Origin of the sequence: Bradyrhizobium sp. 172, assembly GCF_023101065.1 — a bacterium.
Taxonomy (GTDB): domain Bacteria; phylum Pseudomonadota; class Alphaproteobacteria; order Rhizobiales; family Xanthobacteraceae; genus Bradyrhizobium; species Bradyrhizobium canariense_D.
On the sequence record NZ_CP064701.1, the window covers coordinates 3,282,867 to 3,337,522 of the forward strand.

The 54,656-nt window shown below is 63.2% G+C and carries 60 protein-coding genes, 1 tRNA gene and 2 pseudogenes (2 of these 63 cut by a window edge); 58 read left to right on the top strand and 5 right to left on the bottom strand.

Translation table 11 applies throughout. The features are described 5' to 3' along the window. Window positions 1-863 carry the 5' portion of a serine hydrolase domain-containing protein gene (locus IVB07_RS15705; RefSeq protein WP_018456441.1) on the bottom strand. 373 nt of this gene lie to the left of the window's left edge, so only the first 863 of its 1,236 coding nucleotides appear in the window; its start codon is at window positions 861-863; its stop codon lies beyond the left edge, outside the window. Between the two features lie 162 nt (window positions 864-1,025). Here IVB07_RS15705 and IVB07_RS15710 point away from each other — a divergent pair. The 13 genes from IVB07_RS15710 (at window position 1,026) to IVB07_RS15770 (ending at window position 20,077) form a co-directional block, all read left to right on the top strand. Further along, window positions 1,026-1,101 (top strand) — tRNA-Trp (locus IVB07_RS15710). A 238-nt stretch (window positions 1,102-1,339) separates the two neighbouring features. Next, on the top strand, window positions 1,340-1,561 hold the full coding sequence (locus IVB07_RS15715; protein WP_018456442.1) for a hypothetical protein: 222 nt from the start codon (window positions 1,340-1,342) through the stop codon (window positions 1,559-1,561). A 617-nt stretch (window positions 1,562-2,178) separates the two neighbouring features. Continuing rightward, a complete protein-coding gene (gene secE, locus IVB07_RS15720) occupies window positions 2,179-2,370 on the top strand; it encodes a preprotein translocase subunit SecE (protein WP_007602984.1) in 192 nt (63 codons plus the stop codon). Beyond that, window positions 2,370-2,924, top strand: coding sequence for a transcription termination/antitermination protein NusG (gene nusG / locus IVB07_RS15725; RefSeq protein ID WP_007602985.1), 555 nt, complete (start codon window positions 2,370-2,372; stop codon window positions 2,922-2,924). The genes secE and nusG overlap by 1 nt, the downstream gene beginning before the upstream one ends. A gap of 130 nt (window positions 2,925-3,054) precedes the next feature. Continuing rightward, complete coding sequence (gene rplK / locus IVB07_RS15730; protein WP_018456444.1) at window positions 3,055-3,483, top strand: 50S ribosomal protein L11; 429 nt, start codon at window positions 3,055-3,057, stop codon at window positions 3,481-3,483. Between the two features lie 6 nt (window positions 3,484-3,489). Next, entirely contained in the window at window positions 3,490-4,182 is a 693-nt protein-coding gene (gene rplA / locus IVB07_RS15735) for a 50S ribosomal protein L1 (protein ID WP_007602988.1), read from the top strand. Window positions 4,183-4,272: 90 nt separating this feature from the next. Continuing rightward, complete coding sequence (locus tag IVB07_RS15740) at window positions 4,273-5,220, top strand: 2-hydroxyacid dehydrogenase (protein ID WP_018456445.1); 948 nt, start codon at window positions 4,273-4,275, stop codon at window positions 5,218-5,220. Window positions 5,221-5,797: 577 nt separating this feature from the next. Then, the gene (gene rplJ, locus IVB07_RS15745) at window positions 5,798-6,316 is read left to right on the top strand and encodes a 50S ribosomal protein L10 (protein WP_026233178.1); all 519 of its coding nucleotides are present in this window, start codon (window positions 5,798-5,800) and stop codon (window positions 6,314-6,316) included. Between the two features lie 54 nt (window positions 6,317-6,370). Continuing rightward, the gene (rplL, locus tag IVB07_RS15750; protein WP_007602994.1) at window positions 6,371-6,748 is read left to right on the top strand and encodes a 50S ribosomal protein L7/L12; all 378 of its coding nucleotides are present in this window, start codon (window positions 6,371-6,373) and stop codon (window positions 6,746-6,748) included. 482 nt (window positions 6,749-7,230) lie between these two features. Further along, window positions 7,231-11,346: a DNA-directed RNA polymerase subunit beta gene (rpoB, locus tag IVB07_RS15755; RefSeq protein ID WP_018456447.1), complete on the top strand. Its 4,116-nt coding sequence runs from the start codon at window positions 7,231-7,233 to the stop codon at window positions 11,344-11,346. A 128-nt stretch (window positions 11,347-11,474) separates the two neighbouring features. Next, complete coding sequence (gene rpoC / locus IVB07_RS15760) at window positions 11,475-15,671, top strand: DNA-directed RNA polymerase subunit beta' (RefSeq protein WP_026233179.1); 4,197 nt, start codon at window positions 11,475-11,477, stop codon at window positions 15,669-15,671. A gap of 191 nt (window positions 15,672-15,862) precedes the next feature. Next, the gene (locus IVB07_RS15765) at window positions 15,863-17,923 is read left to right on the top strand and encodes an FAD-dependent oxidoreductase (RefSeq protein ID WP_018456449.1); all 2,061 of its coding nucleotides are present in this window, start codon (window positions 15,863-15,865) and stop codon (window positions 17,921-17,923) included. A gap of 132 nt (window positions 17,924-18,055) precedes the next feature. Then, window positions 18,056-20,077: an ABC transporter ATP-binding protein gene (locus IVB07_RS15770; protein ID WP_018456450.1), complete on the top strand. Its 2,022-nt coding sequence runs from the start codon at window positions 18,056-18,058 to the stop codon at window positions 20,075-20,077. On the opposite strand, the gene IVB07_RS15775 is transcribed toward IVB07_RS15770, so the two are convergent. After that, window positions 20,005-21,243, bottom strand: a complete 1,239-nt coding sequence (locus IVB07_RS15775) for an NAD(P)/FAD-dependent oxidoreductase (protein ID WP_085351283.1) — start codon at window positions 21,241-21,243, stop codon at window positions 20,005-20,007. The two genes, IVB07_RS15770 and IVB07_RS15775, sit on opposite strands and share 73 nt — an antisense overlap. Before the next feature lie 640 nt (window positions 21,244-21,883). On the opposite strand from IVB07_RS15775, the gene rpsL reads away from it, so the two are divergent. From rpsL to IVB07_RS15940, 33 genes and pseudogenes are all read left to right on the top strand, one after another. Beyond that, window positions 21,884-22,255, top strand: coding sequence for a 30S ribosomal protein S12 (gene rpsL, locus IVB07_RS15780; RefSeq protein ID WP_007603006.1), 372 nt, complete (start codon window positions 21,884-21,886; stop codon window positions 22,253-22,255). Between the two features lie 15 nt (window positions 22,256-22,270). Next, the gene (gene rpsG, locus IVB07_RS15785) at window positions 22,271-22,741 is read left to right on the top strand and encodes a 30S ribosomal protein S7 (RefSeq protein ID WP_007603009.1); all 471 of its coding nucleotides are present in this window, start codon (window positions 22,271-22,273) and stop codon (window positions 22,739-22,741) included. 30 nt (window positions 22,742-22,771) lie between these two features. Next, window positions 22,772-24,844 carry an elongation factor G gene (gene fusA, locus IVB07_RS15790; protein ID WP_026233180.1) on the top strand — a complete coding sequence of 691 codons (2,073 nt, stop codon included), beginning with the start codon at window positions 22,772-22,774 and terminating at the stop codon, window positions 24,842-24,844. Between the two features lie 40 nt (window positions 24,845-24,884). Further along, window positions 24,885-26,075: an elongation factor Tu gene (tuf, locus tag IVB07_RS15795; protein WP_018456453.1), complete on the top strand. Its 1,191-nt coding sequence runs from the start codon at window positions 24,885-24,887 to the stop codon at window positions 26,073-26,075. Window positions 26,076-26,157: 82 nt separating this feature from the next. Beyond that, entirely contained in the window at window positions 26,158-26,466 is a 309-nt protein-coding gene (gene rpsJ / locus IVB07_RS15800; protein ID WP_002712302.1) for a 30S ribosomal protein S10, read from the top strand. A 53-nt stretch (window positions 26,467-26,519) separates the two neighbouring features. After that, window positions 26,520-27,233: a 50S ribosomal protein L3 gene (gene rplC / locus IVB07_RS15805; RefSeq protein ID WP_007603016.1), complete on the top strand. Its 714-nt coding sequence runs from the start codon at window positions 26,520-26,522 to the stop codon at window positions 27,231-27,233. A 1-nt stretch (window position 27,234) separates the two neighbouring features. After that, window positions 27,235-27,855, top strand: a complete 621-nt coding sequence (gene rplD, locus IVB07_RS15810) for a 50S ribosomal protein L4 (protein WP_247336076.1) — start codon at window positions 27,235-27,237, stop codon at window positions 27,853-27,855. Continuing rightward, window positions 27,852-28,154, top strand: coding sequence for a 50S ribosomal protein L23 (locus tag IVB07_RS15815; protein ID WP_007603019.1), 303 nt, complete (start codon window positions 27,852-27,854; stop codon window positions 28,152-28,154). The genes rplD and IVB07_RS15815 overlap by 4 nt, the downstream gene beginning before the upstream one ends. A gap of 12 nt (window positions 28,155-28,166) precedes the next feature. Further along, window positions 28,167-29,000 carry a 50S ribosomal protein L2 gene (gene rplB / locus IVB07_RS15820; RefSeq protein ID WP_007611609.1) on the top strand — a complete coding sequence of 278 codons (834 nt, stop codon included), beginning with the start codon at window positions 28,167-28,169 and terminating at the stop codon, window positions 28,998-29,000. 12 nt (window positions 29,001-29,012) lie between these two features. Then, window positions 29,013-29,291, top strand: a complete 279-nt coding sequence (rpsS, locus tag IVB07_RS15825) for a 30S ribosomal protein S19 (RefSeq protein ID WP_007603021.1) — start codon at window positions 29,013-29,015, stop codon at window positions 29,289-29,291. A 10-nt stretch (window positions 29,292-29,301) separates the two neighbouring features. Continuing rightward, entirely contained in the window at window positions 29,302-29,688 is a 387-nt protein-coding gene (gene rplV, locus IVB07_RS15830; protein ID WP_007603022.1) for a 50S ribosomal protein L22, read from the top strand. An 18-nt stretch (window positions 29,689-29,706) separates the two neighbouring features. Beyond that, window positions 29,707-30,432 carry a 30S ribosomal protein S3 gene (gene rpsC, locus IVB07_RS15835; protein WP_007603023.1) on the top strand — a complete coding sequence of 242 codons (726 nt, stop codon included), beginning with the start codon at window positions 29,707-29,709 and terminating at the stop codon, window positions 30,430-30,432. A gap of 32 nt (window positions 30,433-30,464) precedes the next feature. Continuing rightward, on the top strand, window positions 30,465-30,878 hold the full coding sequence (rplP, locus tag IVB07_RS15840) for a 50S ribosomal protein L16 (RefSeq protein ID WP_007603024.1): 414 nt from the start codon (window positions 30,465-30,467) through the stop codon (window positions 30,876-30,878). 5 nt (window positions 30,879-30,883) lie between these two features. Further along, the gene (rpmC, locus tag IVB07_RS15845) at window positions 30,884-31,090 is read left to right on the top strand and encodes a 50S ribosomal protein L29 (RefSeq protein ID WP_007603026.1); all 207 of its coding nucleotides are present in this window, start codon (window positions 30,884-30,886) and stop codon (window positions 31,088-31,090) included. Between the two features lie 13 nt (window positions 31,091-31,103). Continuing rightward, window positions 31,104-31,352: a 30S ribosomal protein S17 gene (rpsQ, locus tag IVB07_RS15850; RefSeq protein ID WP_007603028.1), complete on the top strand. Its 249-nt coding sequence runs from the start codon at window positions 31,104-31,106 to the stop codon at window positions 31,350-31,352. Window positions 31,353-31,435: 83 nt separating this feature from the next. Then, window positions 31,436-31,804, top strand: a complete 369-nt coding sequence (rplN, locus tag IVB07_RS15855) for a 50S ribosomal protein L14 (RefSeq protein WP_007603030.1) — start codon at window positions 31,436-31,438, stop codon at window positions 31,802-31,804. Beyond that, window positions 31,804-32,118, top strand: coding sequence for a 50S ribosomal protein L24 (gene rplX / locus IVB07_RS15860; RefSeq protein ID WP_007603031.1), 315 nt, complete (start codon window positions 31,804-31,806; stop codon window positions 32,116-32,118). Before rplN ends, rplX begins: the two co-directional genes overlap by 1 nt. After that, window positions 32,111-32,668: a 50S ribosomal protein L5 gene (gene rplE / locus IVB07_RS15865; RefSeq protein ID WP_007603032.1), complete on the top strand. Its 558-nt coding sequence runs from the start codon at window positions 32,111-32,113 to the stop codon at window positions 32,666-32,668. The genes rplX and rplE overlap by 8 nt, the downstream gene beginning before the upstream one ends. A gap of 46 nt (window positions 32,669-32,714) precedes the next feature. Then, entirely contained in the window at window positions 32,715-33,020 is a 306-nt protein-coding gene (gene rpsN, locus IVB07_RS15870; RefSeq protein WP_007611604.1) for a 30S ribosomal protein S14, read from the top strand. 14 nt (window positions 33,021-33,034) lie between these two features. Then, complete coding sequence (gene rpsH, locus IVB07_RS15875; RefSeq protein ID WP_007603034.1) at window positions 33,035-33,433, top strand: 30S ribosomal protein S8; 399 nt, start codon at window positions 33,035-33,037, stop codon at window positions 33,431-33,433. A gap of 16 nt (window positions 33,434-33,449) precedes the next feature. After that, complete coding sequence (rplF, locus tag IVB07_RS15880) at window positions 33,450-33,983, top strand: 50S ribosomal protein L6 (RefSeq protein ID WP_007603035.1); 534 nt, start codon at window positions 33,450-33,452, stop codon at window positions 33,981-33,983. Window positions 33,984-33,994: 11 nt separating this feature from the next. Further along, window positions 33,995-34,357: a 50S ribosomal protein L18 gene (rplR, locus tag IVB07_RS15885; protein ID WP_007603036.1), complete on the top strand. Its 363-nt coding sequence runs from the start codon at window positions 33,995-33,997 to the stop codon at window positions 34,355-34,357. Between the two features lie 47 nt (window positions 34,358-34,404). Continuing rightward, window positions 34,405-34,992, top strand: coding sequence for a 30S ribosomal protein S5 (gene rpsE / locus IVB07_RS15890; protein WP_007603037.1), 588 nt, complete (start codon window positions 34,405-34,407; stop codon window positions 34,990-34,992). A 25-nt stretch (window positions 34,993-35,017) separates the two neighbouring features. Next, entirely contained in the window at window positions 35,018-35,224 is a 207-nt protein-coding gene (gene rpmD, locus IVB07_RS15895) for a 50S ribosomal protein L30 (RefSeq protein ID WP_018456457.1), read from the top strand. Between the two features lie 72 nt (window positions 35,225-35,296). Further along, a complete protein-coding gene (rplO, locus tag IVB07_RS15900) occupies window positions 35,297-35,782 on the top strand; it encodes a 50S ribosomal protein L15 (RefSeq protein ID WP_027518586.1) in 486 nt (161 codons plus the stop codon). Between the two features lie 152 nt (window positions 35,783-35,934). Further along, window positions 35,935-37,266, top strand: coding sequence for a preprotein translocase subunit SecY (secY, locus tag IVB07_RS15905; RefSeq protein WP_007611601.1), 1,332 nt, complete (start codon window positions 35,935-35,937; stop codon window positions 37,264-37,266). 264 nt (window positions 37,267-37,530) lie between these two features. Next, a complete protein-coding gene (locus tag IVB07_RS15910) occupies window positions 37,531-38,424 on the top strand; it encodes an adenylate kinase (protein ID WP_204511513.1) in 894 nt (297 codons plus the stop codon). Window positions 38,425-38,610: 186 nt separating this feature from the next. Continuing rightward, a complete protein-coding gene (rpsM, locus tag IVB07_RS15915) occupies window positions 38,611-38,979 on the top strand; it encodes a 30S ribosomal protein S13 (protein WP_018456460.1) in 369 nt (122 codons plus the stop codon). Between the two features lie 122 nt (window positions 38,980-39,101). Next, window positions 39,102-39,491 carry a 30S ribosomal protein S11 gene (rpsK, locus tag IVB07_RS15920; protein ID WP_007603045.1) on the top strand — a complete coding sequence of 130 codons (390 nt, stop codon included), beginning with the start codon at window positions 39,102-39,104 and terminating at the stop codon, window positions 39,489-39,491. A 111-nt stretch (window positions 39,492-39,602) separates the two neighbouring features. Further along, window positions 39,603-40,634: a DNA-directed RNA polymerase subunit alpha gene (locus IVB07_RS15925; protein ID WP_007603046.1), complete on the top strand. Its 1,032-nt coding sequence runs from the start codon at window positions 39,603-39,605 to the stop codon at window positions 40,632-40,634. A 135-nt stretch (window positions 40,635-40,769) separates the two neighbouring features. Then, window positions 40,770-41,186, top strand: a complete 417-nt coding sequence (gene rplQ / locus IVB07_RS15930) for a 50S ribosomal protein L17 (RefSeq protein WP_247362361.1) — start codon at window positions 40,770-40,772, stop codon at window positions 41,184-41,186. Window positions 41,187-41,345: 159 nt separating this feature from the next. Beyond that, window positions 41,346-42,130 (top strand): annotated as a pseudogene (locus tag IVB07_RS15935) (SDR family oxidoreductase). A gap of 9 nt (window positions 42,131-42,139) precedes the next feature. Beyond that, on the top strand, window positions 42,140-42,433 hold the full coding sequence (locus IVB07_RS15940) for a DUF1330 domain-containing protein (protein WP_204511511.1): 294 nt from the start codon (window positions 42,140-42,142) through the stop codon (window positions 42,431-42,433). Window positions 42,434-42,464: 31 nt separating this feature from the next. On the opposite strand, the gene IVB07_RS15945 is transcribed toward IVB07_RS15940, so the two are convergent. Further along, the gene (locus IVB07_RS15945; RefSeq protein WP_247377504.1) at window positions 42,465-43,478 is read right to left on the bottom strand and encodes a zinc-binding alcohol dehydrogenase family protein; all 1,014 of its coding nucleotides are present in this window, start codon (window positions 43,476-43,478) and stop codon (window positions 42,465-42,467) included. Between the two features lie 81 nt (window positions 43,479-43,559). Beyond that, window positions 43,560-45,173, bottom strand: coding sequence for an OprO/OprP family phosphate-selective porin (locus IVB07_RS15950; protein ID WP_247767739.1), 1,614 nt, complete (start codon window positions 45,171-45,173; stop codon window positions 43,560-43,562). A gap of 310 nt (window positions 45,174-45,483) precedes the next feature. Here IVB07_RS15950 and IVB07_RS15955 point away from each other — a divergent pair, with 310 nt between their 5' ends. The 7 genes and pseudogenes from IVB07_RS15955 (at window position 45,484) to IVB07_RS15980 (ending at window position 50,280) form a co-directional block, all read left to right on the top strand. Beyond that, entirely contained in the window at window positions 45,484-46,890 is a 1,407-nt protein-coding gene (locus IVB07_RS15955; protein WP_247362368.1) for a DegQ family serine endoprotease, read from the top strand. Beyond that, window positions 46,887-48,221, top strand: a complete 1,335-nt coding sequence (locus IVB07_RS15960) for a replication-associated recombination protein A (RefSeq protein WP_247362371.1) — start codon at window positions 46,887-46,889, stop codon at window positions 48,219-48,221. The genes IVB07_RS15955 and IVB07_RS15960 overlap by 4 nt, the downstream gene beginning before the upstream one ends. 63 nt (window positions 48,222-48,284) lie before the next feature. After that, a pseudogene (locus IVB07_RS40660) lies at window positions 48,285-48,425 on the top strand (type II toxin-antitoxin system RelE/ParE family toxin); the annotation flags it as partial. A 58-nt stretch (window positions 48,426-48,483) separates the two neighbouring features. After that, window positions 48,484-48,633 (top strand): type II toxin-antitoxin system RelE/ParE family toxin, encoded by a 150-nt coding sequence (locus IVB07_RS40665; RefSeq protein ID WP_345946252.1) that lies wholly within the window; start codon window positions 48,484-48,486, stop codon window positions 48,631-48,633. Next, window positions 48,633-48,923, top strand: a complete 291-nt coding sequence (locus tag IVB07_RS15970) for a helix-turn-helix domain-containing protein (protein ID WP_018456469.1) — start codon at window positions 48,633-48,635, stop codon at window positions 48,921-48,923. The genes IVB07_RS40665 and IVB07_RS15970 overlap by 1 nt, the downstream gene beginning before the upstream one ends. Next, the gene (locus IVB07_RS15975) at window positions 48,920-49,069 is read left to right on the top strand and encodes a hypothetical protein (protein WP_247392942.1); all 150 of its coding nucleotides are present in this window, start codon (window positions 48,920-48,922) and stop codon (window positions 49,067-49,069) included. The genes IVB07_RS15970 and IVB07_RS15975 overlap by 4 nt, the downstream gene beginning before the upstream one ends. Continuing rightward, the gene (locus IVB07_RS15980) at window positions 49,066-50,280 is read left to right on the top strand and encodes an RluA family pseudouridine synthase (RefSeq protein WP_247362374.1); all 1,215 of its coding nucleotides are present in this window, start codon (window positions 49,066-49,068) and stop codon (window positions 50,278-50,280) included. Before IVB07_RS15975 ends, IVB07_RS15980 begins: the two co-directional genes overlap by 4 nt. A 50-nt stretch (window positions 50,281-50,330) precedes the next feature. Here IVB07_RS15980 and IVB07_RS15985 read toward each other — a convergent pair whose 3' ends face one another. Next, window positions 50,331-50,777 (bottom strand): hypothetical protein, encoded by a 447-nt coding sequence (locus IVB07_RS15985; RefSeq protein WP_247362377.1) that lies wholly within the window; start codon window positions 50,775-50,777, stop codon window positions 50,331-50,333. Between the two features lie 74 nt (window positions 50,778-50,851). Here IVB07_RS15985 and IVB07_RS15990 point away from each other — a divergent pair, with 74 nt between their 5' ends. From IVB07_RS15990 to IVB07_RS16010, 5 genes are all read left to right on the top strand, one after another. Continuing rightward, window positions 50,852-51,646, top strand: a complete 795-nt coding sequence (locus IVB07_RS15990; protein ID WP_247362379.1) for an ATP12 family protein — start codon at window positions 50,852-50,854, stop codon at window positions 51,644-51,646. 57 nt (window positions 51,647-51,703) lie between these two features. Continuing rightward, window positions 51,704-53,302 carry a flagellar hook-length control protein FliK gene (locus tag IVB07_RS15995; protein WP_247394772.1) on the top strand — a complete coding sequence of 533 codons (1,599 nt, stop codon included), beginning with the start codon at window positions 51,704-51,706 and terminating at the stop codon, window positions 53,300-53,302. After that, window positions 53,299-53,559: an EscU/YscU/HrcU family type III secretion system export apparatus switch protein gene (locus tag IVB07_RS16000; RefSeq protein ID WP_085351295.1), complete on the top strand. Its 261-nt coding sequence runs from the start codon at window positions 53,299-53,301 to the stop codon at window positions 53,557-53,559. Before IVB07_RS15995 ends, IVB07_RS16000 begins: the two co-directional genes overlap by 4 nt. 69 nt (window positions 53,560-53,628) lie before the next feature. Beyond that, entirely contained in the window at window positions 53,629-54,447 is an 819-nt protein-coding gene (locus tag IVB07_RS16005; RefSeq protein WP_085364670.1) for a penicillin-binding transpeptidase domain-containing protein, read from the top strand. 62 nt (window positions 54,448-54,509) lie between these two features. Further along, a protein-coding gene (locus IVB07_RS16010) for a hypothetical protein (RefSeq protein ID WP_247767740.1) crosses the window boundary here: on the top strand, window positions 54,510-54,656 show its 5' portion. Its footprint extends 21 nt past the window's final position; 147 of the gene's 168 nt are visible here — the first part of the coding sequence; its start codon is at window positions 54,510-54,512; its stop codon lies off the right edge, out of view.

Genomic DNA, 54,656 nt, shown 5'->3' on the forward strand with positions numbered 1-54,656 from the left:
ACGAGGCCGCCGCCGCCGGACTCCATGATGGGCTGCTCGAGCATGTTGAACAGCGCGACCTTGTCGCCGGTCCAGGGATCGGCCGCGAATGGCTCGGCGAGCCTGTTGGCATTGACCTCCGCTGTCGCAAAGCCGGTCTCGGCCATCTGCAAGGGCGTGAGAATGCGCTCGGTGAGGTACGTGCCGAGCGACTTGCCGCTGACGACCTCGATGATGCGCCCGAGGATGTCGGTGGAGCGGCTGTAGTTGAACTCGTCGCCGGGGTGACAGACCAGCGGGAAGCTCGCGACCAGGGCGGCGTGCTCGGCATTGGTGATCTTGCGGCTGCGCACCCGCGAGTCCTGATAGATCTTGTGCACGGGGCCGTCGCCCTGGTGCTCGTAGGTCAGGCCGGAGGTGTGGCGGAGCAGGTCCTGCACCGTCATCGGGCGCTTCGGCGGAACCAGTTCCAGCTTGCCGCCGCTGACCACGCCGACCTTCTGGTTGGCGAACTCCGGGATGAATTTCGCGACGGGGTCGGCAAGGAGCAGGTGGCCGTCCTCGACCAGCGTCATGACGCCGACCGACACGATCGGCTTGGTCATCGAGAAAATGCGGAAGATCGAATCATGCGCCATCGGCGCCGCGCCCGTCGGGCTCTGTTTCCCGAGCGCCTCAAACCATCCGACCTGACCGTGCCGTGCCACCAGCACGGTGACGCCCGGCACGGTTCCCTTGTCGATCTCGCGCTTGAAGGCGTCCGACATGGTCTCGAGGCGAGGGCGCGACAGCCCGAGCGTCTCGGGGCGGGATTCCGGCAGAGGCGGGGTCTTCGCGGCGATCGAGGGGCGAGGGGCGGCTGTCGCGGACGCTTGGGCAGTCATGGGTACTCCCGGTGCTTATTATTGTTCGGAGCGGACTGTGGCCCAGAAGGCGCGGCACAAACAAGCGAAGCCAGCGCGCTTCACCCTTGCAATCCGGCCTTGCAATCCGGCCGCCCCTTGTGCTTCAAAGCGGCCTGATCCGCGCGGCAACGCAGGGTCCGTAGGAGTGTAGCTCAATTGGTAGAGCACCGGTCTCCAAAACCGGGGGTCGCAGGTTCGAGCCCTGCCACTCCTGCCAACCAATCAAACACTTAACTGGGATGTGGGCGATTAGCCGTCGGCTGGATATTGCTGGATGGCGCAGCCCTAGGCGATGATCTGCCGTTTCCAGATCGCCTCCGAAGGGCGATGTCGGCCACGGAATCTGCGCCGGAAGCCACGGCGTCCTCTGCTCCACGATATCGGCGACGAATGCCTCGGCCTGACGCCGAAACGCCCAACCTTGCCGCGAGACAATTCCGTGGGTTGTCCTGCTGATGGAGAACGACCTCCGCCTCCTGCTCGGCAAAAGGCGGTGGCAATTCGATGGTCAGCGCGCCCAGCTCGAACGCGTTGCTCAGCCCCTCGCGCCAGACGCCTTTGGATCCATTCGCGAGCTGCAGCGCGCAGGCGACGCCGTCGAGTCGAGTGTCACGGTCGCCGCGCCCGAGCTCTCGATGTTGCTTTCGGCGACTGCCGGCGGCGATCCGAGCACGTAGCGCGCGAGGTTGATGATATGGCTGAACACGTGTCGTAGCCGGCTCGCATCGTGCCCGGCAGTTCGGCGGCGGAATTGAAATTCCCGAACGTCGGCAAGACGTCCTGACGTTCGTATTAGTTGAAGAGCTTGTCCTCAGCCATGCCGCGACCCTGCGGCCGACTGGAGGCGGCTATTTCGCCGAGGGCGGAAAGTTCGTTGTGCCGTTGCCGAGCATTTCGACGATCGATCGGGCCGACTGACCTTGAGGGGGTCGCCAAAAGGGGCTGCAGGTGAGGGGGCCCCGGTGGTCTCGTTCTGCGAGGAACCGGCTGAGGCGCTGGGACTGCGCTTTGCAGGCGGCAGATAAGCCCTTGATCGGCCTGATCTCTGGTCGTTCGCCCGCGGAGGTCGTTTTGGGCGCGCGGGCCCTCTCTATCTTGACCTTTGGTCCCATCCGAAGTAGATACCGCGCACTCGCAGCCGGCCCGTTAGACGCGGATTTCCGGCGCGGCTTTGAATCCCCGAACAATCGAGCCCGATTTCCGGCTCATCCTTCGACAGAGGGCTGGGCCAACGGCGGCTGTTCGGATCCCTGAAATTCATTCGCGTCTGTCGACGGACGTTGGACATCAAACGATGGCAGTCAGCCCGTTCAAGTTCTTGCAGGAAGTCCGCTCGGAGACCGCCAAGGTCACCTGGCCGACCCGCCGCGAGACCACGATCACCACCATCATGGTGTTCGTCATGGTCGCCGTGGCCTCGATCTTCTTCTTCGCCGCCGACCAGATCATCCGCGTCCTCATCACCTTCCTTCTGGGCATTCACTGATGGCAACAGCAACGGCTCAATTGTCTGACAAGCGCTGGTACATCGTCCACGCCTATTCGAACTTCGAGAAGAAGGTCGCCGAATCGATCCGCGAGCAGGCCAAGCAGCGCGGGCTCGAGGAGCTGTTCGAGCTGGTGCTGGTTCCGACCGAGAAGGTCACGGAAGTGCGCCGCGGCCGCAAGATCGACGCCGAGCGCAAGTTCTTCCCGGGCTACGTGCTGGTGAAGATGAAGCTGACCGACGAGGCGTTTCATCTGATCAAGAACACGCCGAAGGTGACCGGCTTCCTCGGCGCGGAAAACAAGCCGATGCCGATCTCGGAAGCCGAGGCCATGCGCATTCTGCACCAGGTGCAGGAGGGCGTGGAACGGCCGAAGGCGTCGGTGTCGTTCGAGATCGGCGAGAACGTGCGCGTGGCCGATGGCCCGTTTGCCTCGTTCTCGGGTGTGGTCGAGGAAATCGACGAGGCGCGCTCGCGCGTGAAGGTCGCGGTGTCGATCTTCGGCCGCGCCACGCCGGTCGAACTGGAATTCGGTCAGGTCGAGAAGGTCTGATCGGGTAGGCGTGAGGCTTCGGTCTCGCGTAACAAGAGGCCGTGGGAGGGAGAGGGCGGTCGCCAGCCGCCTCCGACCCAGACCACGAACCTGAAACCGCCGGCCCAGGCCGGCCCACCAGGAGTGATACATGGCAAAGAAAGTGACCGGATACCTGAAGCTTCAGGTCCCGGCCGGTGCGGCGAATCCTTCGCCCCCGATCGGTCCCGCGCTCGGTCAGCGCGGTCTCAACATCATGGAGTTCTGCAAGGCGTTCAACGCCCAGACCCAGAAGGAAGAGAAAAACACCCCGATTCCCGTCGTGATTACGATCTACGCCGATCGTTCCTTCACGTTCGAGATGAAGACGCCGCCGATGTCCTTCTTCCTCAAGCAGGCTGCCAAGATCCAGTCCGGCTCCAAGGCGCCGGGCCGTGACAAGGCGGGTGCGGTGACCAAAGCGCAGGTGCGCGAGATCGCCGAGAAGAAGATGAAGGATCTCAATTGCGATTCCATCGAAGCGGCCATGAAGATGGTCGAGGGCTCTGCCCGCTCGATGGGTCTGGAAGTGGCAGGGTAAGCGGTCATGGCAATCGGAAAACGTTTGAACAAAGCCCGCGAAGGTATTGATCGCGAAAAGCTTTACCCGCTCGCAGACGCCATCAAGATGGTCAAGGAACGCGCGAAAGCGAAGTTCGACGAGACCATCGAGGTCGCGATCAATCTCGGCGTCGATCCGCGTCACGCCGACCAGATGGTCCGCGGCGTTGTGACCCTGCCGAACGGCACCGGCCGTACGCTCCGCGTCGGCGTGTTCGCCCGCGGCGCCAAGGCCGACGAGGCCAAGGCTGCCGGAGCCGACGTCGTCGGCGCCGAGGACCTGGTCGAGAAGGTGCAGAACGGCACGATCGATTTCGATCGTTGTATTGCGACCCCCGACATGATGCCGCTGGTCGGTCGTCTCGGTAAGGTGCTGGGCCCGCGCGGCCTGATGCCGAACCCGAAGATCGGCACCGTGACCATGGACGTCACCGGCGCCGTGAAGGGCGCCAAGGGCGGCTCGGTCGAGTTCCGCGTCGAGAAGGCCGGCATCCTGCAGGCTGGCGTCGGCAAGGCCTCGTTCACCGAGGAAAAACTGGTCGAAAACATCAAGGCCTTGGCTGACGCTGTCTCCAAGGCCAAGCCGGCCGGTTCCAAGGGCACCTACATCCAGCGCGTTGCGGTGTCCTCGTCGATGGGCCCCGGCGTGAAGGTCGAGCCGGGCACCATTCTCGGCTAAGGTTTGCAAATGACATGAGGCGAGGGGCGGAATTGGGCAACCGATTCCGCCCCTCGTCGTTTGTGACGGCGTTCACCGGAAACAAGAACAATGACTGACAAGGTCCTGATCTACTCGCGCTTTCCCAAGACGATGATGGCGCGCTTCGCCGAGCGGTTCGAGCTGCTCGACACCGGCGGCAAGCCGGCGCGGGAGATGTTTTCGGCCGACGCGCTCGGCGATATCCGTGCAGTGCTCACCGCCGGCGGAACGCCGCTGGGCGCGGAGGCGATGGACCTGTTTCCCAAGCTCGGTGCCATCGTCTGCTACGGCACCGGCTATGACGGTGTTGACCTGAAGGCCGCTGCTGCCCGCAATATTGCGGTCGGACATAGCCCGGGTGCCAATGCGGCCTCCGTCGCCGACATCGCGATGACCCTGATGCTCGCGGCGACGCGGCGAATCCTGGTGGCCGACCAGTACGTCCGAAGCGGCGATTGGGCCGCGTCAAAGCCCTCGCCGATGATGCGCCCGCAGGCCGGGATGCCGGGCCGCCGCATCGGGGTCTACGGCATGGGCGAGATCGGCCGCAAGATCGCAGCGCGCTGCGCGTCCTTCGAGAGCGAGATCGGCTATTTCAGCCGCAGCAGGTACGATCTGCCCTATCAATATTTCCCGACCTTGGAGGCGCTGGCCGACTGGTGCAGCGTGCTGATGATCGCGGTCCGGGCAGGAGCCGAGACCCAGCATGCCGTCAGCGCCGATATCCTCAAGCGCCTCGGGGCGGACGGCTATGTCGTCAACATCTCCCGCGGCTCGGTGATCGATGAGAAAGCCCTGGTGCTGGCGCTCACCCAGAAGACCATCGCTGGAGCCGGTCTCGATGTCTATGACAAGGAACCGCACGCTCCTGACGCGCTGACGGCACTGCCCAACGTCGTGTTCTCCCCCCATATTGGCGGCCACACCCTGGAATCGCACGTCGCCATGCAGAACTGCGTGCTGGCGAACCTGACCGCGTTTTTCGAGGGCAAGAAGTTGCCTTACGCGGTCAAATGAGCGGAAACCGGCCCTTTTCGGCCATGGTTAAGCGCGAGCGGCAACGGATTGGAACTGGTGTGAATTTTGCTCTTGGCAAGCAGGCCCCGAGCGGTTAAAGAACCGCTTCCGGACGTGCCGGCCTCGGCTGGCGCGTTCGTGCACGCATTCCGAAAACAAGCGATGGAGATCATTCCTTTTCAGGGCGTCCGTGAGGATTTGCTGGAAAGGGAGGGAAAACCGTCGGGTGTGGGGTGCGGGCAGAGGTCGGGCGGTTCGCCGGCTGACCTTGTCCTGTCCAAGACTGCAGGCGCCCGCGGGGAATTCCGATTTCTCAACGGCTTAATCGCATGGCCTGCATAGACGGGTGAAGACCGGATTTCACTTCGTGGCCACCTTAGGGTCGGTTGCGGAATGGGTTTGGTTCGGACCTCGACACGCCGTGGGCTCTAACGGGCTCTCGGAGGGCAGGCTTTGAATTGTCGTCTTGCCCGGCGTGTCCGATGGGTTTGGCCCTGAGGTTCAGGTTTGGGCGGGACGATGGGTGCAACCCGGCGGTCCCGCTTTCGCGATGACCGCCAACCGGAAAGAGCTTGCTGTGGAACGAGCGGCAAAAAAGGAAGCGGTCGAACAGCTCAATGGGGTCTTCAAGACCACGAGCGTCGCGGTCGTTGCCCAATATTCCGGCCTGACCGTTGCCCAGATGCAGAAGCTGCGCTCGCAGATGAAGCAGGCTGGCGCCTCGGTGAAGGTCTCGAAGAACCGTCTCGCCAAAATTGCTCTTGAAGGCACTGACGTCGTTGCCATCGGCCCCATGCTGAAGGGACCGACCGTGATCGCCACTTCGGACGATCCGGTAGCGGCGCCAAAGGTCGCCGTCGAATTCGCCAAGGCGAACGAAAAGTTCGTCATCATTGGCGGCTCGATGGGAACGACCGTCCTGAATGTCGACGGCGTGAAGGCACTTGCCTCGCTGCCGTCGCTTGACGAACTGCGCGCCAAGATCGTCGGCCTGCTTGTGGCCCCGGCGACCAAGATCGCTCAGCTCGCCAACGCGCCCGCGGGCAAGCTCGCGCGTGTCATTCAGGCTTATGCCTCAAAGAGCGAAGCGGCCTGACGCCCTTCGCAAAACTCAAACCCGAACCAGACTTACATTCAAGGAAACTGAACAATGGCTGACCTGCAGAAGATCGTTGACGACCTCTCGAGCCTCACCGTGCTCGAAGCTGCCGAACTCGCGAAGCTCCTCGAAGAGAAGTGGGGCGTTTCGGCTGCCGCGGCTGTCGCCGTGGCCGGCCCGGCTGGTGGTGGCGCTGCCGCCGCTCCGGCCGAAGAGAAAACCGAGTTCACGGTCGTTCTTGCCGCTGCCGGCGACAAGAAGATCGAGGTCATCAAGGAAGTCCGCGCCATCACCGGCCTGGGCCTGAAGGAAGCAAAGGACCTCGTCGAGGGCGCGCCGAAGCCTGTCAAGGAAGGCGTGAACAAGGACGAAGCCGAGAAGCTCAAGGCCCAGCTCGAGAAGGCTGGCGCGAAGGTCGAGCTCAAGTAAGCAGCGCTTACTGACACGAGATCCCGGTGAGCATCATCGCAACCGGGGTCTCGGTCCGCTCCCTGAAAGGGCGGGCCAGATGCAAAAGGCGTGCGACGGAACGACCCGACGCAGGCCGAACACGAAAAAGTGTGGGGATTTGAGGGTTTGTCCCTCGAATCTGCACTAATGTCGCCCCATATCGGGTCGGCAGCACGAAAGCGCGGTGGGCAGGGATGCCGCATTCCCTGTAAGCCGTGGGGAGAGCAAGCTATTTCGGGCTTTTGCAGTCCGTGAAGAGGTTGGTTGTGACGGGCGGGCGCGCTCCTGCGCCCCGCGCGTCGTTTTGCGTTTTGAAGGTCTGAAGAACAGATTCAGGACATTCCTACCTGAAACTGAGTCTCCGGCCCCCAAGACGGGTTCGAAAAATTCAACCCAGGGAGCGGCGGTCGCCGCGTTCCGGAGGGCGCGCCCAAATCGGGCGACGAAAATGAGAGGCCACGATGGCGCAGCAGACATTCACCGGTCGCAAACGCGTTCGCAAGTTCTTCGGACACATCAAGGAAGTCGCCGAGATGCCGAACCTCATCGAGGTTCAGAAGGCGTCCTATGACCAGTTCCTGATGGTCGACGAGCCCCAGGGCGGTCGATCGGACGAGGGCTTGCAGGCGGTGTTCCGCTCGGTGTTCCCGATCTCCGACTTCTCGGGCACCTCGATGCTGGAATTCGTCCGCTACGAGTTCGAGCCGCCGAAATACGACGTCGACGAGTGCCGCCAGCGCGGCATGACCTTCGCGGCCCCCCTCAAGGTGACGCTACGCCTCATCGTGTTCGATATCGACGAGGAAACCGGCGCGAAGTCGGTCAAGGACATCAAGGAGCAGGACGTCTACATGGGCGACATCCCGCTCATGACGATGAACGGCACCTTCATCGTCAACGGCACCGAGCGCGTCATCGTCTCGCAGATGCACCGTTCGCCGGGCGTGTTCTTCGACCACGACAAGGGCAAGACCCATTCGTCGGGCAAGCTGCTGTTCGCCGCTCGCGTGATCCCATATCGCGGCTCCTGGCTCGACATCGAGTTCGACGCCAAGGACATCGTCTATGCGCGTATCGACCGTCGCCGCAAGCTTCCGGTGACGTCGCTGATGTTCGCGCTTGGTCTCGACGGCGAGGCGATCCTCAGCACCTTCTACAAGAAGATCCAGTACAAGCGGATCAAGGAAGGCTGGCGCGTTCCGTTCGACGCCAATCGTTTCCGCGGCTACTCGACCATCAACGACCTGATCGACGCCGATACCGGCAAGGTCGTGCTCGAAGCCGGCAAGAAGCTCACCGTGCGCGGTGCGCGTCAGATGCAGGAGAAGGGGCTGAAGGCGCTGCGCCTCTCGGATGCTGAGCTCGTCGGCAACTACATCGCCGAGGACCTCGTCAATCCCAAGACCGGCGAGATCCACGCGGAAGCCGGTGAAGAGATCACCGACAAGTCGATCAAGGTTCTCAACGAGCACGGCTACAAGGAGCTGCCGCTGCTCGACATCGACCACGTCAATGTCGGCGCCTACATCCGCAACACCCTCGCGGCCGACAAGAACATGACGCGCGAGGACGCGCTGTTCGACATCTACCGCGTGATGCGTCCCGGCGAGCCGCCGACGCTGGATTCGGCGCAGGCAATGTTCCAGTCACTGTTCTTCGACGCCGAGCGCTACGACCTCTCGGCGGTCGGTCGCGTCAAGATGAACATGCGCCTCGACCTCGATGCGCCCGACACCCAACGCACGCTCCGCAAGGAAGACATCCTCTCCGTCATCAAGACGCTGGTGGATTTGCGCGACGGCAAGGGCGAGATCGACGACATCGACCATCTCGGCAATCGCCGTGTGCGTTCGGTCGGCGAGCTCATGGAGAACCAGTACCGCATCGGCTTGCTCCGCATGGAGCGCGCGATCAAGGAGCGCATGTCTTCGGTCGACATCGACACGGTCATGCCGCAGGACCTGATCAACGCCAAGCCGGCGGCCGCCGCCGTGCGCGAGTTCTTCGGCTCCTCGCAGCTCTCGCAGTTCATGGACCAGACCAACCCGCTGTCGGAGATCACCCACAAGCGCCGCCTGTCGGCACTTGGACCGGGCGGTCTGACCCGCGAGCGCGCCGGCTTCGAGGTCCGCGACGTGCATCCGACGCATTACGGCCGCATCTGCCCGATCGAGACGCCGGAAGGTCCGAACATCGGCCTGATCAACTCGCTCGCGACCTTCGCGCGCGTGAACAAGTACGGCTTCGTCGAGACGCCTTACCGCAAGGTCAAGGACGGCCGCGTCACCGACGAGGTCGTGTACCTCTCGGCGATGGAAGAGGGCCGCTACACGGTCGCGCAGGCCAACGTGCCGCTCGATCCGAAGGGCCGCTTCACCGAAGATCTCGTGGTCTGCCGTCACGCCGGCGAAGTCTTGCCGGTCACCCCGGACAAGGTCGACTACATGGACGTGTCGCCGAAGCAGCTCGTTTCGGTCGCGGCCGCGCTGATCCCGTTCCTCGAGAACGACGACGCCAACCGCGCGCTGATGGGCTCGAACATGCAGCGCCAGGCGGTGCCGCTGGTTCGCGCCGAAGCGCCGTTCGTCGGCACCGGCATGGAAGGCGTGGTTGCGCGTGACTCGGGTGCTGCGATCGCGGCGCGCCGTTCGGGCGTGATCGACCAGATCGACGCCACCCGCGTCGTGATCCGCGCCACGGAAGATCTCGATCCGACCAAGTCGGGCGTCGATATCTACCGGCTGATGAAGTACCAGCGCTCCAACCAGTCGACCTGCATCAACCAGCGTCCGCTGGTGAAGGTCGGCGACATTGTCAAGAAGGGCGACATCATCGCCGACGGTCCGTCGACCGATCTCGGCGAGCTCGCGCTCGGCCGGAACGTGCTCGTCGCGTTCATGCCGTGGAACGGCTACAACTTCGAAGACTCGATCCTGCTCTCCGAGCGGATCGTGAAGGAAGACGTGTTTACCTCAATTCATATCGAAGAATTCGAGGTAATGGCCCGCGACACCAAGCTCGGACCCGAGGAAATCACCCGCGACATTCCGAACGTCTCGGAAGAAGCGCTGAAGAACCTCGACGAAGCCGGCATCGTGTACATCGGCGCGGAAGTACGCGCCGGTGACATCCTGGTCGGCAAGATCACGCCGAAGGGCGAAAGCCCGATGACGCCGGAAGAAAAGCTCCTGCGCGCCATCTTCGGCGAGAAGGCTTCCGACGTCCGCGACACCTCGCTGCGCGTTCCTCCGGGCGTGCAGGGCACCATCGTCGAAGTGCGCGTGTTCAACCGGCACGGCGTCGACAAGGACGAGCGTGCGCTGGCGATCGAGCGGGAAGAGATCGAGCGTCTGGCCAAGGACCGCGACGACGAGCAGGCGATCCTGGACCGCAACGTCTACAACCGTCTTGCCGAGCTGCTCGAAGGACGGCAGGGCATCGCCGGTCCGAAGGGCTTCAAGAAGGACACCAAGATCACCCGTGCGGTGCTCGAGGAGTACCCGAAGTCGCAGTGGTGGCTGTTCGCTTCGCCGAACGACAAGCTGATGGCCGAGATCGAGGCCATGCGGAAGCAGTACGACGAGTCGAAGAAGGGGCTGGAACAGCGCTTCCTCGACAAGGTCGAAAAGCTTCAGCGCGGTGACGAATTGCCGCCCGGCGTGATGAAGATGGTCAAGGTCTTCGTCGCGGTGAAGCGCAAGATCCAGCCCGGCGACAAGATGGCCGGCCGCCACGGCAACAAGGGCGTGGTGTCGAAGATCGTGCCGATCGAGGACATGCCGTTCCTCGAAGACGGTACGCATGCCGACATCGTGCTCAATCCGCTCGGCGTGCCATCGCGCATGAACGTCGGACAGATCCTCGAGACCCATCTCGGCTGGGCCTGTGCCGGCCTCGGCAAGCGTATCGGCCAGACGGTCGATGCCTATTTGTCGAAGCAGGACATCCGGCCGCTGAAGGAAACCTTGAAGAAGGTCTACGGCGAGGACGAGACGATCAAGTCGCTCAACGACAACGAGTTGATCGAGCTCGGCCACAATCTGAGCCGCGGCGTTCCGATCGCGACGCCGGTGTTCGACGGCGCCAAGGAAGCCGACATCGAGGAGATGCTGAAGCTTGCCGGTCTGGACGCTTCGGGCCAGTCGACCGTCTATGACGGCCGCACCGGCGACGCCTTCGACCGCAAGGTGACGGTGGGCTACATCTACATGCTCAAGCTGCACCATCTCGTCGACGACAAGATCCACGCGCGTTCGATCGGTCCGTACTCGCTCGTTACCCAGCAGCCGCTGGGCGGCAAGGCGCAGTTCGGCGGTCAGCGCTTCGGCGAAATGGAAGTGTGGGCGCTCGAGGCTTACGGCGCGGCGTACACGCTCCAGGAGATGCTGACCGTGAAGTCGGACGACGTCGCCGGCCGTACCAAGGTGTACGAGGCGATCGTGCGTGGCGACGACACCTTCGAGGCCGGTATTCCGGAATCGTTCAACGTGCTGGTCAAGGAAATGCGCTCGCTCGGCCTCAACGTCGATCTGCACAATTCCAAGGTCGGACCGGGGACGGCGGAAGCGGCCGAGTAATACGACCCTCATGCCCGGCCTGAATGGCCGGGCATCGGCGCCCAGTCCTGGAATCGCGAGGGCAGGGCGCCCCGCATAGTGATTTTCGAATTTGCTGCCGGAGGCGACCGGCACGCGAGGAGAAGACGATGAACCAAGAAATTATGAATCTCTTTAATCCGACGACGCCGGCTCAGGTCTTCGACCAGATCCGGATCTCGATCGCGAGCCCCGAGAAGATTCTGTCCTGGTCGTACGGCGAGATCAAGAAGCCGGAAACCATCAACTACCGTACCTTCAAGCCCGAGCGCGACGGCCTATTCTGCGCCCGCATCTTCGGGCCGATCAAGGACTACGAGTGCTTGTGCGGCAAGTACAAGCGCATGAAGTACAAGGGCATCATCTGCGAGAAGTGCTCGGTCGAGGTCACGCTGTCGCGCGTCCGGCGCGAGCGCATGGGCCATATCGAGCTCGCGGCCCCCGTCGCCCACATCTGGTTCCTGAAGTCGCTGCCCTCGCGCATCGGCCTCCTGCTCGACATGACGTTGAAGGATCTCGAGCGGATCCTCTATTTCGAATATTACGTCGTGCTCGAGCCGGGCCTCACCGCGCTGAAGGACCGTCAGCTCTTGTCGGAAGACGAGTATCTGAAGGCGCAGGACGAATACGGCCAGGATTCCTTTACCGCCATGATCGGCGCGGAAGCGATTCGCGAGCTGCTCAAGGGCATGGACCTCGAGAAGCTCGAGCTGACCTTGCGTGCGGAGATGCAGGAGACCGACTCCGACATCAAGCACAAGAAGCTCGCCAAGCGCCTGAAGATCGTGGAAGCGTTCCGCCACTCCGGCAACAAGCCGGAATGGATGATCATGACGGTGGTTCCGGTGATTCCGCCGGACCTGCGTCCGCTGGTGCCGCTGGATGGCGGCCGCTTCGCGACCTCGGACCTCAACGATCTCTACCGCCGCGTCATCAACCGCAACAACCGCCTGAAGCGGCTGATGGAGCTGCGCGCGCCGGACATCATCATCCGCAACGAGAAGCGCATGCTTCAGGAGGCTGTCGACGCGCTGTTCGACAACGGCCGCCGTGGCCGCGTCATCACCGGTGCCAACAAGCGTCCGCTGAAGTCGCTCGCCGACATGCTCAAGGGCAAGCAGGGCCGGTTCCGTCAGAACCTGCTCGGCAAGCGCGTCGACTATTCGGGCCGTTCGGTGATCGTGGTCGGTCCCGAGCTGCGCCTGCATCAGTGCGGTCTGCCGAAGAAGATGGCGCTCGAACTGTTCAAGCCGTTCATCTACTCGCGGCTTGACGCCAAGGGCCTGTCCACCACCGTGAAGCAGGCCAAGAAGCTGGTCGAGAAGGAGCGGCCCGAGGTCTGGGACATCCTGGACGAGGTCATCCGCGAGCATCCCGTGCTGCTCAACCGCGCACCGACGCTGCATCGCCTCGGCATCCAGGCGTTCGAGCCCGTGCTGATCGAGGGCAAGGCGATCCAGCTCCACCCGCTGGTCTGCGCCGCGTTCAACGCCGACTTCGACGGCGACCAGATGGCCGTGCACGTTCCGCTGTCGCTGGAAGCGCAGCTGGAAGCGCGCGTCCTGATGATGTCGACCAACAACATCCTGCATCCGGCGAACGGCCAGCCGATCATCGTGCCGTCGCAGGACATCGTGCTCGGTCTCTACTACGTCTCCATCATGCGCGAAGGCCTGCCCGGCGAGGGCAAGATCTTCGGCGAGATGGCGGAGCTCGAGCACGCGCTGCACGCGAAGGTCATCCACCTCCACACCAAGATCAAGTACCGGTGGGAAGGCATCGACGAGACCGGCAAGATCTCCAGGCGCTGGATCGAGACCACCGCCGGCCGCGTCATGCTGGGCAATTTGCTGCCGAAGAACCCGCGCGTTCCGTACGAGATCATCAACAAGCTGATGACCAAGCGCGAGATCTCCGGCGTCATCGACCAGGTCTACCGCCACTGCGGCCAGAAGGAGACGGTGATCTTCTGCGACCGCATCATGGCGCTCGGCTTCTACAACGCGTTCAAGGCCGGCATCTCGTTCGGCAAGGACGACATGGTCGTGCCGCACTCCAAGTGGAAGATCGTCGACGCTACCCGTACGCTGGCGAAGGATTTCGAGCAGCAGTACAACGACGGTCTGATTACCCATGGCGAGAAGTACAACAAGGTCGTCGACGCCTGGTCGAAGGCCACGGAAGAAATCGCCAAGGCGATGATGAAGGAGATCTCCTCGACCAAGAAGACGGCGAGTGGGGCGGATGCCGACATCAACTCGATCTACATGATGGCTCACTCCGGTGCCCGCGGTTCGCCGGCCCAGATGCGCCAGCTCGCCGGCATGCGCGGCCTGATGGCCAAGCCGTCGGGCGAGATCATCGAGACGCCGATCATCTCGAACTTCAAGGAAGGCCTCTCGGTGCTCGAGTACTTCAACTCGACCCACGGCGCCCGCAAGGGCCTCGCGGACACCGCGTTGAAGACCGCGAACTCCGGCTATCTGACCCGTCGTCTCGTCGACGTCGCGCAGGATTGCATCATCACGCAGGACGATTGCGGCACCAAGCTCGGCATCAAGATGCGCGCCATCGTCGATGCCGGCACCGTGGTCGCTTCGCTCGGCTCGCGCATCCTCGGACGCACGGCCTGCGAAGACGTGCGTGACAGCACGGGCAAGGTGATCTTCAAGCGCGGTACGCTGATGGAAGAGAGCCATCTGGATGCCATCCATCAGGGCGGCGTCCAGGAGGTGAAGATCCGCTCGGCGCTGACCTGCGAGCTCGTCAACGGCATCTGCGGCAAGTGCTACGGCCGCGATCTCGCTCGCGGCACGCCGGTCAACCACGGCGAAGCGGTCGGGGTCATCGCGGCCCAGTCGATCGGCGAGCCGGGCACCCAGCTCACCATGCGCACCTTCCACATCGGCGGTGCGGCGCAGCTGAACGAGCAATCTTTCGTCGAATCCAACTTCGACGGCAAGATCGTGATCAGGAACAAGGCCATCGCCCGCAATAGCGAAGGCCACCTGGTCGCGATGGTTCGCAACATGGTGATCGCGATCGTCGATGCCGACGGCACCGAGCGTGCGACGCACCGTATTCAGTACGGTTCGCGCCTGCACGTCGACGAGGGCGACATGGTCAAGCGTGGCCAGCGTATCGTGGAATGGGATCCCTACACCCGTCCGCTCCTCACCGAGGTCGAAGGTACTATCGGCTTCGAGGATCTGGTCGAGGGACAGTCGATCTCGGAAACGCTCGACGAGGCCACCGGTATTGCCAAGCGCGTGGTCATCGACTGGCGCTCGATGCGCGGCGGCGGGGACCTGCGTCCCGCCATCGTGATCAAGGGCAAGGACGGCAAGGTGCTCAAGCTCGCCCGTGGCGGCGATGCCCGCTACATGCTGTCGGTCGATGCCATTCTGTCGGTCGATGTCGGCGCCAAGGTCCAGGCGGGCGACATTCTCGCCCGTGTCTCGACCGAAAGCGCCAAGACGCGCGACATCACCGGCGGTCTGCCGCGGGTGGCGGAACTGTTCGAGGCTCGGCGTCCGAAGGATGCGGCGATCATCGCCGAAATCGCGGGCACCATCCGGTTTGGGCGCGACTATAAGAACAAGCGTCGCATCTCGATCGAGCCGATGGACAAGACCGAAGAGGCGCGCGAGTACCTGATCCCGAAGGGCAAGCACATCCACCTTCAGGACGGCGACGTCGTCGAAAAGGGCGACTTCATCGTGGAAGGCAATCCGGCGCCGCACGACATTTTGGCGGTCAAGGGCATCGAGGAACTCGCGGCCTATCTGGTCAACGAGATCCAGGAGGTCTATCGGCTCCAGGGCGTGCTCATCAACGATAAGCACATCGAGGTGATCGTCCGTCAGATGCTCCAGAAGGTGGAAGTCACCGACCAGGGCGACACGGACATGATCTCGGGCGAGCAGATCGACAAGATCGAGTTCGACCAGATCAACGCGAAGGCCAAGGAAGAGGGCAAGAAGATCGCCACGGGGACGCCGGTTCTGCTCGGCATCACCAAGGCGAGCCTTCAGACCCGCTCCTTCTTCTCGGCGGCCTCGTTCCAGGAGACCACCCGAGTCCTCACGGAAGCGGCGGTCAACGGCAAGGTCGATCCGCTCGAAGGCCTCAAGGAGAACGTCATCGTCGGCCGGCTGATTCCGGCAGGCACCGGCGCCTCCATGGCGAAGATCCGCGAAGTCGCTGTGAAGCGCGACAAGATGATCCTCGACGAGCGCGAGAAGCAGGCGGCGGTCGTGCCGCCGGCGCCGGAAGTGGAGCCGATGGCGCTGCCACCTGCGGAATGATCGTTCATCCGTAGGAATACCGAGGACACTGAAAAGGCCGGCGAAAGCCGGCCTTTTTGCTGCTTTGTTTCCCTGTTGCGGTGCAGGATCAACCTTTGTTCATCTTTCCTTCAGGCGCAAAAGCGCTTCTGCTAGGAGAGCTTAGACCGGTGGTCCCGTGAAGGGGGCGGGCCGGAGACCACGGAATTCTCATGCTTGATCTCGCAATCGTAGGCGGCGGCCCCGGCGGGCTGATGAGCGCTTGGTATCTGAAGCGCAAGCTTGGCGACCTCTGCCGCGTCACCATCTACGAGGCATCCGACCGGCTCGGCGGCAAGATCGTCACGCGCAAATTCGATTCCGCGCCCGCGATGTACGAGGCCGGCGTTGCCGAGATCTACGACTACTCGATGACCGGGCCGGATCCGTTGCGCGAGTTGATCCAGCATTTCGGCCTGCAGACCATTCCGATGGATGCCGAGCAGGTGCAGTTCGGCGGTGAGCTCCTCAACGACGTCGCGGGCATGCGCCGCAAATACGGTGCCAAGACCGCAGCCGCAATCGAGGCGTTCCGTAAGCGCTGCGCCGAGGCGATGACGCCGATCGAGTACTACGAGGGTGTCGGCGCGCACGACAACGAGAATCCCTGGGCCTACAAGACCGCCGAACAGGTGCTCGACGAGGAGGTCGAGGACGAGACCGCAAAGCGATTCTTCAAGGTGATGGCGCGCTCGGACCTCGCGACCGAGAGCCACAACACCAACGGGCTCAACGCGCTCAAGAACTACCTGATGGATGTCGACGGCTATATCGGCCTCTATTCCATCCAGAACGGCAACGAGCAGCTCATCGAGTGCCTCCAGTCGGAGGTCAATGCCGACATCCAGCTCAATCACCGAATCCTCACGGTCGGCAAGGCGCCGACCGGCCGCTATCAACTCAAGATGATGAACGGCAAGGGGCCGGAGACGCGCGACTTCGACCTTGTGCTGGTCTGTCTGCCGCATTCCTGGCTTGGGACCGTCGGCTGGGAAGGCGAACAGCTCCGCAAGTCGATGGTCAAGCACGTCGCGTACTTCGACCGTCCTGCGCACTATTTGCGTGTCTCGATCCTGTTCGACACGCCGTTCTGGGGCGACAAGATCGCCGGCGCCTGGTTCATGTCGGAAGCCTTTGGCGGTTGCTGCGTCTATAACGAGGGCGCCCGCCATGATGTGGGCAAGCACGGCGTGCTGAACTGGCTGATTCCGGGCTCCGATGCGCTGGCCTTTGCGAATCTTTCCGACCGGGAGCTGATCGATGCCGCGCTGAAATCGCTTCCGGCATCGCTCGGCGATGCACGCGCGCATTTCATGGAAGGCAAGATCCACCGCTGGCTGTCCTCGGTGAACGCGATTCCGGGCGGCTTGCCCGTGCGCGACGTCATGACCAACCACCGGCCCGAGCCGAAGGAACATCCCGGAATCGTGGTGGTCGGCGACTATCTGTTCGACTCGACGCTGAACGGCCTGCTCGATTCCTCGGACGCGGCGACCGACATCATCTTGACCGAGATGATGCGCTTGCGCCGCGAGCGTTCCCAGGACGACAAGCCGCTCTCGGACAAGATCGATCGTGCCTATTTTGACAATTATCGCGGCCAGGGCCCCTACAGCGAGGTGTGGCAACACTTCACGGATCCCGACTATCTCACAAAACTGATCGGCATCGTCTGGGGCAAGGCCAAAGGCACGAAGCTCTTGATCGCGGGCTCGGCCAGCGGCGAGCTTGTCGGCGCGCTACGTGATCGCGGCATCGATGCCTTCGGTATCGAGAACAACCGCACCATTCACGCCAGAACGCCGAAGGCGCTGAGGAAGTACAACAAGCTCGGTTCGATCACCGACATGCCGTTCAAGGATGGTGCGTTCGACTTCGTGTTCGAGACCAGCCTCTGCCATGTTTCCCCGAAGCAGGTGGTCCGTGCGATCAGGGAGCTGAACCGTGTGGTCAAGACCGGGCTCGTGTTCGGCTCGATCACCTCGGACATGGCGCCGGCACTGATCGACCGCTACGACCTTCTGCGCGGCGTCAAGAAGCTCGGCACCTGGTGGGAATGGTCCGAACTGTTCTTCGGCAACGGCTTCGAGCTGTCGATGCACCGCAAGGACTGCACGGACGCGCTCTGGGAGACGACGCTCGCCGCCAACAAGGGACCGGGCCAGTGGTACGCCGACGCCGATTCCTTGCGCTATTCCTTTTTCGACAAGGTCGAGGATGAGGAAGACGACTAGCCGCCTGAAGCGGGCGCCTTCGCCAATTGTTTTGCCGAATTCATCTTGATCGCATAGAATCGATGCAGTAGCGGTTGGCGCTATTTCCTGCTTTCTCTGCGGTCATGCCGGCCGTCAGCATCGGTTGGTTTCATGGCGTCCAAGCCCCTCCCGCCCGACAAACAGAAGCTCGCCGCGGAAGAGGCGGCCGAGCTCGACGACAAGCTTGTCCCTACCGCCAAGCCGGACCTTGAAGACGACGAGGACGATGAAGACGAGGAGGATGGCGGGCTGGAGCTCGATGACGACGATGAGGACGAGGACCTCGTCGTCTTTACCGCGCGCGAGGCCGCCGGCGCGCTCGCGACCATCCTGGGTTTCGTCAAACCCTTCCTGTTCAACTACAAGCAGATGCTGTCCTTCGTGGCGTTCGGCGTCTTCGTCGAGACGCTCTTCAACGTCATCATGCCGCTCAGCCTGAAGTACCTGATCGACGACGCGCTCGGCGAGGAGGATTTTCAGGCGCTGTACAAGATCCTCGGCGTGCTCGCGGTCGCGGGCATATTCACCTCGATCGTCGCGGTCTGGTACGAGCGCTGGGATGCGCGGCTCGCGGCGTGCATCATTTCCGACGTCCGCAAACGGCTGTTCGAGCACGTCCAGGACCTGCCGGCGGCCTATTTCGGCCGCACCAAGCGCGGCGAGATCCTGTCGCGCTTCTCAGTCGACCTCGCGGCCTTCGAGGGTTCGGTCAAGACCTTCGCCAACAGCGCGGCATTGCCGTTCCTGGAGCTGATCGCGGGCATCATCCTGATGGTGTTCCTGAACTGGCAGCTCGCGGCGGTTGCGCTGCTGGTGTTCCCGATCACGCTGATCGGTCCCCGCATGCTGACGCCGAAGGCTGTCCAGGCGAATTACGAGCAGAAGCTCAATGAATCTGCGCTGCTCGGCATGGTGCAGGAGAACGTGGCGGCGCAGGCCGTGATCAAGGCGTTCAGCCTGCAACGCCGGATGTTCGGCTTCTTCAAATTCCGCAACGACGAGACGCGAAACAGGATGGCCTCGGCGGCGTTCCTGTCGACCATGGTGGAGCGGACGGTCACCATCTCGGTGCTGCTCTTGCATCTCGTCGTGCTCGCGATCGGCGCATATCTGGCGACGAAGGGGCAGATTACCATCGGCACCTTCGTCACCTTCGAGAGTGCGTTCTGGGAGGTGTCCTACAACATCGCCCATGTGATGCATTTCATCCCCGTGTCGATCTCCGCGGCAGCCGCGATCCGTCATATGCAGGAGTTGCTCGACGAGCCCACGCGCAGCGCCGATCGTGCCGGCGCGCCCGATCTGCCCCGCATCACCAACGACATCACCTTCGACCACGTGACGTTCCAGTACGAAGGCAGCCAGACGCCAGTGCTGGACAATCTCAGCCTCAAGCTCAATGTCGGCAAGCGCATTGCCATCGTCGGTCCGTCCGGCTCCGGCAAGAGCACGCTGCTGAATCTGATCCTGCGGCTCTATGTGCCGGACGAGGGGCGCGTCACCATCGACGGCGTCGACGTCCGCAAGGTGACGCTGGACTCCCTGCGCCGGAGCATGGCGGTGGTGTTCCAGGAGAATATGCTGTTCAACATGTCGATCCGGGAGAACATTCGGCTCGGCAAGGAGGGCGCGACCGATGAGGAGGTGGAGGAGGCGGCCAAGAAAGCCGAGATCCACCGTTACATCATGAGCCTGCCGCAACGATACGACACGCCGGTGGGCGAGCGCGGCGATACCTTGTCGGGCGGCCAGCGCCAGCGCATCGCGATCGCGCGCGCGGTCATCCGTAATCCTTCCGTGCTGCTGCTCGACGAAGCCACTTCGGCGCTCGACCAGACCACGGAAGCTGCGATCAACCGCACGCTGCTGAAGGTCGCCAAGGGCCGCACCATGATCTGGTCAACCCACCGCCTGACCTCGGTGGTCGAGATGGACGAGATCATCGTGATTTCAGGGGGCAGGGCGATCGAGCGCGGCTCACATGCCGAGCTGCTCGCCAAGAACGGCACCTATCGCAAGCTGTGGAACGACCAGATCCACCAACCGCATGGCGCGCCGGCTCACGTCGACGAGGACAGCGACGAAGACGACGAGGATGAAGACGACCTCGACGAGGACGATGAGGAGGAGTGACCGAGGAAGTTCGGCTCCAGATCGAAGGCTGCTCCAAGCGGCCGCAATAGTCCCTGAACCGACCAGGCAATGAAGCGTGCCCAGCGCTGCGCCGTCCAATAAGGGCTTGTCGCAATGGAGACTGAGCGGAAATCGAAGGCCTTCGCGGCCGACCAATCGTCGCACTCCCGCTTGACCGGGTCTGCGTAGAAGGCGGCGATCTTGCTTGTATCCATCCCGTCGGAGGCCAGCCACTGCGGGATATAGACGTTGCAGAGCCGCTCGACGTCGGTGAAGACCTTGTCGCACCCGGTGCCGGCGGCCGGGCAGGAGGTCGAGAAGGCATCGCCCACCAGCACGAGACCCGGCTGGCCGCTGGCATCGTTCACATAGAGATCGACCGGACGGATTTTCAGCTCACTGGGAATGTCGAATGGTCCGGTGATGTGCTTGAGCCGTGGCAGCGCAGCGTTCAACGTCTCGGCCGGCGCGCGGCGCAGCTCACGCAGCCAGGGATCGTCGAAGCTGCGATAGACGAACAGATTGGCGCGCATCCGCGTCCCGATCGGAAAAAGCGTGAGGTAGGGGATGCGGTCGCTCGGCCGTTCCGAGAAATAGGTCAGCGCAGGGAAGTCGAACGAGTCCCGTCCCGCGGGCACCACGTCGAACCCGATCGAAATCGAATGGCAGGCACTGACGACTTTTCGGGCGATTCCCAGCTGGTGGCGCAGGCCGACATTGAGTCCGTTGGCGAGCACGACCAGCCGGGCGGAGACCATCGCGTCGTTGGAGAGAGTGACCTTCTGCCGCTCCGCACTCGTCTCGACCGAGACAGCCTTGGCGCAGATGCGCTCGACGCCGGCAGGAATTTCGTCGCGGACAGCGTTGACGAGGGAATCGTAGAGGATGTTGAACTGCCGGCTCGGCGCCTTGTCGAGAAGGCGGCCGAAGCGCGCGATCCAGTTCTCACCCACAAAGGTCGCGCGGTGCAACACCGATTCGGCGATTCCCGTCTGCAGGAATCGCCCAACCTGCACGTGACCGCTGAGTTTTTCGACCCGAAAGTCCGCCGAATAGCTCTCATGCGGATCGATCAGGATGGTCGAAATGCCGCTACGGCCGAGCATCGCGGCGGCGGTCGAGCCGGACAATCCCCCGCCGATAATGGCAATGTCGGTGTACCGCATGGCGCTAATCTCTGCCCAAGGCGGCACATTGGCGCTCCAACAGGAAAGAAAGCCTTAGCCAATGGTTATAAAAGTATATTTAACCCGGGTATAAATAGGTTTCGAGGTGGCGCGACGCGCTCTTCGTTTCCATCTCACGAAGGCGCAGCGAGCGGCCCAAGAAGCGATTTCGGCAGGTGCGGGAAGCGCTTCTGACTGACGTTTCGCCTTGACTTGACCGACTCCCACTTATAGAACCCCCTCACTTAACGACAGGCGGTGAGCATCGCCAACGTCGGAACGGGCCACCTGTTTGATCCCCTGGGATCACCAAGACAGGCACCAACCTCGACGAATGCCGCTCAAACGCTGTCGATCATAGCTAGGCAATGCCAGTGCGATTTTAGTTCTCTTGAGCATGTTCTCTCGAGATCGAATTCGGATGCATGACCTCGGTGCGCGGGCCGCAGCTTCAAGCTGACCGGTTCAACTACTGCGGTCCTCTGTGGCGTCGAAGCGCTTTCCGCCCGTTGACGGGTGGTTGGCGCGATTTCGCTTTGTGCGGATTGTTCCGCGGAAGGCGGCCTCGTCGGGCGGGTAGCTCGAAAGAATTTGCGGACCCGGTGACGGGCCGCGGCAGAACACAAAGGGTAATGCCAGGATGCCGACGATCAACCAGCTGATCGCTCAACCGCGGGAAGTGCAGAAGTCGCGCAAGAAGGTGCCGGCGCTGCAGCAGTCGCCGCAGAAGCGCGGTGTTTGCACACGCGTTTACACCACGACCCCGAAGAAGCCGAACTCGGCGCTTCGTAAGGTTGCCAAGGTGCGCCTGACCAACGGCTTCGAGGTGATCGGCTACATCCCCGGTGAGGGCCATAACCTCCAGGAGCACTCGGTGGTCATGATCCGCGGCGGTCGCGTCAAGGACTTGCCCGGCGTGCGCTACCACATCCTCCGCGGCGTTCTGGATACCCAGGGCGTCAAGAACCGTAAGCAGCGCCGTTCGAAGTACGGCGCCAAGCGTCCGAAGTAAGCGGGAACCAGGTCCATGTCTCGTCGCCATTCTGCCGAAAAGCGCGAAGTCCTTCCCGATCCGAAGTTCGGGAATATCATCGTCACGAAGTTCATGAATTCGGTAATGTACGCCGGAAAGAAGTCGGTCGCCGAAGGCATCGTCTACGGCGCGTTCGGCCTCATTGAAAGCAAGACAAAGCAGAACCCGCTCGGCGTGTTCGAGCAGGCGCTCGAGAACGTCATGCCGACGATTGAAGTGCGCTCCCGCCGCGTCGGTGGCGCGACCTATCAGGTTCCGGTCGAAGTTCGCTCGGTGCGCCGTCAGGCGCTGGGCATTCGCTGGCTGATCTCGGCTGCGCGCGATCGCAACGAGAAGACGATGACCGAGCGGCTCTCTGCGGAGCTCCTGGATGCGTCGAACAACCGGGGTAACGCCGTCAAGAAGCGCGAAGACGTGCACCGGATGGCGGAAGCCAACCGCGCCTTCTCGCACTATCGCTGGTAACGGCGACACACGGAATCTAAGGAACACTCCATGCCCCGCGTTCATGCCATAGAGAATTACCGCAACTTCGGTATCATGGCGCATATCGATGCCGGCAAGACCACGACCACCGAGCGCATTCTCTATTACACCGGCAAGAGCCACAAAATCGGCGAAGTGCACGAAGGTGCCGCGACGATGGACTGGATGGAGCAGGAGCAGGAGCGCGGCATTACGATTACGTCGGCCGCGACCACCGCGTTCTGGGAAGGCAAGCGTCTCAACATCATCGACACTCCCGGCCACGTCGACTTCACCATCGAAGTCGAGCGCAGCCTGCGCGTGCTCGACGGCGCCGTGTGCGTGCTCGACTCGAACCAGGGCGTCGAGCCCCAGACCGAGACGGTCTGGCGCCAGGGCGACAAGTACAAAGTTCCGCGCATCGTCTTCGCCAACAAGATGGATAAGACCGGCGCTGACTTCTACAAGTGCATGCAGGACATCGTCGACCGCCTCGGCGCAAAGCCGATCGCGATCCAGCTTCCGATCGGCTCCGAGAACAACTTCAAGGGCCTGGTCGACCTCGTTCGCATGAAGGGCGTGGTCTGGGAAGAAGAGAAGCTCGACGCCAAGTTCGTGGACATCGATATTCCCGAGGACATGGTCGAGAAGGCCAAGGAATATCGCGAGAAGTTGTTGGAAGCCGCCGTCGAGCTCGACGACGAAGTTCTCGCCGCTTACCTCGACGGCAAGGAGCCCGATGAGCCGACGTTGAAGCGCTTGATCCGCAAGGCCGTGCTGACTGGCGCGTTCTTCCCGGTATTGTGCGGCTCGGCGTTCAAGAACAAGGGCGTGCAGCCTCTGCTCGACGCAGTCGTGGATTATCTGCCGTCGCCGGTTGACGTGCCCGCCATCAAGGGCGTCGATGAAGACGGCAACGAGGTCGTTCGCCTGCCGGACGATAAGGAGCCGCTGGCTCTGTTGGCCTTCAAGATCATGGACGACCCGTTCGTCGGCACCATCACCTTCTGCCGCATCTATTCCGGCACGCTGCTGTCGGGCACCGGCGTCATCAATTCGACGCGCGACCGCAAGGAGCGCATCGGCCGCATGTTGCTGATGCATGCGAACAACCGCGAAGACATCAAGGAAGCCTATGCCGGCGACATCGTCGCACTGGCTGGCCTGAAGGAAGCGCGCACCGGTGACACGCTGTGCGATCCCGACAAGGCGGTGATCCTCGAAAAGATGGAATTCCCCGAGCCCGTCATCGAGATCGCGATCGAGCCTAAGTCCAAGGCCGACCAGGAAAAGCTGGGCGTGGCGCTGGCGAAGCTCGCCGCGGAGGATCCGTCCTTCCGCGTGTCGACCGATCAGGAGTCCGGCCAGACCATCCTCAAGGGCATGGGCGAGCTCCATCTCGACATCAAGGTCGACATTCTCCGCCGCACCTACAAGGTCGATGCCAACATCGGCGCGCCGCAGGTGGCGTTCCGTGAGCGCGTCACCAAGAGGTCCGAAGTCAAGTACACCCACAAGAAGCAGACCGGCGGTACCGGACAGTTCGCGGAAGTGTCGATCATCGTGGAGCCGAACGAGCCCGGCAAGGGCTACGAGTTCGAGTCCAAGGTCGTCGGCGGTGCGGTGCCGAAGGAATACATCCCCGGCGTCGAGAAGGGCATCAACAGCGTGCTGAGTTCCGGCGTGGTCGCGGGCTTCCCCGTGGTCGACGTCAAGGTTCAGCTCGTCGACGGCAAGTATCACGACGTCGATTCGTCGGCGCTCGCCTTCGAAATCGCATCGCGTGCTGCATTCCGCGAAGCCTTGCAGAAGGGCAAGTCCGTCCTGCTCGAGCCGATCATGAAGGTCGAAGTGGTGACCCCGGAAGATTACACCGGCTCCGTCATCGGCGACCTGAATTCGCGGCGCGGTCAGATCCAGGGTCAGGACATGCGCGGCAACGCCAACGTCATCAACGCGATGGTGCCGCTCATGAACATGTTCGGTTACGTGAATAACCTGCGCTCGATGAGCCAGGGTCGCGCAACCTTCACCATGCAGTTCGACCACTACGCAGAAGCGCCGGCCAACGTGTCGGCAGAAGTCCAGAAGAAGTTTGCCTGATTGTCGTCGGTCTCGAACTGACGATTGAACGGAGAGTCAAATGGCCAAAGCAAAGTTTGAACGTAACAAGCCGCACTGCAACATCGGCACCATCGGTCACGTCGACCATGGCAAGACGTCGCTGACCGCGGCGATCACCAAGGTCCTCGCCGAAGCCGGCGGCGCGACGTTCACCGCGTACGACCAGATCGACAAGGCGCCGGAAGAGAAGGCGCGCGGCATCACGATCTCGACGGCGCACGTCGAATACGAGACCAAGAACCGCCACTACGCGCACGTCGACTGCCCCGGCCACGCCGACTACGTGAAGAACATGATCACCGGCGCCGCCCAGATGGACGGTGCGATCCTGGTCGTGTCGGCCGCCGACGGTCCGATGCCGCAGACCCGCGAGCACATCCTGCTCGCCCGCCAGGTCGGCGTTCCCGCGCTCGTCGTGTTCCTCAACAAGTGCGACATGGTCGACGATCCGGAACTGCTCGAGCTCGTCGAGCTCGAGGTCCGCGAGCTGCTCTCGAAGTACGAATTCCCGGGCGACACCATCCCGATCATCAAGGGCTCGGCGCTTGCCGCCCTCGAAGATTCCGATAAGACGCTCGGCCATGACGCCATCCTCGAGCTGATGAAGCAGGTCGACGCTTACATTCCGCAGCCGGAGCGTCCGGTCGATCTGCCGTTCCTGATGCCGGTTGAAGACGTGTTCTCGATCTCGGGCCGCGGCACCGTCGTGACCGGCCGTGTCGAGCGCGGTATCGTCAAGGTCGGCGAGGAAATCGAGATCGTCGGTCTGCGCGCCACGCAGAAGACCACGGTCACCGGTGTCGAAATGTTCCGCAAGCTGCTGGATCAAGGCCAGGCCGGCGACAACATCGGTGCGCTGCTTCGCGGTACCAAGCGCGAGGACGTCGAGCGCGGCCAGGTGCTGTGCAAGCCGGGTTCGGTCAAGCCGCACACCAAGTTCAAGGCTGAGGCCTACATCCTCACCAAGGAAGAGGGCGGCCGCCACACTCCCTTCTTCACCAACTACCGTCCGCAGTTCTACTTCCGCACCACCGACGTGACCGGTGTCGTGCATCTGCCGGAAGGCACCGAGATGGTGATGCCGGGCGACAACATCGCGATGGAAGTGCACCTGATCGTGCCGATCGCGATGGAAGAGAAGCTCCGCTTCGCGATCCGCGAAGGTGGCCGCACCGTCGGCGCCGGCGTCGTCGCCTCGATCATCGAGTAATTACGAGAATAGGGATCGGCGAATAGCGAATGTGACATTCGCTATTCGCTATTCGCCACCCCATTGAAGAAAGACCACGGCAATGAACGGCCAAAACATTCGCATCCGTCTCAAGGCGTTCGACCATCGTATCCTCGATACGTCGACCCGCGAGATCGTGAACACGGCGAAGCGCACCGGCGCGCAGGTCCGCGGACCCATTCCGCTGCCCACCCGCATCGAGAAGTTCACCGTCAACCGTTCGCCGCACGTCGACAAGAAGAGCCGCGAGCAGTTCGAGATGCGCACTCACAAGCGCCTGCTCGACATCGTCGATCCGACCCCGCAGACCGTCGATGCTTTGATGAAGCTCGACTTGGCCGCCGGTGTCGACGTCGAGATCAAGCTCTAAGATTTTTGGATCACGTTCGCCACTAGCGGACAGAAAGAACAGGAAGCACGCCGATGCGCTCCGGAGTGATCGCACAAAAGGTCGGGATGACGCGGGTCTTTACAGAGGCCGGCGAACATATCCCCGTGACCGTGCTGAAGCTCGGCAATTGCCAGGTCGTAGGCCACCGCACCGAAGAGAAAAACGGTTATGTCGCGCTCCAGCTTGGTTCTGGCAGCCGCAAGACCGTGTACATGCCCAAGGCGGAGCGCGGCCAGTTCGCGGTCGCGAAGGTCGAGCCGAAGCGGCAGGTCGAGGAATTCCGCGTCTCCGCGGATCAGATGATCCCCGTCGGTGCCGAGATCCTGGCCGACCACTTTGTCGTCGGTCAGTTCGTCGACGTCACCGGTACTTCGGTCGGTAAGGGTTTTGCCGGCGGTATGAAGCGCTGGAACTTCGGCGGTCTGCGCGCCACTCACGGCGTCTCGGTCTCGCACCGTTCGATCGGTTCGACCGGTGGCCGTCAGGACCCGGGCAAGACCTGGAAGAACAAGAAGATGCCCGGTCACATGGGCGTCGACCGCATCACCACGCTCAACCTTCGGGTCGTCCAGCTCGATGTCGAACGCGGTCTGATCCTCGTCGAAGGCGCCGTTCCCGGCTCCAAGGGCGGCTGGATCCGCGTGCGCGACGCCGTCAAGAAGCCGCTGCCTAAGGAAGCTCCGAAGCCCGGCAAGTTCAAGGTTGCTGGCGAAGCGGACGCTGCTCCGGCTGCGCAGGAGGCGTGAGATGGAATTGAAGGTCACGACCCTCGAAGGTAAGGAAGCCGGCTCGGTCCAGCTTTCCGACACCATTTTCGGCCTCGAGCCGCGCCAGGACATCATTGCACGTTGCGTGCAGTGGCAGCTCAACAAGCGCCAGGCCGGTACGCACAAGGCCAAGGGCCGCGCCGAGATCTGGCGCACCGGCAAGAAGATGTACAAGCAGAAGGGTACCGGTGGTGCTCGTCACGGCTCGGCCCGGGTGCCGCAGTTCCGCGGAGGTGGCCGTGCCTTCGGTCCGGTGGTGCGTTCGCACGCCACCGACCTGCCGAAGAAGGTCCGTGCGCTCGCCCTCAAGCATGCGCTCTCGGCCAAGGCCAAGGACGGCGATCTCATCGTGATCGACAAGGCCGCGCTGGAAGCTGCCAAGACCAAGGCGCTGCTCGGTCATTTCTCCGGTCTGGGTTTGACCAACGCGCTGATCGTCGACGGCGCCGAGCTCAACAACGGCTTCGCCGCTGCGGCCCGCAACATCCCGAACATGGACGTGCTGCCGATCCAGGGCATCAACGTCTATGACATCCTGCGCCGTCGGAAGCTTGTTCTGACCAAGGCCGCCATCGATGCGCTGGAGGCGCGCTTCAAATGACGAAGAACATCGAGCCTCGCCACTACGACGTGATCCTGTCGCCGGTCGTGACCGAAAAGGCCACGATCGCCTCGGAGCACAACAAGGTGCTGTTCAAGGTGGCCGCGAAGGCGACCAAGCCGCAGATCAAGGAAGCGATCGAGAAGCTGTTCGACGTCAAGGTCAAGAGTGTCAACACGCTGGTCCGCAAGGGCAAGACCAAGATCTTCCGTGGCAATCTCGGCTCGCAGTCGAACTCCAAGCGCGCGATCGTGACTCTCGAAGAGGGTCACCGGATCGACGTGACCACCGGTCTGTAAGGTCGTACGACGATGGCACTGAAGACATTCAATCCCACGACGCCGGGCCAGCGCCAGCTGGTCATGGTCGATCGTTCGGCCCTCTACAAGGGCAAGCCGGTCAAGGCGCTCACCGAAGGCAAGCACTCCTCCGGCGGCCGTAACAACACCGGTCGCATCACCGTGCGCTTCCGCGGCGGTGGTCATAAGCGAACGTTGCGTACCGTCGATTTCAAGCGCGACAAGGTCGATGCGCCCGCGACGGTCGAGCGGCTGGAGTACGATCCGAACCGCACCGCATTCATCGCGTTGGTCAAGTACGAAGACGGCACCCAGGCCTATATCCTGGCGCCGCAGCGTTTGGCCGTCGGTGATTCCGTCGTCGCCGGCAACTATGTCGACGTGAAGCCGGGCAATGTCATGCCGCTCGGCAACATGCCGGTCGGCACGATCATCCACAACATCGAGGTCAAGATCGGGAAGGGCGGCCAGCTCGCCCGTTCCGCGGGCACCTATGCCCAGCTCGTCGGTCGCGACCAGGACTACGTGATCATCCGCCTGAACTCGGGCGAACAGCGCCTGGTGCACGGCCGTTGCCGCGGCACGATCGGCGCGGTGTCGAACCCGGATCACATGAACACGTCGATCGGCAAGGCCGGCCGCAACCGTTGGCTGGGCCGCAAGCCGCACAACCGCGGCGTTTCGATGAACCCGATCGACCATCCGCACGGCGGTGGTGAAGGTCGTACCTCGGGCGGCCGCCACCCGGTTACTCCGTGGGGCAAGCCGACCAAGGGCAAGAAGACCCGCTCCAACAAGTCGACCAACAAATTCATTCTCCTAAGCCGCCACAAGCGGAAGAAGTAAGGAACGCCGGACATGGTTCGTTCAGTCTGGAAAGGCCCGTTCGTCGAGGGTTCTCTGCTCAAGAAGGCAGATGCCGCGCGCTCGTCCGGCCGTCACGACGTCATCAAGATCTGGAGCCGTCGCTCGACGATCCTGCCGCAATTCGTCGGCCTGACCTTCGGCGTCTACAACGGTCAGAAGCACGTGCCGGTGGCCGTCAACGAGGAAATGGTCGGTCACAAGTTCGGCGAGTTCTCGCCGACCCGCACCTTCCATGGCCACTCCGGGGACAAGAAAGCCAAGAAGGCTTGAGGATTAAACGATGAGCAAACCTAAGCGCGAACGGAGCCTCGCCGAGAACGAGGCCAAGGCGGTCGCCCGGATGCTGCGGGTGAGCCCGCAGAAGCTCAACCTGGTCGCCCAGCTCATTCGCGGCCGGAAGGCGGCTGCTGCGCTCGCCGACCTGCAGTTTTCGCGCAAGCGGATCGCGGTTGACGTGAAGAAGTGCCTGGAATCGGCTATTGCCAACGCCGAGAACAACCACGACCTCGACGTCGACGATCTCGTCGTGGCGCAGGCCTTCGTCGGCAACGGCCTCGTGATGAAGCGCTTTGCCGCCCGCGGCCGTGGCCGTTCGGGCCGTGTCTACAAACCATTTTCACAGCTGACGATCATCGTTCGTCAGGTCGAAGCCGCAGCAGCGGCTTAAGGGACGCAGGAGAACACGATGGGTCAAAAGATCAATCCGATCGGTCTGCGTCTCGGCATCAACCGGACCTGGGATTCCCGCTGGTACGCCGGCAAGCAGGAATACGGCAAGCTGCTGCACGAGGACGTCAAGATTCGTGAGATCCTGCACAAGGAGCTCAAGCAGGCAGCCGTTGCCCGCATCGTGATCGAGCGTCCGCACAAGAAGTGCCGCGTCACCATCCACTCGGCTCGTCCGGGCGTGGTGATCGGCAAGAAGGGCGCCGACATCGACAAGCTGCGCAAGAAGGTCGCGGACATCACGGCGTCCGACGTGGTCATCAACATCGTCGAAATCCGCAAGCCGGAGCTCGATGCGACGCTGGTGGCCGAGTCGATCGCGCAGCAGCTGGAGCGCCGCGTGGCGTTCCGCCGCGCCATGAAGCGCGCCGTGCAGTCAGCGATGCGTCTCGGTGCGGAAGGCATCCGCATCAACTGCTCGGGACGTCTGGGCGGCGCGGAAATCGCGCGCATGGAGTGGTACCGCGAAGGTCGCGTGCCGCTGCACACGCTGCGCGCAGACATCGACTACGGGGTTGCGACCGCGTTCACGACCTTCGGCACCTGCGGTGTCAAGGTCTGGATCTTCAAGGGCGAGATCCTCGAGCACGATCCGATGGCCCAGGACAAGAGAATGGCCGAAGGTGAGACTGGTGGCGGCGGCGATCGCGGCGGCCGGCAGCGCCGGGACAACGCTGCAGCCTGACGCCAGCACAGAGAATTTGAGGGCTTGAAGCCATGATGCAACCTAAGAAAACGAAGTTCCGGAAGGCGCATAAGGGCCGTATCCACGGCGTTGCGTCTTCGGGCGCGACGTTGGCGTTCGGCCAGTTCGGTCTGAAGGCGACCGAGCCTGAGCGCGTCACCGCGCGCCAGATCGAAGCCGCTCGCCGCGCGCTGACCCGCCACATGAAGCGCGCCGGCCGCGTCTGGATCCGCATATTCCCCGACGTTCCCGTGTCGAAGAAGCCTGCCGAAGTCCGCATGGGTTCCGGCAAGGGCGCGCCGGAATTGTGGGTCGCGCGCGTCAAGCCGGGCCGGGTGCTGTTCGAGATCGACGGCGTCAACACCCAGACGGCGCGTGAAGCGCTGACCCTGGCGGCAGCCAAGCTGCCGATCAAGACGCGCTTCGTCGAGCGCATTGCGGAGTAATGGCCATGGCCCAGATGAAAATCGAAGACATCCGCGCGTTGAGCCCCGATCAGCAGGACGACGCCATCCTGAACCTGAAGAAGGAGCGCTTCAACCTGCGCTTCCAGCGCGCGACCGGGCAGCTCGAGAACACCTCGCGCCTGCGCGAAGCCCGCCGTGACATCGCCCGGATCAAGACCGTCGCCGCGCAGACGCGCGCGAAGAAGAAGTAAGAGGCTTACGAAGATGCCGAAACGTACTTTGCAGGGCGTGGTCGTCAGCGACAAGCAAGCCAAGACCATCGTGGTGCGCGTCGATCGCCGCTTTACGCACCCGATCTACAAGAAGACGATCCGCCGTTCGAAGAACTACCACGCGCACGACGAGAGCAACGAGTTCAAGCCGGGCGACATGGTGTGGATCGAGGAATCGAAGCCGATTTCGAAGTTGAAGCGCTGGGTCGTGATCCGGGGCGAACACAAGAAAAGCGCCTGATCTGTTGGCTTTAGCCGACTGACTTCAGGTTAATGTTGAGCGCCGGCTGGGCTGGCGCAAAGAGAAGAGGACGAGGTGCATCAATGATTCAGATGCAGACCAACCTCGACGTGGCCGATAATTCTGGCGCACGCCGTGTCATGTGTATCAAGGTGCTCGGGGGCTCCAAGCGCCGCTACGCCACGATCGGCGACATCATCGTTGTCTCGATCAAGGAAGCTATTCCGCGCGGCAAGGTGAAGAAGGGCGACGTGATGAAGGCCGTCGTGGTGCGCGTCCGCAAGGACATTCGCCGCGCCGACGGTTCGGTCATCCGCTTCGACCGCAACGCCGCCGTTCTGATCAACAATCAGTCCGAGCCGGTCGGTACCCGTATCTTCGGGCCCGTGCCGCGCGAGCTGCGCGCCAAGAACCACATGAAGATCATCTCGCTCGCGCCGGAGGTGCTGTGATGGCTGCGAAGATCCGCAAGGGCGACAAGGTCGTCGTGCTGACCGGCCGCGACAAAGGCCGCACCGGCGAGGTGTTCGAAGTGCGTCCCGACGCCGGTACGGCGCTGGTGCGCGGCATCAACATGGTCAAGCGTCACCAGAAGCAGACGCAGGCCCAGGAGGGCGGCATCATCTCGAAAGAGTCGCCGATCCAACTGTCCAACATCGCGTATGTCGGCAAGGACGGGAAGCCGACCCGCGTCGGATTCAAGATTCTGGCGGACGGCAAGAAGGTCCGCATCGCCAAGAGCTCGGGAGCTGAGATCGATGGCTGAGGCCGCTTACACACCGCGCCTGCGCGCGGAATACGACGCGAAGATCCGGACGGAAATGACCGAGAAGTTCGGTTATGAGAACGTCATGCAGGTTCCGCGCCTGGACAAGGTCGTGCTGAACATGGGCGTTGGCGATTCCGTCAACGACCGCAAGAAGGCCGAGAACGCCGCTGCGGAATTGACCCAGATCGCCGGCCAGAAGGCGATCGTGACCTATTCGCGGATCGCGATCGCGACCTTCAAGTTGCGTGAGAACCAGCCGATCGGCTGCAAGGTCACGCTGCGCAAGGCCCGTATGTACGAGTTCATCGATCGTCTGGTGACGGTCGCGCTGCCCCGCGTCCGCGACTTCCGCGGCTTGAACCCGAAGAGCTTCGATGGCCGCGGCAACTACTCGCTCGGCCTCAAGGAACACATCATTTTCCCCGAGATCGACTTCGACAAGGTCACGGAATCCCGCGGTATGGACATCACCGTCTGCACCACGGCCAAGACCGACGACGAGGCGAGGGCCTTGTTGACCGCATTCAATTTCCCGTTCCGGCAGTGAGACGCTGACCTAAAGCCTCTCAAACGCGGATACCCAGGAGCCAAGCATGGCAAAGAAGAGTTCAATCGAGAAGAACAACCGGCGCAAGCGGATGACGAAGAACGCCGCCCCGAAGCGCGAGCGGTTGAAGGCGATCATCGCCGACAAGACGTTGCCGATGGAGGAGCGGTTCGCTGCGACCCTGAAGCTGGCGGAAATGCCGCGCAACTCGTCGGCGACCCGCATCCGTCTGCGTTGCGAGCTGTCGGGCCGTTCGCGCTCGAACTATCGCTTGACCAAACTGTCCCGCATCGCAATGCGGGACCTTGGCTCCAAGGGCATGGTCCCGGGCCTCGTGAAGTCCAGCTGGTAAGGAGGGTCGTTTAGATGTCTACGCACGATCCAATCAGCGATCTGATCACCCGCATCCGTAACGCGCAGATGCGCTCCAAGAACAAGGTCTCCACGCCTGGCTCGAAGATGCGCGAGAACGTGCTCGAGGTGCTGAAGAGCGAAGGCTACATCCGCGGTTACGCGACGCTCGAGCATTCCTCGGGCCGCAGCGAGATCGAGATCGAGCTGAAGTATTTCGACGGCGAGCCCGTTATCCGTGAGATCGAGCGTGTCTCCAAGCCCGGACGTCGCGTGTACGCCTCGGTGAAGAACCTGCCGCGGGTCAATAACGGACTCGGCATTTCGGTGTTGTCGACGCCGAAGGGAATCATGGCTGACCACAGTGCGCGTGAAGCGAACGTGGGCGGCGAAGTTCTCTTCACGGTGTTCTGAGAAGGATTTTTGATCCATGTCACGTGTTGGCAAAAGACCGGTAGCGGTGCCGTCGGGTGTGACCGCGACCGTCGACGGGCAGACCGTCAAGATGAAGGGGCCGAAGGGCCAGCTTCAGTTCGTCGTCCATAACGACGTCGAGGTGAAGCTCGACAACGGCCAGGTCAAGGTGAACCCGCGGGTCGAGACCAACCGCGCGCGGGCCCTGTACGGGACCGCTCGCGCCCAGGTCGCGAATCTGGTCGAGGGTGTCACCAAGGGTTTCGAGAAGAAGCTCGAAATCACCGGCGTCGGTTACCGCGCCGCGCTGCAGGGCAAGAACCTGCAGCTCGCGCTCGGCTACAGCCACGATGTGGTCTACGCGATCCCGGAGGGGATCACGATCACCGTGCCGAAGCCGACCGAGATCACGGTGACCGGCAGCGACATTCAGCGCGTCGGCCAGGTCGCCGCCGAGATTCGCTCCTATCGTCCGCCGGAGCCCTACAAGGGCAAGGGCGTGAAGTATGTTGGCGAATTCATCTTCCGCAAGGAAGGCAAGAAGAAGTAACGGAGCCGGTCATGTCGAAAGCCAAGGTTACGAATGCCCGGCGCAAGCGCAGTGTACGACTGAAGCTGCGCCGCTCGGGTGGCGGCCGTCCGCGCCTGTCGGTGTTCCGCTCGTCCAAGCACATCTACGCCCAGGTCATCGACGACCTGAAGGGCGAGACGCTGGCCTCTGCCTCGTCGCTCGAGAAGTCGATGCGCGATGGCGGCAAGACCGGCGCCGACATCGATGCGGCGAAGGCGGTCGGCAAGCTGCTGGCCGAGCGCGCCGCCGAGAAGGGTGTCAAGGAAGTCGTGTTCGATCGCGGCAGCTATCTCTATCACGGGCGCGTCAAGGCTCTTGCCGACGCGGCGCGTGAAAGCGGGCTGAGCTTCTAACAGAATTTGAGGATTGAGGCGTAAGCCTCTGAAGGACTGGAAAAACCATGGCAGAACGCGAACAACGTGGTGGACGCGATCAACGCGGCGGCGGACGTGAACGCAGGGAAGAGCGCGACAGCGAGTTCGTTGACAAGCTCGTCCACATCAATCGCGTCGCCAAGGTCGTCAAGGGCGGCAAGCGCTTCGGTTTCGCAGCGCTGGTCGTGATCGGCGACCAGAAGGGCCGCGCCGGCTTCGGTCACGGCAAGGCGCGCGAAGTGCCCGAGGCGATCCGCAAGGCAACCGAATCCGCCAAGCGCAACCTGACCCGCGTGTCGTTGCGCGAGGGCCGCACGCTGCATCACGACATCGCCGGCCGTCATGGCGCGGGCCGTGTTTACCTGCGCGCAGCTCCGGCCGGTACCGGCATCATCGCCGGCGGTCCGATGCGCGCCGTGTTCGAGACGCTCGGCGTCCAGGACGTGGTTGCGAAGTCGATCGGCTCGTCGAACCCGTACAACATGGTTCGCGCGACCTTCGATGCGCTGAAGCATCAGGATTCGCCGCGCTCGGTCGCTGCCCGCCGCAACATCAAGGTGTCCACCCTCCAGTCCCGCCGTATCGGTGGTGACGCCGAGGCGGTTGCCGAATAACGGAAGCTTTTCGGAGTAGACGCCTATGGCCAAGAGTGCCGTTACGACCGCAAAGACGATCAAGCTCGAGCAGACCGGCAGCGCGATCCGCCGCCATCACTCGCAGCGTTCGACGCTGATCGGGCTCAAGCTCAACAAGATCGGCCGCATCAGCGAACTGCCGGACACCCCGGCGGTCCGCGGCATGATCTTGAAAGTTCACCATCTCGTTCGCATTGTCGACGAGAAGTAAGCAAAGGCGCACGATCCCGAAGCGGGACCCGTTTTCGGTGAAGGTCATGCGCAAGAAACAAGGAGCAGGGCGATGAAGCTCAGCGATATCGCCGACAATGCCGGCTCGCGCAAGAAGCGTATGCGCGTCGGCCGCGGCATTGGTTCGGGCAAGGGCAAGCAGGCCGGCCGCGGTGGCAAGGGCCAGACCGCGCGTTCGGGCGTGCGCATCAAGGGTTTCGAAGGCGGCCAGATGCCCTTGCATCGCCGTCTGCCCAAGCGCGGCTTCAACAACATCTTCCGCGTGGAGTTCGCCGAGATCAATCTCGACCGGCTCCAGGATGCGGTCGATGCCAAGAAGATCGACGCCGGCAGCGTCGTGAACGTCGAATCCCTGGTCAAGGCCGGCGTGCTGCGCCGCGCCAAGGGTGGCCTGCGGCTGCTCGGCCGCGGCGAGTTCAAGGCCAAGCTCAACATCGAAGTGCACGGCGCCTCGAAGACCGCGATCGCGGCAGTCGAGAAGGCCGGCGGCTCGGTGAAGATCCTCGCGCCTGCCAAGGAAGAAGGCGAGGCGGCGTAACAACTGCGTCATCGGCCCGCGGCTCGCGGGCCTTTACGCACGCGGGACGATGGACTTATCGAAGCCGTAGCCCCAGATAATGTCCGGTGTCCGGTATAATGTAGCCCGGCCGCGGGCATAACGGCGCAATAAGCGGCGGGAGAAAGTCCAAGATGGCCTCTGCAGCGGAACAACTGGCAGCCAATCTCAATTTCGGTGCGTTTGCCAAGGCCGACGAACTGAAGAAGCGCATCTGGTTCACCCTGGGCGCGCTGCTCGTTTATCGGCTCGGGACCTACATCCCGTTGCCCGGCATCGATCCCAACATCTGGGAGCAGGTGTTCCGCTCCCAGGCGGGCGGCATCCTCGGCATGTTCAATATGTTCGCTGGCGGCGGCATTCACCGCATGGCGATCTTTGCGCTGAACATCATGCCGTACATCTCCGCCTCCATCATCATCCAGCTCCTGACCACCGTCTCGCCGCAGCTCGAGGCGCTGAAGAAGGAAGGCGAGTCCGGCCGCAAGCTGCTGAACCAGTACACCCGTTATCTCACGGTGATCCTGGCCGCGTTCCAGTCCTACGGCATTGCGGTGGGCCTCGAAGGCGCTGGCAACGTCGTCAGCGACCCCGGCATGTTCTTCCGCCTGTCGACGGCGATCACGCTGACCGGCGGCACCATGTTCCTGATGTGGCTGGGCGAGCAGATCACGTCGCGCGGCATCGGCAACGGCATTTCCCTGATCATTCTCTCCGGCATCGTCGCCGAGCTGCCCGCGGCGCTCGCCAACATGCTCGAGCTCGGCCGTCAGGGTGCGATGTCGACCGGCCTGATTCTGGTCGTCATCATCATGGCGGTGGCCGTGATCGCCTTCATCGTGTTCGTGGAGCGCGCCCAGCGCCGGCTCTTGATCCAGTATCCGAAGCGCCAGGTCGGCAACAAGATGTTCGAGGGGCAGTCCTCGCATCTGCCGCTCAAGCTCAACACCTCGGGCGTGATCCCGCCGATCTTCGCGTCCTCGCTGCTGCTGCTGCCGACCACGGTCGCGAACTTCAACGCGGGCAGTGGGCCGGAATGGTTCCAGTGGATCAACACCCAGCTCGGCCACGGCCGTCCGCTGTTCCTGATCATGTATCTGGCGCTGATCGTGTTCTTCGCCTTCTTCTACACCGCGATCGTGTTCAATCCGACCGAGACCGCGGACAATCTGAAGAAGCACGGCGGCTTCATTCCGGGTATCCGCCCGGGCGAGCGTACCGCGGAATATATCGACTACGTGCTGTCGCGGATCACCGTGCTCGGCGCGGTGTATCTGGCGATCGTCTGCTTGATTCCGGAAATCCTGATCTCCTACGCGTCGGTGCCGTTCTACTTTGGCGGCACTTCGCTGTTGATCGTCGTCAGCGTCACCATGGACACGGTGGCGCAGGTGCAGGGCTATCTCCTGGCGCATCAGTACGAAGGCCTGATCCGGAAGTCGAAGCTGCGCGGCCGCCGCCGTTAAGCGCGGCGTCCCTCGGGCGGCGCGATTGCGCCGCCGATTCGCCGCGCGTGCAATGCGCGCGGACGGCGAGCCGGCCATTCGGTCGCCTCGGCAGAGTCGCTCTTCCTGTCGTGCAAGCATTGATCTCAAAGGCTTCTTGGCGTCTGGCCATTTGCTCCCCTATGATATGGGTAGCGGTGCGGCGCTGATTATGATTTGCACTGTAACTGGACTTCAAAACACGGGCGCGCGACGTATCGCGCACCAATCGGGGGGCGTACGCCGATGAGAATTATACTTCTGGGGCCACCGGGATCGGGCAAGGGCACCCAGGCGCAGCTGCTGGTGCAGCGCTATGGCATCGTCCAGCTCTCGACCGGCGAGATGTTGCGTGCAGCGGTGGCGGCCGGAACGCCGGTCGGGCTCAAGGCTAAGGAGATCATGGCCAGCGGCGGTCTCGTGCCAGACGATGTCGTGGTGGGGATCATCTCCGATCGGATCGATCAGCCGGATGCCAAAAACGGTTTCATCCTTGACGGTTTCCCGCGGACCGTGCCGCAGGCCGAGGCGCTGGATGAGCTGCTCAAGCACAAGCACCTCAAGCTCGATGCCGTGATCGAGCTCCGCGTCAACGAAAGCGCGCTCCTGAATCGCGTCGAGACTCGCGTCGCCCAGATGCGCGAGCGCGGGGAAGAGGTCCGGCTTGATGACACCCCGGAGGTGCTGACCAAGCGACTCGCCAGCTACCGCAGCCAGACGGAACCGCTGATTCACTACTATTCCGAGCGGCGCAAGCTCTCGACCATCGACGGCATGATGGCCATCGATGAGGTCACCCGCGCCATCCATCGCCAGCTCCTGGCGCTCGGGGCGGTCGAGCCCAAGACGCATGGCAAGGCACATGGCAAGACGCGCGCCCGGAGTGCGACAAAGGCGGCCCCGGCCAGAAAGGCCAAGGCGGCGAAGAAATCGGCCAAAAAGTCTGCGAAAGCGGCCAAAAAGGCTGCCAAATCCGAGAAGGCGGCCAAGAAGGCTACGAAGGCGGGCAAGAGAATCGTCAAGAAAGCCGCCAAGAAGGCAGGAAAGAAGATGGCAGCCAAGAAGACCGCCAGGAAGGCTGTCAAGAAAGGTGCCAAAAAGGCCGCAAAAAAGGTCACGAAAAGGCGAGCTAAGCGCTAGCAGCGGTTGACGAAAGCCCCCTGAATCCCCTAATAAGCCCGCATCCAAGTCGGATAGTTTCAAACGATGCCGGGCCCCAGGAAGACCAGGGGTGGGCGTCGTGTTCGCGTTTGTGAACACCTGCCCGAGAAACCAAGCACTTAAAGCCCGATTCCTGACGAGGGATTGGCGACAGGAGAGAAGGCCGTGGCCCGTATTGCCGGCGTGAACATCCCGACCAACAAGCGCGTGCTGATCGCGCTCCAGTACATCCATGGCATCGGTCAGAAGATCGCCGGTGAGATTCTGGAGAAGGTGAAGATCCCGGTGGATCGTCGCGTCAATCAGCTCAGCGACGCCGAAGTGCTCCAGATCCGCGAAGTGATCGACCGCGACTATATGGTCGAGGGCGATTTGCGTCGTGAGGTCGGCATCAACATCAAGCGTCTGATGGACCTCGGCTGCTATCGCGGCCTGCGCCATCGTCGCGGTCTGCCGGTGCGTGGCCAGCGTACCCACACCAACGCGCGTACGCGCAAGGGTCCGGCCAAGGCCATTGCCGGCAAGAAGAAGTAAGTTTTCGCATCCAATCACGGCGTGTGGCGACCCGGGGATGACCCGTTCGCCACGCGCCTTTCGTTCCACAGGTGTAGCCGCTGGCATTACGGCGGCGTTGAGATCTTCAGGAAAGGTAGTCTATGGGCAAGGAAGCCACCCGCGTTCGTCGTCGTGAGCGCAAGAACATCGCCTCCGGCGTCGCGCACGTGAACTCGTCGTTCAACAACACGACCATCACCATCACCGACGCGCAGGGCAACACGATTGCCTGGTCCTCCGCCGGCACGATGGGCTTCAAGGGCTCGCGCAAGTCGACCCCGTATGCCGCACAGGTTGCCGCCGAGGACGTGTCGAAGAAGGCGCAGGAGCACGGCATGCGCACGCTGGAAGTCGAAGTCGCCGGTCCCGGTTCGGGCCGCGAATCGGCGCTCCGGGCGCTGCAGGCCGCGGGCTTCACCGTCACCTCGATCCGCGACGTGACCACGATCCCGCACAACGGTTGCCGTCCCCGTAAGCGTCGGCGCGTTTGATACCAGATTGCGGGCGCATTGGCGCCCGCGATGATTTTTTGCAAAGCCGTGGAAATGATCTGCGGCCTTTCTCCAACGCCAGTGCCTGCAACAGCAGTCTGACTGGCCTGTATGGGTGAAACAGTGACGATCCAGAAAAATTGGCAAGAACTGATTCGGCCGAACAAGCTGCAGGTACAGCCCGGCAGCGATCCGACCCGTTTCGCGACCATCGTCGCCGAACCGCTCGAGCGCGGCTTCGGCCAGACGCTCGGCAACGCGCTACGCCGCATCCTGCTGTCCTCGCTCCAGGGCGCGGCAGTGCAGTCGGTGCACATCGACGGCGTGCTGCACGAGTTCTCCTCGATCGCGGGCGTCCGTGAGGACGTCACCGACATCGTGCTCAACATCAAGGACATCTCGATCAAGATGCAGGGCGAAGGCCCCAAGCGCATGGTCGTCAAGAAGTCCGGACCGGGCGTCGTCACCGCCGGCGACATCCAGACCGTGGGCGACGTCGTCGTGCTCAATCCCGACCTGCAGATCTGCACGCTCGATGAGGGCGCCGAGATCCGTATGGAGTTCACGGTCGCAACCGGCAAGGGCTACGTTCCCGCCGAGCGCAACCGCCCCGAGGACGCACCGATCGGCCTGATCCCGGTCGACAGCCTGTACTCGCCGGTCCGCAAGGTCTCCTACAAGGTCGAGAACACCCGCGAGGGCCAGATCCTCGACTACGACAAGCTGACCATGACGATCGAGACCAACGGCGCACTGACGCCGGATGATTCCGTGGCCTACGCGGCGCGCATCCTGCAGGATCAGCTCAACGTGTTCGTCAACTTCGAAGAGCCGCGCAAGGAAGTCGCCCAGGAGATCATCCCGGACCTCGCCTTCAACCCGGCCTTCCTCAAGAAGGTGGACGAGCTCGAGCTGTCGGTGCGCTCGGCCAATTGCTTGAAGAACGACAACATCGTCTACATCGGCGACCTCGTGCAGAAGAGCGAAGCGGAAATGCTCCGCACTCCGAACTTCGGCCGCAAGTCTCTGAACGAGATCAAGGAAGTGCTGGCCCAGATGGGTCTGCACCTCGGCATGGAAGTGCCGGGCTGGCCGCCGGAGAACATCGACGAGCTCGCCAAGCGCTTCGAGGATCACTACTGATCCGAACGACGACAGGCTGAACGACAACAGGCTGAGGCGCGAATTCATCGCGCCTTAGCGGGCGAACGCAGGCAGCCCACCTGAGCAACTGGTCCGACGAACCGTCGCGACGAATGAAATTCAAGGAATAGATAAATGCGTCACGGCAAGGTTCATCGCAAGCTCAACCGCACCGCTGAGCATCGCCGCGCGATGTTCGCCAACATGTGCGCCGCGCTGATCAAGCACGAGCAGATCGTCACCACGCTGCCGAAGGCGAAGGAATTGCGTCCGATCGTCGAGAAGCTGATTACCCTCGGCAAGAAGGGCGGGCTGGCCATGCGCCGTCAGGCCATCTCGGAGATGCGTGACAAGGATCAGGTCAGGAAGCTGTTCGACACGCTCGCGCCCCGCTACAAGGATCGCCAGGGTGGCTACACCCGCATCATCAAGGCCGGCTTCCGCTACGGCGACAACGCCCCGATGGCCGTGATCGAGTTTGTCGATCGTGATGTCGATGCCAAGGGCCTGGATTCCGGTCCGGTGCGGGAAAAGGAAGCCGAGGCGGCATAAGCCGACCGGCAGAGAGTTTTCAGAAAGCGGCGCCTTCGGGCGCCGCTTTTTTATTGGCCGTCCTGTTGGTTACGTCCCGCTCCTCACGCGTCGGTGAGTGCCGATTGCTATCGTGCCGGCAGCGCCCAATATCTCCGCAAGCATCAACGGAGATCACGCATGAACATCGACCTATCCGGAAAGACCGCCCTCGTCACCGGCTCGACTGCCGGCATCGGCCACGCCATCGCCAAGGGCCTTGCCGGCTCGGGTGCGAGCGTCGTGATCAACGGACGCGGCCAGGACAAGGTCGATGCGGCCGTGCGCAAGCTGGAAGGGGCGGGCGGAAAGGTCCGCGGCATCGCCGCCGACGTCTCGACCGCGGCGGGCTGCAAGGCGCTGGCCGCGGCGCTGACGTCGACATCCTCATCAACAATGCCGGCATCTTCGAGCCGAGGGACTTTTTCGACATTCCGGACGAGGACTGGAGCCGCTTTTTCGAGGTCAACGTGATGAGCGGCGTGCGTCTCTCGCGTGCGTATATGAAAGGCATGCTCAAGCGCAACTGGGGCCGAATCGTCTTCATCTCCTCGGAGTCCGGGCTCAACATTCCCGTCGAGATGATCCACTACGGCATGAGCAAGACGGCGCAGCTCTCGGTCGCGCGGGGCCTGGCGCAGCTCACACGGGGCACCGGCGTCACCGTCAATTCCGTGCTGCCGGGCCCGACAATGTCGGAGGGCGTCGAGACGTTCGTGAAGGATCTTGCCAAGCAGAACGGCCAGTCGGTCGATGAGGCCGCGGCCAATTTCGTCAAACAACATCGCCCAAGCTCGCTGCTCCAGCGCTTCGCCAGCGTCGATGAGATCGCCAACATGGTGGTGTATGCGGCTTCGAAGGAAGCCTCGGCGACCAACGGCGCGGCGTTGCGTGCGGAGGGCGGCATCATCAATACGATTGCCTGAGGCCTGCGGATGCCGGCCTATGTGATCTCCGAGGTCGAGGTACGCGACAGAGCCGCGATGGAAGCCTATCGCGAGCTGGCCGCAGCAACCATCGCGCAATATGGCGGCCGCTATCTCGTGCGCGGCGGCGCCGCCGAATTGGTGGAGGGCGGCCCGCCGCCCAAGACCATCATCATCGTGGAGTTCCCATCGATGGCGCGGGCGCAGGAATGGTATGCCTCGGCCGAGTACGCCGAGGCGCTGAAGCTGCGGCACACGGCGCTGGAGCGTCGGCTGCTGTTTGTCGAGGGCGTGGCACCGTAGACAAGCCCGGGCATGACGGAGTGAGTGGCCGCTACCACCCCTCCAGCACGATCTTGCCGCGCGACTTGCCACTCTCGAGCAGTGCATGCGCGCGCTTGAGGTTGGCCGCGTTGATGGTGCCGAAGGTCTGGTCGAGCGTCGTGCGCAAGACGCCCTTGTCGATGAGGTCGGCGACGTCGTTGAGCAGATGATGCTGCGCGATCATGTCGGCGGTTTGAAAGGAGGAGCGCGTGAACATCGATTCCCAATGCACCGAGATGGCCTTGCCCTTGAACGCGCTCACAGTGAATTCCGGGGGATCGTCGATCAGGCCGAATCTGCCCTGCGGCGCCATGAACTCGGCGATGCTCTTGTAGTGCTGGTCGGTGAATGTGAGGCTCGCCACCAGCGCGACGGGCGGCAGCTTGAGCTTCTCGACCTGCTCTTTCATCGGTTGGCCGTGGTCGATCACCGCATGCGCGCCGAGACCGAGGCACCATTTTTGCGACTCCGGCCGCGTCGCGGTCGCGAGCACCGTCAGCCCGGTGAGGCGGCGGGCGAGCTGGATCAGGATCGAGCCAACGCCGCCAGCGCCGCCCGTGATCAAGAGCGTGCGCGGATCGACACTCTTGCCGGGCACCGCACCGAGCCGATCGAACAGCAATTCCCAGGCGGTGATGGAGGTGAGCGGGAGGGCGGCGGCCTGCACGAACGACAGGCTCTTCGGCTTGTTGCCAACGATGCGCTCGTCGACGAGGTGGAATTCAGAATTGGTACCCTGGCGCAGGATCGAGCCGGCGTAAAATACCTCGTCGCCTGGCTTGAACAGCGTGACGTCGGGACCGACGGCGTCGACAACGCCGGCCGCGTCATAGCCCAGAATCTTGGTCTCGCCCTCGGGCGGGGCTGCGCGCTTGCGCACCTTGTAATCGACCGGATTGGCCGAGATCGCCTTCACAGCCACGCGGATATCACGGCCCTTGGGTTCGGGCTTGGCGGTCTCGAAATCGAACAGCGCGTCCTGATCCTCGATCGGAAGCGACTTCCTGTAGCCGACGGCCTTCATGGCTTGTCTCCTTCAGATAGTGTTGCAGATGCCGGGTCCCGGGTTCGCGTTTTCGCGCGCCCCCGGGATGACAAGCGAGACCTAGAACGCGAACTGCGTCCGCATCGCGACCGCATCGAACTTCGAACCGACATCAGCGGTCGAGATCGGCGTGGCCTGCCTCGATACCGTGCCATGCAGATAGTCCAGCATGAAACGGACGTTGCCGTTGACATACCAGTTCAGCGCTGCCGTGTAGACGGTCTGCCGGCCGCCTGCGATGCCGGTTGCGGTCCCGAGTTGATCGTTGAGGTCGATCGTGGAGAAGCGTCCCGCGACCTCCCACGCGCCCCAGCCGCCGCCCTCGAGGGAGAACGGGTGTGCCGGCTTGACGCCGCCATAGGCCGCATTGGCCGCATTATAGCTGCGACCCTCGCCCGTCAGCACGTAGCCGGCTTGCGCATAGCCGCCCTGGAATTTGAGGCTTGGCGCACCCAGCGGCGGCAGGCCGGTATTGGCGCTGCGATCGATGTTGTACCAGAAATACTCGCCTTGCAGGATCAGCGGTCCATAGGTGGCGGCCGCTTCGACGCTGTAGACCTGCGCGCCGGAGGCATTGGCGATTGCGCCGGTCGTAGCCAGCGCCGTGGGATCGATGCGCAGTTCCGGACGATCGTTCAGCGTCACCGTCTGTGCACCCGTCACCAGATTGCGCGTCGGCTGGATCAGCCATTCGGCATTGCCGCCGAGATGGACCGAGTAGTCTTTGCCGCTGACGACTTGGCCGGCGACACGCGCGACCGCGCCGTATTGTTCCGTGCTGCCGTTCGGCGCAACGCTCGACGCTGAGTGGATCGCACTGGTGGCGGGACCGGTGACATAGGCGCCAGCCCAGAACACGTCGTTGTACCAGCGCGTGCCGACCGCCGAACGGAAGTCGCCCGCAGCGATGCTCGTGGCGACGATCCCCGCCGAGGCGCGTTCCATGAACATGATGTCGTTGGAGCTCGTGGCCTCATCGAGGGTGTAGGGCAGGTCCATGATGCCGCCTTCGATGGCCATCTTGCCGCCGAACGGTTTCAGGCCGGTATAGCTGAGATAGGCGTTCTCGATGCCGGAGACGCCGCCGCCGGGCAGCGAACCCGGAGCTGCGCCGCCAAAACCGTCGGAGGAGCCGCCGAAGTCGTAGACCAGCGCGAAATTCCAGTCGTGGAAGAACTTGCCGGCGACACCGATGCGGGCGCGGCGGACGTTCTCGCCGCTTTCGAGCTTTTGCGGCACGGTCGCCGCCGTGTTGGGCCGATAGTCGTAGCCGCCGACATCCCAATGCACACGGCTTGTGATCCCGACGCAGTTAGCCCCATCGGCAGTGCAGATGGTCGGTCGGTTGTTCGGCATTGTCACGACGACGCCGGATGCGGGCGCCGGTCCCTTGAGCGGGATCGCCGCGTTGGCGTTGGCGACGGCGGCCTTCGCTTCGGAACGCGCTTCAGCTTTCGCCTCCGCCTTCGCCTCAAGCCTGGCCTTCGCTGTGGCCGCGGTATTCGCGGCGGTCTGGCTCTGGAGCTTGTCGAGCTTCTGCTCCAGCATCTTCAGCTGCTGCTTCAGGAGCGCGATCTCCTGGTCGCTGCTGCTCGCCGATTGGGCCTGGGCCTGCGAGGCTGCCAGTGCGGCGGCGAGACCCATCGCCGTGGCTGCAATTCTTGTCCTGCTCACGTCATGACTCCATCGTTTGACGAACTTCCCCAAGTCGCTGGCGGAGAGCCTAGGTTTGATCGATGACTACCCCGCGACGCTGCGGCCGGTTGCGCGGTTCCCACTGGTGTAAATTCGCCGCAACCGAATCCGCCTTGCACCACCATGCAAGATGACGCACATCATGCCAATCCACAGCCCCGGCAAATTGCTATTTCGCACGCACAGCTTGCAGGCCGGACACGCCAAAGGGGGTCGAATATGCCGCCGGGCGCCCTTCTAATGGGGGGCGAACGCGCCTATATTCCGGCGTCTTTTCCAAGAGGTAGGAATGTTTCGATCGACCTGGAGCGCCGTCGCCACGGCACTGTGCATAGCCTTTTCGGCCAACTTCAATCCGGCCGCTGCGCAGGACCGCCGAGTGCCGTCCTCGCCCGCCGAACTGCGGCTGTCCTATGCGCCGATCGTGCAGCGGGTGCAGCCGGCGGTTGTCAACGTCTACGCCGCCAAGGTGGTGCAGAACCGCAACCCGCTGCTCGACGACCCGATCTTCCGCCGGTTCTTCGGCGTGCCCGGCCAACAGCAGGAGCAGGTGCAGCGCTCGCTCGGTTCGGGCGTGATCGTCGATGCGTCGGGGCTCGTTGTCACCAACGTCCACGTCATCGAAGGCGCCGACCAGGTCAAGGTGTCCCTGTCGGACAAGCGTGAGTTCGAGGCCGAGATCGTGCTGAAGGACTCTCGCAGCGATCTCGCGGTGCTGCGTCTGAAGGACACCAAGGAGAAGTTTCCGGCTCTCGAATTCACCAATTCGGACGAGCTGATGGTAGGCGACGTCGTGATGGCGATCGGCAATCCCTTCGGCGTCGGCCAGACCGTGACCCACGGCATCATCTCGGCCTTGGCGCGCACGCAGGTCGGTATCACCGACTACCAGTTCTTCATCCAGACCGACGCGGCGATCAATCCTGGCAATTCCGGCGGCGCGTTGGTCGACATGAACGGCAGGCTCGCGGGCATCAACACCGCGATCTATTCGCGCTCCGGCGGCTCGCAGGGCATCGGCTTCGCGATCCCCGCCAACATGGTGCGCGTCGTCGTCGCCTCCGCCAAGGGCGGCGGCAAGGCGGTGAAGCGGCCCTGGTTAGGGGCGAAATTGCAGGCGGTGACGCCGGAGATCGCCGAGAGTCTCGGCCTGCGTTCGCCGACCGGTGCGCTGGTCGCAAGCGTCGTTCCGAACGGACCGGCGGCCAAGGCCGGGCTGAAATCCTCCGACCTGATCGTCTCGATCGACGGCCAGACCGTGGATGATCCCAACGCCTTCGACTATCGTTTCGCCACACGGCCGCTTGGCGGCACCGCGCAGATCGACGTGCAGCGCGGTGGCAAGCCGATCAAGCTGACGGTGGCGCTGGACGCCGCGCCCGATGCCGGCCGCAACGAGCTCGTCATCACCGCGCGCTCGCCTCTCCAAGGTGCGAAGGTCTCGACCATCACCCCGGCGTTGGCCGACGAGCTGCATCTGGATGCCGACACCGAAGGCGTCGTGGTCACCGATCTCGGCGGCGACAGTGCGGCCGCGAATGTCGGCTTCCAGAAGGGCGACGTCATCCTGGCGGTCAACAACCAAAAGATCAGCAAGACCAGCGATCTCGAGAAGGCGGCGGCCGAGCGCCAGCGCATCTGGCGCATCACGCTGGTGCGTGGCGGCCAGCAGATCAACGTCACGCTGGGCGGATGAGTCCGAAGCGACCACAGGAGACGCCAACTCTCTTCGCCGCGGCGGGGCTCGATCACGAGGCTCCGCATCCGCTGCCGGATCGGCTGCGGCCGCGCGCGCTCTCGGAGGTCGTCGGCCAGGATCACATTCTGGGTCCCGACGGCGCGCTGACGCGCATGCTGGAAACGCGTACGCTGGGCTCACTGGTGTTCTGGGGCCCGCCCGGCACCGGCAAGACCACGGTGGCGCGGCTGCTCGCGGACGCCACCGATCTGCATTTCGAGCAGATCTCTGCGGTGTTCTCCGGGGTCGCCGATTTGAAGAAGGCCTTTGAGGCCGCGCGTGCACGCCGCGAGATGGGCAAGGGCACGCTGCTGTTCGTCGACGAGGTCCATCGCTTCAACCGCGCCCAGCAGGATTCGTTTCTGCCGGTCATGGAAGACGGCACGGTGGTGATGGTCGGCGCCACCACCGAAAACCCGTCCTTCGAACTCAACGCGGCGCTTTTGTCACGGGCGCGCGTGCTGGTGTTTCGCTCGCTCGACGCGGCCGCGATCGAAAAGCTGTTTGCGCATGCCGAGGAGGTCGAGGGCCGCAAGCTGCCGCTCGACGAGGAAGCGCGCGCCGTGCTGGTGCGCATGGCCGATGGCGACGGCCGCGCGTCGCTGACGCTCGTCGAGGAAGTCTGGCGCGCCGCGCGCAAGGACGAGATTTTCGACGCCGCGCAGTTGCAGGAGATATTGCAGCGCCGGGCGCCGATCTACGACAAGTCGGCCGACGGCCATTACAATTTGATCTCGGCGCTGCATAAGTCGGTACGGGGCTCCGATCCCGATGCCGCGCTGTATTATCTCGCGCGCATGCTCGATGCCGGCGAGGACCCTCTGTTCCTGGCCCGCCGCGTCGTGCGCATGGCAGTCGAGGATATCGGGCTTGCCGATCCGCAGGCGCTGGTCATCGCCAACGCGGCCAAGGACGCTTTCGACTTCCTCGGTCATCCCGAGGGCGAGCTCGCGATCGCGCAGGCGGTGGTCTATCTCGCCACCGCACCGAAATCGAACGCCGTCTACACCGCCTTCGGCAAGGCGATGCAGGTCGCAAAGCAGGCCGGCTCGCTGCTGCCGCCGAAACACATCCTCAACTCGCCGACCAAGCTGATGAAGTCGGAAGGCTACGGCGCATCTTACGAATACGACCACGACACGCCCGACGCCTTCTCCGGCCAGGATTATTTCCCGGAAGCCCTGGGCCGCCAGACCTTCTACGACCCGCCCGAGCGGGGGTTCGAGCGGGAGATCCGCAAGCGGCTGGATTATTGGGCGAAGTTGCGGAAGGAGCGGGGTGGGAAGTAGGTTCTGCGTCGCTGAGAAGGCGCTTGCGTTTACGTGTCAAAAATGACACATAAGCGCAGCCGAATGATCGATCGCACGAAGAAGCTTCCCGCGAGATTCTACGTCAGCTCGACAGGTCGAAATCCTGTTCGCGAGTGGATATTGGATTTGCCTTCTGAAGATCGAAAAACTGTCGGGAAGGATATTCAGAAAGTCGAATTCGGTTGGCCGATCGGACGCCCGCATTGTGCCCCGCTGGGGGATGGATTGTGGGAGGTTCGAAGTGATCTCGACGAGCAACCGGATTGCGCGAGTGATCTTCTGTTTGGAAGACGGTCAGATGATCCTGCTCCACGGCTTTATCAAGAAAACGCAGAAAGCGCCAAAGCGGGATATTGACCTTGCGCTGAAGCGCAGGCGAGAGGTGACGTGATGACGAAAAGCAAAGCGCACGTGAGCAAAGAAACGTTCGACGAGTTTCTTACCGAGCAAGGTATACTTGGGACTTGTGAGGAGCGTGCTCTCAAGGAGCTTATCGCTGAGCAATTGACGGAGGCGATGAAGACGCAGGGAATCACGAAGACGGCGATGGCCGCACGCATGAGGACCAGTCGTCGTCAGCTCGATCGGCTCCTTGATCCCGCGACCCCCTCGGTGACGCTGGATACACTGCAACGCGCCGCAAGTGCGGTTGGCCGTACTCTACGAGTCGAATTGGTATGACTTCGCTCGTGCCAGGCGCCGTCCTGATGAACCTGCAACAGCAATATGACCTGCGGCTGGCGGAGAACGAGATGGGCGCGGAAGTCGCGTCACTGCCTCGGCGCGCCGATACACAGTTGACACCAAAGCTTGGAAACACCGCATGAGCCGCCGCATCAAGAGAATGAACCCGAAACCTCGCGAGCGCGATGAGCGCAAGGAGGCGCGTCCGTTCAAGGCGCGCAGCGCGAAGCCTGCTGGGCTGCGGCCTGGCGGCAAGCCGGGCACGAAGCCGCCGCGCTTTGCGAGCGAGCGCGTTGACCGGCGCGCGCCCAAAGCCGAACCGGAAAAGGCTGCACCGGCAAAGCCCGTCGAGGCATTGCTGCCGACCAAGGTGCAGACCGTCAAGGTGACGGCCGACGAGAACAACATGCGCGTCGATCGCTTCCTTGAAGCGCACTTTCCCGGCCTGTCGTTCTCCCACATCCAGCGCGTGGTTCGTAAAGGCGAGCTGCGCGTCGACGGCAAGCGCGTCGACAGCAAGGACCGCCTGGAGGAGGGCCAGAGCGTCCGCATTCCGCCGCTGAAGCTCGACACGCCAAAGGCACCCAACCCGCAGTCGGAGGCGGCGCAAAAGACGCTTGCCGCGCTGAAGGAGATGACAATCTACGAGGACGACGACGTTCTCGTGCTGAACAAGCCGGCCGGACTTGCCGTGCAGGGCGGCTCTGGCATGACGCGACACATTGACCAGATGCTGGAGGTGATGCGCGATTCCAAGGGCCAGAAGCCGCGCCTCGTACACCGCATCGACAGGGAGACGTCGGGCTGTCTCCTAGTCGCCAAGACCCGCTTTGCCGCCTCGCATCTGACCGGCGCCTTCCGTTCGCGGTCGGCGCGAAAGACCTATTGGGCGCTGGTGCCGGGGCTGCCGAAGCCAAAGCAGGGCCGCATCTCGACCTTCCTTGCCAAGGAGGAGAGCGAGGACGACACCATCATGCGCATCGCCCAGCATGGCGATGAGGGCGCAAGCCACGCGGTGACATATTATGCGGTGGTCGAGACCGCCGGCAACAAGCTGACCTGGGTGTCGCTGAAGCCGGTGACGGGGCGCACCCACCAGCTGCGCGCCCACATGGAACATATCGGCCACCCCATCGTCGGTGATCCCAAATATTTCAACATCGAGAACTGGCAACTGCCGGGCGGCCTGCAAAACCGGCTGCACCTGTTGGCGCGCCGCATCGTCATCCCGCATCCCCGCGGCGGCTTCATTGATGCCACCGCGCCGCTGCCGCAGCACATGCAGCAGTCATGGAACCTGCTCGGGCTCGATGCGAGCCGGTTTGATCCGATCGAGAACGCGCCGGAGGAGTAGTTGAGTTTGCTATTGGGTTGCTTCGCTGCGCCCCGAATCATGAAACCCGCTCAATTCCGAAACTGCTCCAGAAACATCCGCAGGCTATCGTGCGGGCTCTGGACATCCGTGATCAACCAGCCCTCGGGTCCGCTGACCAGGATGAAGTTCAGAGTCACCGGCCGGCCGCGATTGTCGAAACTCGCCGCGACATAGGTCTTGTCGTATTGCCTGCGAACGACCGCGATCGCGACGGGGCCGAGCTTCCAGCTCGGGCTCTGCACTAGGAAATCGTAGGGCTCGACCCGCGGCGCGGACCACACCTTGCACAAGGAGGGGTCGAAGAATTGCCGGGCGGTGGCGCCATCCCGCGGCAGGCCTTTTGAGAGCTCCGGCGCGCCCTGGCCGTAATGAGCGTAGACGTTGCGGACCACCGATTCCGGAGCCCGAAAGCCGGCCTGCGCCGCGGCCGGCCAAAACCCGGCAAGGAGAGCCGCAATGCCTGCAAGTTCCCTCATACCTGCCGCTCGCTTTATCGGTCGTCGCTCTTACCTTACAAGCCTAGCATTGAGTGATCAGGGCCGAAAACCAGATGCGCGAATTGTTCGATGAAGCTGCGGGGCGATCCCCGCTTGATCCGCAGGAGTTGGTCCGCCAGGCCTCGCGCGTGCCGCTGCGCAAGCGCTTCTACAAGGAGGTGGGGGTCGCTGAGGCTGAGGGCGGCTTTGCCATCACGCTTGACGGCAAGGCGATCCGCACGCCGTCCGGCCGCCAGGTGATCATCCCTGCGCGCGTGCTAGCCGACGCAGTGGCTGCCGAGTGGGCGGATCAGAAAGAGACGATCAATCCCATGACGATGCCGCTGACGCGGATCGCCAATAGCGTGGTCGAGGGCGTCGTCGACCGCGTCGATCTCGTCAGCGACGACCTCGCAAAGTATCTCCAGTCCGATCTGCTGTTCTATCGCGCCGGCCATCCCGAGGGGCTCGTCGCCCGCGAGGCCGCGCATTGGGACCCCGTGTTGTTCTGGGCCGCGGAGACGCTGGGAGGGCATTTCATCCTGTCGGAAGGCGTCATGCCTGTGACGCAGCCGGAGGCGGCCGTCCAGGCCGCGCGTGCGGCGCTGCCGAGGGATGCCTGGTCGGTCGCCGCCCTCCACGTGATCACCACCCTGACCGGCTCGGCCCTGCTGGCGCTGGCGCTGGCCCATGGCGTGCGCGATGCCGGCCAGGTCTGGGCGGCGGCTTATGTCGATGAGGACTGGAATGACGAGAAATGGGGCGTGGACGAGGAAGCGGTCGGCCGCCGCGCCGCCCGCCTCAGGGACTTTCAGGCCGCCGTGACGGTTTTGGCCGCTGTGAACCCGCCGGCGGCCAAAGGTCCTTAACGAGAGGTTTACGAGGGCGGCCTTAGGGTAGGGCCTACGCTCCCCGGGCCCCTCGCCATGCCGACGCCGATAAGCTCGATCGTTCCCGTCAGTGCCGCCAGCCCTGTTGCTGACGCGGTGACTCCCGATCTTGTGCTGCAGGCCGGCAGCGTCGTCGACGCAAGAGTCGTCAGCGTGCTCGCCGATAATCTGGTGCGGATCGCGATCGCCAACCTGTCGATGGATGTGATGTCCGAGGTGGCGCTGGCACCAGGCCAAAATCTCCAGCTTGCGGTGTCGCAGAACGGCGGCACCATCCGGCTCGCCGTCATGGGCGGGGCAGGCGAGGCGAGCGCCGATCAGGTCACGCTGACGCCGGCTGTGGCCTCGCTGGTTGACAGCCCGCCGATTGCTCCGTCGGCGAGTGCGGGACGCAACGTGCTGACGCCATCGGAGCAGGTCGCCGTTACCGCAGCTTCGGCCGAGGCGGTCACAAAGCAGGGCAGCCAGGCGCCGCTGTTCGCCAATCTGGCCGCGGTCGTCACCGGCAGCGATCTTCCGGCGGGGCTGAAGCAGGCGATGCTAGGCGTGCTGGCGCAGCAGACGCCGCTCAACACCGGCCTCGATGGCGGCGACATTGAATCCGCATTCCAAAAATCCGGCCTATTCCTCGAAGCCTCGCTCGCCGAGGGCGCGACGCCGTCCTCCGGCACGATGCCAGACCTGAAGGCGGCATTGCTGGTGCTGCGCCAAACGCTGACGACGCTCGAGGCGATCGCGCCACAGGCGCAAGGTGCCGCCCTTCCGGCTGGTACCGTGGCGACACCGCAGCTCGCTGCCGCGGAGACGCAAGCCGCATTGCCCGCAACCGAACCCGAGATCGCCCAATCACCGCAAATGCCGCGCAGCGTCAATCTCGCAGCCTCTGTGTTGGCGGACATCGCTGGCGGTGCTCCGCAGGCCGCGGTGCCGCGGGGCATGACCGCAGGCCTTGCCGCCAGCCTCCTGCAAGAGATCACGCAAAGCCTGCCGCGAATGACGGGAAACGTGCCGGGCTCGAACAAGGCCGTACCCGAGGGACATATTTTCGAAGCCGCCGCGCGCGCGACGCCACCACCGGTTCGCGGCGCGCTGCCGTCGCCGCAATTCATTGCCTCGCCGTCACTCGTACCGGATACGCCTCTTGCCGCGACCGTGCATCGCCTGCTCGACGACACCGATGCCGCGATCGCGCGCCAGACCTTGCTCCAGGTTGCTTCGCTCCCCGATCGCACCGACGCCAGCGGTCACAGGATCGATCCGAGCGTGCCGCAGTGGAATTTCGAGATTCCGTTCGCAACGCCGCAGGGCACTGCAATGGCGCAGTTCGAGATCTCGCGCGACGGCGGCAATGAATCCGCCGATCCCGCCAGGCGCACCTGGCGTGCGCGCTTTACACTCAATGTCGAGCCCGCCGGCCCCGTGCACGCTTTGATTACGCTCAACGGTGACAAGACCTTCGTGCGGATGTGGGCGGAGCGGCCGACGACCGCACAGCAGCTTCGCGCCGGAATCGGCGAGCTCAACCAGGCACTGACCAGGGCCGAGCTCAAGCCCGGCGACATCCTGGTCCGCGATGGCACGCCGCCACAGCCCGCACCGGCCCGCGCCGGCCACTTTCTGGATCGCGCTACATGAGCGACCCGTCGAAGCTTGCGATTGCGCTGCATTACGAGAGGGGCAGCAACGCGCCGGTCGTCGTCGCCAAGGGCAAGGGCACGATCGGCGAAAAAATCGTCGAGATCGCCAAAGCCAACGACATCCCGATCGAGGAGAACGAGATCCTGGCCGGTGCGCTCTCCAAGGTCGAACTCGGCGAGGAGATCCCGCCGGACCTCTACAAGGCCGTCGCCGAAGTGCTGGTGTTCGTGCTGCGGCTGTCGGGCAGGCGGTAGCTGTCATCGTTTCACCACGTTAGCGGCTGCATGGTCGCGGCCATCTTCATCGCGTAACGGACACCGCCAGTGCTCACCCGCCGTTCCACTCTCGGCCTTCTCGCCGCAACCGCGATCCTGCCATCGCGTGCATTCGCTCACGTCGCGCCACCGCGAAATGAAATCCGTGACAGCCTCGCAAAGCGCTTCACTGACCTCGGCACGGCGGGGACGTTCGTCGGCTACAAGGTCGAGGACTATCTGGTCGTCGCCAGCGACAAGGAACGTTCGGGCGAGGCGAAGCTGCCGGCTTCGACCTTCAAGATTCCGAACTCGTTGATTGCGCTCGAAACCGGCGTGGTCACTGACCCCGACAAGGACGTATTTCCCTGGGACGGCGTGAAGCGTCCGATCGAGGCCTGGAACAAGGACCACACGCTGCGCAGCGCGATTCTCGTCAGCGCGGTGCCGGTCTATCAGGAGATCGCGCGCCGGATCGGGCAAGAACGCATGCAAAAGTACGTCGATCTGTTCGACTATGGCAATCGCGACATCGGCGGCGGCATCGACCAGTTCTGGCTCACCGGCGCCTTGCGCATCGATCCGGTCGAGCAGGTCGATTTCATCGACCGGCTGCGCCGCCGCGCATTGCCGATCTCGAAACGCAGCCAGGATCTCGTCGCTGACATCCTGCCGGTGACCAAGGTCGGCGATAGCGTCATTCGCGCCAAGTCCGGGCTGCTTGGCGCCGAGCGCGGCGAGCCATCGCTTGGCTGGATGGTGGGCTGGGCCGAGAAGGGCGAAGCGCACACCGTGTTCGCGCTCAACATGGACTGCAAGGAGCCGCGCCTGGTCGGAGAGCGCATGCCGCTGACGCAAGCCTGCCTTGCCGAGATCGGCGCTATCTAGCGATACCGCGCTGGCGCCGCTCGACTAGCATCCCCCGGGTCAAGAAAAACCGGGAGGAGAACATGAACTCAACGCCACTCTGGCTGCCGTCGCTCACGCTTGCCGCCGCAGGCGGCTGGCTCGCCGCCACGATGTTTGCCGGTCCCGTCACCAGCAGGGAGCCGCGCTTTCCTCAGCTCACCATGGACCAGCTCGACGCCAAGCAGAAG

What these genes read in the sequence shown, in the direction of transcription:
- rplO (WP_027518586.1), top strand. Translation starts at nt 35,297, where the DNA reads ATGAAGCTCAGCGATATCGCCGACAATGCCGGCTCGCGCAAGAAGCGT.
- IVB07_RS15980 (WP_247362374.1), top strand. Translation starts at nt 49,066, where the DNA reads ATGAGCCGCCGCATCAAGAGAATGAACCCGAAACCTCGCGAGCGCGAT.
- rplE (WP_007603032.1), top strand. Translation starts at nt 32,111, where the DNA reads ATGGCTGAGGCCGCTTACACACCGCGCCTGCGCGCGGAATACGACGCG.
- IVB07_RS15770 (WP_018456450.1), top strand. Translation starts at nt 18,056, where the DNA reads ATGGCGTCCAAGCCCCTCCCGCCCGACAAACAGAAGCTCGCCGCGGAA.
- rpsE (WP_007603037.1), top strand. Translation starts at nt 34,405, where the DNA reads ATGGCAGAACGCGAACAACGTGGTGGACGCGATCAACGCGGCGGCGGA.
- rpoC (WP_026233179.1), top strand. Translation starts at nt 11,475, where the DNA reads ATGAACCAAGAAATTATGAATCTCTTTAATCCGACGACGCCGGCTCAG.
- rplL (WP_007602994.1), top strand. Translation starts at nt 6,371, where the DNA reads ATGGCTGACCTGCAGAAGATCGTTGACGACCTCTCGAGCCTCACCGTG.
- rplQ (WP_247362361.1), top strand. Translation starts at nt 40,770, where the DNA reads ATGCGTCACGGCAAGGTTCATCGCAAGCTCAACCGCACCGCTGAGCAT.
- IVB07_RS15815 (WP_007603019.1), top strand. Translation starts at nt 27,852, where the DNA reads ATGACGAAGAACATCGAGCCTCGCCACTACGACGTGATCCTGTCGCCG.
- rpsJ (WP_002712302.1), top strand. Translation starts at nt 26,158, where the DNA reads ATGAACGGCCAAAACATTCGCATCCGTCTCAAGGCGTTCGACCATCGT.
- rpoB (WP_018456447.1), top strand. Translation starts at nt 7,231, where the DNA reads ATGGCGCAGCAGACATTCACCGGTCGCAAACGCGTTCGCAAGTTCTTC.
- rplA (WP_007602988.1), top strand. Translation starts at nt 3,490, where the DNA reads ATGGCAATCGGAAAACGTTTGAACAAAGCCCGCGAAGGTATTGATCGC.
- rplK (WP_018456444.1), top strand. Translation starts at nt 3,055, where the DNA reads ATGGCAAAGAAAGTGACCGGATACCTGAAGCTTCAGGTCCCGGCCGGT.
- IVB07_RS15995 (WP_247394772.1), top strand. Translation starts at nt 51,704, where the DNA reads ATGCCGACGCCGATAAGCTCGATCGTTCCCGTCAGTGCCGCCAGCCCT.
- rplP (WP_007603024.1), top strand. Translation starts at nt 30,465, where the DNA reads ATGATGCAACCTAAGAAAACGAAGTTCCGGAAGGCGCATAAGGGCCGT.
- tuf (WP_018456453.1), top strand. Translation starts at nt 24,885, where the DNA reads ATGGCCAAAGCAAAGTTTGAACGTAACAAGCCGCACTGCAACATCGGC.
- rpsG (WP_007603009.1), top strand. Translation starts at nt 22,271, where the DNA reads ATGTCTCGTCGCCATTCTGCCGAAAAGCGCGAAGTCCTTCCCGATCCG.
- IVB07_RS15945 (WP_247377504.1), bottom strand. Translation starts at nt 43,478, where the DNA reads ATGAAGGCCGTCGGCTACAGGAAGTCGCTTCCGATCGAGGATCAGGAC.
- rplN (WP_007603030.1), top strand. Translation starts at nt 31,436, where the DNA reads ATGATTCAGATGCAGACCAACCTCGACGTGGCCGATAATTCTGGCGCA.
- rplX (WP_007603031.1), top strand. Translation starts at nt 31,804, where the DNA reads ATGGCTGCGAAGATCCGCAAGGGCGACAAGGTCGTCGTGCTGACCGGC.
- rplV (WP_007603022.1), top strand. Translation starts at nt 29,302, where the DNA reads ATGAGCAAACCTAAGCGCGAACGGAGCCTCGCCGAGAACGAGGCCAAG.
- rpsC (WP_007603023.1), top strand. Translation starts at nt 29,707, where the DNA reads ATGGGTCAAAAGATCAATCCGATCGGTCTGCGTCTCGGCATCAACCGG.
- rpsN (WP_007611604.1), top strand. Translation starts at nt 32,715, where the DNA reads ATGGCAAAGAAGAGTTCAATCGAGAAGAACAACCGGCGCAAGCGGATG.
- IVB07_RS15775 (WP_085351283.1), bottom strand. Translation starts at nt 21,243, where the DNA reads ATGCGGTACACCGACATTGCCATTATCGGCGGGGGATTGTCCGGCTCG.
- IVB07_RS15910 (WP_204511513.1), top strand. Translation starts at nt 37,531, where the DNA reads ATGAGAATTATACTTCTGGGGCCACCGGGATCGGGCAAGGGCACCCAG.
- IVB07_RS15990 (WP_247362379.1), top strand. Translation starts at nt 50,852, where the DNA reads ATGCGCGAATTGTTCGATGAAGCTGCGGGGCGATCCCCGCTTGATCCG.
- rplD (WP_247336076.1), top strand. Translation starts at nt 27,235, where the DNA reads ATGGAATTGAAGGTCACGACCCTCGAAGGTAAGGAAGCCGGCTCGGTC.
- IVB07_RS15955 (WP_247362368.1), top strand. Translation starts at nt 45,484, where the DNA reads ATGTTTCGATCGACCTGGAGCGCCGTCGCCACGGCACTGTGCATAGCC.
- IVB07_RS15940 (WP_204511511.1), top strand. Translation starts at nt 42,140, where the DNA reads ATGCCGGCCTATGTGATCTCCGAGGTCGAGGTACGCGACAGAGCCGCG.
- secE (WP_007602984.1), top strand. Translation starts at nt 2,179, where the DNA reads ATGGCAGTCAGCCCGTTCAAGTTCTTGCAGGAAGTCCGCTCGGAGACC.
- IVB07_RS15970 (WP_018456469.1), top strand. Translation starts at nt 48,633, where the DNA reads ATGACGAAAAGCAAAGCGCACGTGAGCAAAGAAACGTTCGACGAGTTT.
- IVB07_RS15960 (WP_247362371.1), top strand. Translation starts at nt 46,887, where the DNA reads ATGAGTCCGAAGCGACCACAGGAGACGCCAACTCTCTTCGCCGCGGCG.
- rplF (WP_007603035.1), top strand. Translation starts at nt 33,450, where the DNA reads ATGTCACGTGTTGGCAAAAGACCGGTAGCGGTGCCGTCGGGTGTGACC.
- IVB07_RS15975 (WP_247392942.1), top strand. Translation starts at nt 48,920, where the DNA reads ATGACTTCGCTCGTGCCAGGCGCCGTCCTGATGAACCTGCAACAGCAA.
- rplC (WP_007603016.1), top strand. Translation starts at nt 26,520, where the DNA reads ATGCGCTCCGGAGTGATCGCACAAAAGGTCGGGATGACGCGGGTCTTT.
- rplR (WP_007603036.1), top strand. Translation starts at nt 33,995, where the DNA reads ATGTCGAAAGCCAAGGTTACGAATGCCCGGCGCAAGCGCAGTGTACGA.
- IVB07_RS15765 (WP_018456449.1), top strand. Translation starts at nt 15,863, where the DNA reads ATGCTTGATCTCGCAATCGTAGGCGGCGGCCCCGGCGGGCTGATGAGC.
- rpmC (WP_007603026.1), top strand. Translation starts at nt 30,884, where the DNA reads ATGGCCCAGATGAAAATCGAAGACATCCGCGCGTTGAGCCCCGATCAG.
- rpsQ (WP_007603028.1), top strand. Translation starts at nt 31,104, where the DNA reads ATGCCGAAACGTACTTTGCAGGGCGTGGTCGTCAGCGACAAGCAAGCC.
- rpmD (WP_018456457.1), top strand. Translation starts at nt 35,018, where the DNA reads ATGGCCAAGAGTGCCGTTACGACCGCAAAGACGATCAAGCTCGAGCAG.
- secY (WP_007611601.1), top strand. Translation starts at nt 35,935, where the DNA reads ATGGCCTCTGCAGCGGAACAACTGGCAGCCAATCTCAATTTCGGTGCG.
- IVB07_RS15715 (WP_018456442.1), top strand. Translation starts at nt 1,340, where the DNA reads ATGGAGAACGACCTCCGCCTCCTGCTCGGCAAAAGGCGGTGGCAATTC.
- nusG (WP_007602985.1), top strand. Translation starts at nt 2,370, where the DNA reads ATGGCAACAGCAACGGCTCAATTGTCTGACAAGCGCTGGTACATCGTC.
- rpsK (WP_007603045.1), top strand. Translation starts at nt 39,102, where the DNA reads ATGGGCAAGGAAGCCACCCGCGTTCGTCGTCGTGAGCGCAAGAACATC.
- rpsS (WP_007603021.1), top strand. Translation starts at nt 29,013, where the DNA reads ATGGTTCGTTCAGTCTGGAAAGGCCCGTTCGTCGAGGGTTCTCTGCTC.
- IVB07_RS16000 (WP_085351295.1), top strand. Translation starts at nt 53,299, where the DNA reads ATGAGCGACCCGTCGAAGCTTGCGATTGCGCTGCATTACGAGAGGGGC.
- rpsH (WP_007603034.1), top strand. Translation starts at nt 33,035, where the DNA reads ATGTCTACGCACGATCCAATCAGCGATCTGATCACCCGCATCCGTAAC.
- IVB07_RS15985 (WP_247362377.1), bottom strand. Translation starts at nt 50,777, where the DNA reads ATGAGGGAACTTGCAGGCATTGCGGCTCTCCTTGCCGGGTTTTGGCCG.
- fusA (WP_026233180.1), top strand. Translation starts at nt 22,772, where the DNA reads ATGCCCCGCGTTCATGCCATAGAGAATTACCGCAACTTCGGTATCATG.
- rpsL (WP_007603006.1), top strand. Translation starts at nt 21,884, where the DNA reads ATGCCGACGATCAACCAGCTGATCGCTCAACCGCGGGAAGTGCAGAAG.
- rplB (WP_007611609.1), top strand. Translation starts at nt 28,167, where the DNA reads ATGGCACTGAAGACATTCAATCCCACGACGCCGGGCCAGCGCCAGCTG.
- IVB07_RS15925 (WP_007603046.1), top strand. Translation starts at nt 39,603, where the DNA reads ATGGGTGAAACAGTGACGATCCAGAAAAATTGGCAAGAACTGATTCGG.
- IVB07_RS15740 (WP_018456445.1), top strand. Translation starts at nt 4,273, where the DNA reads ATGACTGACAAGGTCCTGATCTACTCGCGCTTTCCCAAGACGATGATG.